General features: G+C 60.0%; 39 protein-coding genes and 1 pseudogene (2 of these 40 running past the window's edge). 19 read left to right on the top strand and 21 right to left on the bottom strand.

Translation table 11 applies throughout. From position 1 onward, the window contains the following. Together GM655_RS18785 and GM655_RS18780 are read right to left on the bottom strand one after the other, a co-directional pair. Positions 1-893, bottom strand: the 5' portion of a protein-coding gene (locus tag GM655_RS18785; protein ID WP_155436204.1) for a histone deacetylase family protein. Its footprint begins 37 nt before the window's first position; only the first 893 of its 930 coding nucleotides appear in the window; the start codon lies at positions 891-893; the stop codon falls past the left edge of the window. A 216-nt stretch (positions 894-1109) separates the two neighbouring features. Continuing rightward, positions 1110-2690: an isocitrate lyase gene (locus tag GM655_RS18780; RefSeq protein WP_155436203.1), complete on the bottom strand. Its 1581-nt coding sequence runs from the start codon at positions 2688-2690 to the stop codon at positions 1110-1112. A 580-nt stretch (positions 2691-3270) separates the two neighbouring features. Here GM655_RS18780 and GM655_RS18775 point away from each other — a divergent pair. Further along, positions 3271-4164 carry a transporter substrate-binding domain-containing protein gene (locus GM655_RS18775; RefSeq protein ID WP_229632642.1) on the top strand — a complete coding sequence of 298 codons (894 nt, stop codon included), beginning with the start codon at positions 3271-3273 and terminating at the stop codon, positions 4162-4164. A 59-nt stretch (positions 4165-4223) separates the two neighbouring features. After that, entirely contained in the window at positions 4224-5153 is a 930-nt protein-coding gene (locus tag GM655_RS18770; protein WP_155436202.1) for an extracellular catalytic domain type 1 short-chain-length polyhydroxyalkanoate depolymerase, read from the top strand. On the opposite strand, the gene GM655_RS18765 is transcribed toward GM655_RS18770, so the two are convergent. After that, positions 5150-6928, bottom strand: a complete 1779-nt coding sequence (locus GM655_RS18765; protein WP_155436201.1) for a DUF885 domain-containing protein — start codon at positions 6926-6928, stop codon at positions 5150-5152. The two genes, GM655_RS18770 and GM655_RS18765, sit on opposite strands and share 4 nt — an antisense overlap. A 417-nt stretch (positions 6929-7345) precedes the next feature. On the opposite strand from GM655_RS18765, the gene GM655_RS18760 reads away from it, so the two are divergent. From GM655_RS18760 to GM655_RS18750, 3 genes are all read left to right on the top strand, one after another. Then, a complete protein-coding gene (locus GM655_RS18760) occupies positions 7346-11749 on the top strand; it encodes a Calx-beta domain-containing protein (protein ID WP_155436200.1) in 4404 nt (1467 codons plus the stop codon). A 449-nt stretch (positions 11750-12198) separates the two neighbouring features. Continuing rightward, positions 12199-13776, top strand: a complete 1578-nt coding sequence (locus tag GM655_RS18755) for a ShlB/FhaC/HecB family hemolysin secretion/activation protein (protein WP_155436199.1) — start codon at positions 12199-12201, stop codon at positions 13774-13776. A gap of 26 nt (positions 13777-13802) precedes the next feature. Then, the gene (locus GM655_RS18750; RefSeq protein ID WP_155436198.1) at positions 13803-23825 is read left to right on the top strand and encodes a caspase family protein; all 10023 of its coding nucleotides are present in this window, start codon (positions 13803-13805) and stop codon (positions 23823-23825) included. Between the two features lie 51 nt (positions 23826-23876). Here GM655_RS18750 and GM655_RS18745 read toward each other — a convergent pair whose 3' ends face one another. The 5 genes from GM655_RS18745 to GM655_RS18725 all read right to left on the bottom strand — a co-directional run bounded on the left by GM655_RS18745 (position 23877) and on the right by GM655_RS18725 (position 29951). Continuing rightward, on the bottom strand, positions 23877-24353 hold the full coding sequence (locus GM655_RS18745) for a hypothetical protein (protein WP_155436197.1): 477 nt from the start codon (positions 24351-24353) through the stop codon (positions 23877-23879). A 16-nt stretch (positions 24354-24369) separates the two neighbouring features. Continuing rightward, positions 24370-24831 carry a hypothetical protein gene (locus GM655_RS18740; RefSeq protein WP_155436196.1) on the bottom strand — a complete coding sequence of 154 codons (462 nt, stop codon included), beginning with the start codon at positions 24829-24831 and terminating at the stop codon, positions 24370-24372. A gap of 36 nt (positions 24832-24867) precedes the next feature. Continuing rightward, positions 24868-26436 (bottom strand): caspase family protein, encoded by a 1569-nt coding sequence (locus GM655_RS18735; RefSeq protein WP_155436195.1) that lies wholly within the window; start codon positions 26434-26436, stop codon positions 24868-24870. Position 26437: 1 nt separating this feature from the next. Next, the gene (locus GM655_RS23195) at positions 26438-27052 is read right to left on the bottom strand and encodes an OmpA family protein (protein ID WP_196308807.1); all 615 of its coding nucleotides are present in this window, start codon (positions 27050-27052) and stop codon (positions 26438-26440) included. Positions 27053-27224: 172 nt separating this feature from the next. Continuing rightward, positions 27225-29951, bottom strand: coding sequence for a caspase family protein (locus tag GM655_RS18725; RefSeq protein ID WP_155436194.1), 2727 nt, complete (start codon positions 29949-29951; stop codon positions 27225-27227). Positions 29952-30252: 301 nt separating this feature from the next. On the opposite strand from GM655_RS18725, the gene GM655_RS18720 reads away from it, so the two are divergent. The 10 genes from GM655_RS18720 to GM655_RS18675 all read left to right on the top strand — a co-directional run bounded on the left by GM655_RS18720 (position 30253) and on the right by GM655_RS18675 (position 42190). After that, positions 30253-32832: a PKD domain-containing protein gene (locus GM655_RS18720; RefSeq protein WP_196308806.1), complete on the top strand. Its 2580-nt coding sequence runs from the start codon at positions 30253-30255 to the stop codon at positions 32830-32832. A gap of 298 nt (positions 32833-33130) precedes the next feature. Then, positions 33131-35233 (top strand): FG-GAP-like repeat-containing protein, encoded by a 2103-nt coding sequence (locus GM655_RS18715; protein WP_196308805.1) that lies wholly within the window; start codon positions 33131-33133, stop codon positions 35231-35233. 411 nt (positions 35234-35644) lie between these two features. Next, positions 35645-36007, top strand: a complete 363-nt coding sequence (locus GM655_RS22780; RefSeq protein ID WP_196308804.1) for a helix-turn-helix transcriptional regulator — start codon at positions 35645-35647, stop codon at positions 36005-36007. Continuing rightward, positions 35991-36569 carry a helix-turn-helix domain-containing protein gene (locus GM655_RS23035; RefSeq protein ID WP_229632641.1) on the top strand — a complete coding sequence of 193 codons (579 nt, stop codon included), beginning with the start codon at positions 35991-35993 and terminating at the stop codon, positions 36567-36569. Before GM655_RS22780 ends, GM655_RS23035 begins: the two co-directional genes overlap by 17 nt. Before the next feature lie 108 nt (positions 36570-36677). After that, positions 36678-37283, top strand: a complete 606-nt coding sequence (locus GM655_RS18700; RefSeq protein ID WP_155436402.1) for a type IV toxin-antitoxin system AbiEi family antitoxin domain-containing protein — start codon at positions 36678-36680, stop codon at positions 37281-37283. Continuing rightward, positions 37280-38143, top strand: a complete 864-nt coding sequence (locus GM655_RS18695) for a nucleotidyl transferase AbiEii/AbiGii toxin family protein (RefSeq protein WP_155436191.1) — start codon at positions 37280-37282, stop codon at positions 38141-38143. The genes GM655_RS18700 and GM655_RS18695 overlap by 4 nt, the downstream gene beginning before the upstream one ends. Positions 38144-38225: 82 nt before the next feature. Continuing rightward, complete coding sequence (locus tag GM655_RS18690; RefSeq protein ID WP_155436190.1) at positions 38226-38693, top strand: hypothetical protein; 468 nt, start codon at positions 38226-38228, stop codon at positions 38691-38693. 148 nt (positions 38694-38841) lie between these two features. After that, entirely contained in the window at positions 38842-40407 is a 1566-nt protein-coding gene (locus GM655_RS18685) for a recombinase family protein (protein ID WP_153169308.1), read from the top strand. Beyond that, positions 40404-41315 (top strand): ParB/RepB/Spo0J family partition protein, encoded by a 912-nt coding sequence (locus GM655_RS18680; RefSeq protein WP_150427978.1) that lies wholly within the window; start codon positions 40404-40406, stop codon positions 41313-41315. The genes GM655_RS18685 and GM655_RS18680 overlap by 4 nt, the downstream gene beginning before the upstream one ends. Beyond that, positions 41312-42190 carry a plasmid partitioning protein RepB C-terminal domain-containing protein gene (locus GM655_RS18675; protein WP_155436189.1) on the top strand — a complete coding sequence of 293 codons (879 nt, stop codon included), beginning with the start codon at positions 41312-41314 and terminating at the stop codon, positions 42188-42190. The genes GM655_RS18680 and GM655_RS18675 overlap by 4 nt, the downstream gene beginning before the upstream one ends. Positions 42191-42534: 344 nt before the next feature. Here the strand turns inward: GM655_RS18675 and GM655_RS18670 are convergent, their stop codons facing one another. Then, entirely contained in the window at positions 42535-44412 is a 1878-nt protein-coding gene (locus GM655_RS18670) for an ADP-ribosylglycohydrolase family protein (RefSeq protein WP_229632640.1), read from the bottom strand. Positions 44413-44571: 159 nt separating this feature from the next. On the opposite strand from GM655_RS18670, the gene GM655_RS18665 reads away from it, so the two are divergent. The 4 genes from GM655_RS18665 (at position 44572) to GM655_RS18650 (ending at position 49577) form a co-directional block, all read left to right on the top strand. Beyond that, positions 44572-45477 carry a helix-turn-helix transcriptional regulator gene (locus GM655_RS18665; RefSeq protein ID WP_155436188.1) on the top strand — a complete coding sequence of 302 codons (906 nt, stop codon included), beginning with the start codon at positions 44572-44574 and terminating at the stop codon, positions 45475-45477. A 1-nt stretch (position 45478) separates the two neighbouring features. Then, the gene (locus GM655_RS18660; protein WP_371866889.1) at positions 45479-47557 is read left to right on the top strand and encodes a RecQ family ATP-dependent DNA helicase; all 2079 of its coding nucleotides are present in this window, start codon (positions 45479-45481) and stop codon (positions 47555-47557) included. Beyond that, a complete protein-coding gene (locus tag GM655_RS18655; protein ID WP_155436186.1) occupies positions 47554-48954 on the top strand; it encodes a DNA-processing protein DprA in 1401 nt (466 codons plus the stop codon). Before GM655_RS18660 ends, GM655_RS18655 begins: the two co-directional genes overlap by 4 nt. A 65-nt stretch (positions 48955-49019) precedes the next feature. Next, the gene (locus GM655_RS18650) at positions 49020-49577 is read left to right on the top strand and encodes a type I restriction-modification system subunit M N-terminal domain-containing protein (protein WP_229632639.1); all 558 of its coding nucleotides are present in this window, start codon (positions 49020-49022) and stop codon (positions 49575-49577) included. On the opposite strand, the pseudogene GM655_RS23340 reads toward GM655_RS18650, so the two are convergent. The 12 genes and pseudogenes from GM655_RS23340 to GM655_RS18595 form a co-directional block, all read right to left on the bottom strand. Then, a pseudogene (locus GM655_RS23340) lies at positions 49544-49672 on the bottom strand (lysozyme); the annotation flags it as partial. The gene GM655_RS18650 and the pseudogene GM655_RS23340 sit on opposite strands and share 34 nt — an antisense overlap. Then, complete coding sequence (locus GM655_RS18645; protein WP_155436185.1) at positions 49669-50145, bottom strand: hypothetical protein; 477 nt, start codon at positions 50143-50145, stop codon at positions 49669-49671. The gene GM655_RS18645 and the pseudogene GM655_RS23340, both read right to left, overlap by 4 nt. Beyond that, positions 50142-50447 (bottom strand): DUF6127 family protein, encoded by a 306-nt coding sequence (locus GM655_RS18640; RefSeq protein WP_155436184.1) that lies wholly within the window; start codon positions 50445-50447, stop codon positions 50142-50144. Before GM655_RS18640 ends, GM655_RS18645 begins: the two co-directional genes overlap by 4 nt. A gap of 65 nt (positions 50448-50512) precedes the next feature. Further along, positions 50513-50863 carry a DUF2793 domain-containing protein gene (locus tag GM655_RS18635; RefSeq protein WP_155436183.1) on the bottom strand — a complete coding sequence of 117 codons (351 nt, stop codon included), beginning with the start codon at positions 50861-50863 and terminating at the stop codon, positions 50513-50515. Between the two features lie 3 nt (positions 50864-50866). Further along, positions 50867-51463, bottom strand: a complete 597-nt coding sequence (locus tag GM655_RS18630) for a glycosyltransferase family protein (RefSeq protein ID WP_155436182.1) — start codon at positions 51461-51463, stop codon at positions 50867-50869. Between the two features lie 11 nt (positions 51464-51474). Continuing rightward, complete coding sequence (locus tag GM655_RS18625) at positions 51475-53748, bottom strand: phage tail protein (protein WP_155436181.1); 2274 nt, start codon at positions 53746-53748, stop codon at positions 51475-51477. Then, positions 53748-53963, bottom strand: coding sequence for a hypothetical protein (locus tag GM655_RS18620; RefSeq protein WP_155436180.1), 216 nt, complete (start codon positions 53961-53963; stop codon positions 53748-53750). The genes GM655_RS18625 and GM655_RS18620 overlap by 1 nt, the downstream gene beginning before the upstream one ends. Next, complete coding sequence (locus tag GM655_RS18615) at positions 53960-54187, bottom strand: hypothetical protein (RefSeq protein WP_009521704.1); 228 nt, start codon at positions 54185-54187, stop codon at positions 53960-53962. The genes GM655_RS18620 and GM655_RS18615 overlap by 4 nt, the downstream gene beginning before the upstream one ends. Positions 54188-54205: 18 nt before the next feature. Continuing rightward, a complete protein-coding gene (locus GM655_RS18610; protein ID WP_155436179.1) occupies positions 54206-54994 on the bottom strand; it encodes a DUF2163 domain-containing protein in 789 nt (262 codons plus the stop codon). Positions 54995-54999: 5 nt separating this feature from the next. Beyond that, on the bottom strand, positions 55000-56583 hold the full coding sequence (locus GM655_RS18605) for a hypothetical protein (RefSeq protein ID WP_155436178.1): 1584 nt from the start codon (positions 56581-56583) through the stop codon (positions 55000-55002). Then, positions 56580-57638 (bottom strand): hypothetical protein, encoded by a 1059-nt coding sequence (locus tag GM655_RS18600; protein WP_155436177.1) that lies wholly within the window; start codon positions 57636-57638, stop codon positions 56580-56582. Before GM655_RS18600 ends, GM655_RS18605 begins: the two co-directional genes overlap by 4 nt. 19 nt (positions 57639-57657) lie before the next feature. Continuing rightward, positions 57658-57671, bottom strand: the 3' portion of a protein-coding gene (locus tag GM655_RS18595; RefSeq protein WP_155436176.1) for a phage tail protein. Its footprint extends 2692 nt past the window's final position; 14 of the gene's 2706 nt are visible here — the last part of the coding sequence; its start codon lies beyond the right edge, outside the window; it ends in the stop codon at positions 57658-57660.

Here is a 57671-nt window from a genome sequence, read left to right as displayed (position 1 = left end):
GCGGCGCTGCGCGCCAGCGAGGACATCACGTAGCCGCCTTCCAGACAGGACACGATGCGGCCCTGACAGTGGCGCTGTGCTACGGCGACGATCTGTTTGGTGATCCACGCGTAGTCCGCTTCCACTAGCCCGAGGTTGCCCATGTCGTCATCGCGGTGGCCATCGAAGCCGGCCGAAATGAAAATTAGCTGGGGGCGGAATTGATCCAGCGCGGGTATCCACTTCTCCAGCACGGCCTGACGCAGCGCGTCGCTGCCTGAGCGGGCCGGCAGCGCCACATTCACCATATTCGGCCCGCGCGGCACGTTGCCGCAGAACGGATACAGCTTGTCCTCGAAGATCGAGCACATCAGCACGCGCTCGTCATCGTGCAGGATGTCTTCGCTGCCATTGCCGTGGTGGACGTCGAAATCCACCAACGCCACCCGTTCCAGCCCGTGCACATTGAGCGCGTGGCGTATGCCGACGGCAACGTTGTTAAAAAAGCAGAAGCCGCCCGCGGCGCTGTACTCGGCATGGTGGCCCGGTGGGCGCACGTTGCAGAAAGCCGTGCCGGCACCCTTGGTCAGCACCATATCGGTGGCCATCACGGCGGCACCGGCAGCGCGCAGGGCGGCCTGATAGCTATACGGATTCATGCTGGTGTCAGGGTCAACCTGCACCGTGCCTTCCTTGGGCGACTGGGCCGCCAGTTCGTGGATGTACAGGCTGGCATGGGCTTGCGCCAGCTGCTTTTCGGTCGCCAGCGGCGCATCCATCGGTTGCATGAAATCGAGCAGGCCCTTGATCAGCAGCATGTCGTTGACCGCGCCTATGCGCTCGGGGCATTCGGGGTGTTGATCGCCCATCGAGTGTTTCAGGCAATCGGGGTGGGAAATATAAACTGGCAGCATCGTCAAACGTGGGTAAGCGTTACAGGCACGTGCTACTTGACGCACGTGGTCGGTGGGTGAAACCTAACGAAGTCAATTCAGTGTAATGAGCAGGATCAAGTATTTCGTTGATCTATATCAAAGATACATGAGCGATATAACATCGCTGTGTACAGACGAAAAAAAACCGGGCTCTGCAAGAAACAGAGCCCGGTTTTCTAGTCCAGCATGATGACCTTAGAACTGGTTCATCGTGTTGTCTTTACCTGCTGCTTTCAGGGCTGCTTCGCCGCTGAAGTAGTCTTTGTGATCGTCGCCGATGTCGGAACCGGACATGTTCTGGTGTTTCACGCAAGCGATACCCTGACGGATTTCTTTGCGTTGTACGCCAGCGACATAACCGAGCATACCTTGGTCGCCGAAGTATTCTTTGGCCAGATTGTCGGTCGACAGCGCAGCCGTGTGGTAGGTCGGCAGCGTGATCAGGTGGTGGAAGATGCCGGCTTCGCGGGCTGCATCAGCCTGGAAGGTGCGGATTTTCTCGTCAGCTTCTTTGGCCAGTTCGCTGTTGTCGTATTCCACGCTCATCAGCTGGCTGCGCTCGTAGGACGATACGTCTTTGCCTTCGGCTTTCATGCGGTCGTAGGCTTGCTGACGGAAGTTCAGGGTCCAGTTGAACGATGGGCTGTTGTTGTACACCAGCTTGGCGTTAGGGATGACTTTACGGATTTCGCTGACCATGCCGCCGATCTGGGCGATATGTGGTTTTTCCGTTTCGATCCACAGCAGGTCGGCGCCGTTCTGCAGCGAGGTGATGCAGTCCAGTACGCAGCGGGCTTCGCCGGTGCCGGAACGGAACTGGAACAGATTCGATGGCAGACGCTTAGGACGCAGCAGTTTGCCTTCGCGTTTGATGATCACGTCGCCGTTGCCCAGTGCATCAGCCGACACTTCTTCACAATCGAGGAAGGAGTTGTACTGGTCGCCCAGGTCGCCTGGCTGCTTGGTCACAGCGATCTGCTTGGTCAGGCCGGCGCCCAGCGAGTCGGTACGGGCCACGATGATGCCGTCGTCCACGCCCAGTTCCAGGAAGGCGTAACGGATGGCGCGGATCTTGGCCAGGAAGTCTTCGTGTGGCACGGTGACTTTACCGTCCTGGTGACCGCATTGCTTCTCGTCCGACACTTGGTTTTCGATCTGGATGCAGCAAGCACCCGCTTCGATGAACTGTTTGGCCAGCAGGTAGGTCGCTTCAGCGTTACCGAAACCGGCGTCGATGTCGGCGATGATAGGTACAACGTGGGTTACGTGGTTGTCGATCTTTTCCTGAATCGCAGCTTTGGCAGCGCCTTCGGCAGCATCCAGTTGACGGAACAGGCCGCCCAGTTCACGTGCGTCAGCCTGACGCAGGAAGGTGTACAGCTCTTTGATCAGGGCCGATACGGCGGTTTTTTCGTGCATCGACTGGTCTGGCAGCGGGCCGAATTCCGAGCGCAGTGCGGCAACCATCCAGCCCGACAGGTAGAGGTAGCGGCGTTCGGTGCTGTTGAAGTGCTTCTTGATCGAAATCATCTTCTGCTGACCGATGAAACCGTGCCAGCAACCCAGCGACTGGGTGTACTTGGCTGGATCGGCATCGTAGGCGGCCATGTCGGCGCGCATGATCTTGGCCGTGTATTTAGCGATGTCCAGACCGGTTTTGAAGCGGTTCTGGGCGCGCATACGGGCAGCCGATTCAGGGTTGATGGCGTTCCATGCACTACCTTCTTTTTGCTTCAGTGCAGCAACGGCTTGGATGTCGTCTTGGTATTGGGACATGATGATTTCCTTGGCAGTTAAACAGAATAATAAAGATTCAAAAACGGGTGCCGGGAGTGTGGGTAGTGCGGTTCACTGGGGCCGGCTGGTCAGTCAGTAATGCGTTAAAAACTCTCTATAAAAAGCGAAGTTCGATGGAATAATCATAGCCCTTTTTTCGCTGAGTAGCATGTCTTATATAAGACATATAACTTAATTTTATCTGTTAATTTTCAATGGCTTAGCTTATAATTTTTGCGCTGTGGAATGACTTTTTATCGGATGGGATAAATTCTGTGGTTTTTTGGCGACCCGGATTCTGCAATGTGAGAATGCCTTTTCGCATTGTGGGAAATGCTGCCTGAATTGGCTGTGGTGGTGTGGTCTCAGCGCAGAAATTGCTGCGCCCGGGCATGCCGGAGTGCGGTGTGCAGGCTGAAGCGGCAAGCCTGCGCAGGCTGAATAGGGCGCAATGACTACGCCATTATGGTGCGGTGCGGTGACGGCCTGCTGCGGTTCGGCAGGGAATGTCTTTATAATAATTCGCTACTGCAGGGCGAGTTGGGCGTCCTGAATGCGGTCATTCCGGAGGGCTGAGATCTTGCTGTTACCACGAGGCTTGCCAAGTTTGGGCCTGTGCATACTGGCGCTGGCGCTGGCGCTGGCAGCGCTGCCGGCCAGTGCAGTGGCGGCCGATGTGTATATCATCGACATGAACTCCAGCAAATCTCACTTCAATAACAGCCATGTGATGCGCCTGCTCAATGCGGCGCTGGAGGCATCAAGCAACCGCTATGGTGCTTACGAGCTCAAAATCTCGCCCTTGCACATGGAGCGCGAACGCTTGCTGCAGGAAATGCTCAAGGGCGGCAATGTGAATCTGAGCGGGCAGGTGACGTCGACCGAGTGGGAAAACAAGCTGATACCTATCCGCATCCCGCTCGATAAAGGCATGTCCTGCTACCGCATTTCCCTCATCGACGGACGCAAGCAGAACCTGTTCAGCGCGGTGCGCACGCTGGACGATCTCAAACAATACAGCGTGGGAGCGGGGCGGCAGTGGAGTTCCACCAGCATCTACCGCCATGCCGGCCTGCCGCTGGTGGAAACCAATAGCACGCTGGGGCTGCATCATATGCTGGCGGCAGGACGCTTCCAGTATTTTCCCCGCGCCGTCGATGAAGCCATCTACGAGCAGGCCGCCTATGTGCAGGAATTTCCCGCGCTGACGGTGGAGCGCAGCTTTGCCCTGTATATACCCGCGCCGCGTTATTTCTTTATCGGCGGGCAGCAGCAGCGGCTGGCACAGCGGCTCGAATATGGCCTGCAGCGGCTGATTGCCGATGGCCGCTATGACCAGTTATTCCACCAGTTCTATGACGGGCTGATCGAGCAGTCCGGCCTGCGCAAGCGGCGCATTTTCAGGCTCGCCAATCCCGCGCTGTCGCCGCTGACACCGCTCGACAACAAGGCTTACTGGTATGTGCCGGACTGAGCCAGCGTGGATTGCGACAGGTGCCGCTTATCGTTCTGTTTTTGCATGGAGGAGTGTTGATGTCTAGGTTAGGTGCGCTGATTGCGCTCGCTTTTGCCGTGCTGGCTGGCCTGCCGATGCCGTACGGCGCAGCGGCCGAGGAAGAAACGTCGCGAACCCTGAGCGGCGGCGGACTGGAAGATATGCGTGTACAAGCTCGCAAGGTACTCGTGCATTTGCCGCCTGGTTACGACGGCAGCAAGGCTTTGCCGCTGGTGCTGGCGCTGCACGGCGGTGGCGGCCACGCAGCGCTGATGGCGGAAGATAGTCGCTATGGCTGGCAGCGCCAGGCCGATCAGGGCGGTTTTATCGTGGCGTTTCCGAATGGCGCCAGCCGGCTGCCCGGCGGGCGGCTGGCAACGTGGAATGCGGGCGGATGCTGTGGTTACGCGCGCGATCAGAACATTGACGATGTGGCTTTCCTGCGCGCCGTGGTGGCGGAACTCAAGGAGCGTTACCGCATCGATAGCGCACGGGTCTTTGCCACTGGCATGAGCAATGGCGGCATGATGGCGCACCGGCTGGCCTGCGATGCGGCCGATCTGTTCCGCGCCGTTGCCTCGGTCGCTGGCACGGATGCCAGCGCGCATTGCCAGCCGGTCCGTCCCATCGCCGTGCTGCACATTCATGCCCGTGATGATGACCACGTGCTGTACGCTGGCGGCGCCGGGCCGCAGGCTTTCCGTGACCGGCGCAGCGTGATGGAATTTGTCTCTGTACCGGACACGGTGGCGCGCTGGGTGCAGCGCGACCAGTGCCGCGGCCCAGCCCAGCCAGTGCTGCAGGGAGCCGGTGCCAGCTGCGTGGCTTATCGCGACTGCGCCGCGGGCGCCAGTGTCCAGTTATGCAGCACGGACACGGGCGGCCATAGCTGGCCCGGCCCCGCTGCACCGATCGATGCGACCCGTGAAATCTGGCGCTTCTTTAGCGCCAGTGCCAGTCAGCGCTAGTTGAGCTGGGCGGCGATCCAGCGATTCACGGCGCCATCGAGCACGTCCAGTGGCACCGAGCCGTGCGACAGCACTTCGTTGTGGAAGGCGCGCAGATCGAACTTCTTGCCCAGCTTGGTTTCGGCGCGCGTGCGTAGCTCGCGCAGTTTCAGCTCGCCGATCTTGTAGCTGAGTGCCTGCCCCGGGATGGCGATGTAGCGCTCCACTTCCTGCACAGCCGTCACTTCATCCTGCGGCACATTGTCCTTGAAGTAGGCAATCGCCTGCTCGCGTGTCCAGCCTTTGGCGTGGATGCCGGTATCGACCACCAGCCGCACGCCGCGCCAGATTTCGGCCGTCAGGCGGCCCACCCATTGCCACGGATCGTCATACATGCCGATCTCCTGCCCGAGCATCTCGCTGTACAGACCCCAGCCTTCGGAGAAGGCCGTGCTTGCGCCGAAGCGGCGGAAGTCCGGCATTCCGGTAGTTTCCTGTGCAAGACTGCGCTCGAAGTGGTGGCCCGGGATGGCTTCGTGCAGGAAGAAGGCGTTGGTAGTGAAACGGGTGCGTGTTTCCGGCTTGTAGGCGTTGAAGTAGAACACGCCGGGACGCTTGCCATCGACCGAACCACGCTGATACGAAGCCGGTGCCGCACTGACTTCGCGGTAGCCTTCGACGGGGCGGATTTCGAACGGCGCTTTGGGCAGGTGGGCGAACAGCATGTTCTGTTTGGCTTCGACTTTCGGGCGGATGGCTTCATACGCTGCCTGTATCTCTTCGCGCGTCTTGAAGCGCAGTTCCGGCGCCGTGTTCAGATGCTGGAAGAATTCCTTGAGCGTGCCTTTGAAGCCGACCTTGTCCTTGGCCAGTTCGAACTGGGCGCGGATGCGTGCCACTTCGCTCAGGCCGATATCGTGGATCTGGGCCGGTGTCAGTTCGGTGGTGGTGGAGCGGCGTGCGAGGAAGGCATACCATTCCTGCCCGCCGGGCAGGGCACCGATGCCGGCCGTGTTGCGCCCTGCCGGCAGATAGGTGTCGCGCATGAAGGCCAGCAGCTTGCGGTTGGCCGGTGCCAGCTGTTCGCGTACCAGCTTGCCGTAGGCGGCCGTCAGGCGTTCCTTGTCGGCGGCACTGAACGAGGACGGGAATTTCTTCACCGGCCCCATATAGGTGCTGGTTTCCAGATTATCGCTGCCGACATTTTCCAGTTGCGGCAGTACGCGCTGGATCAGCGCCCTGGGCATGACGATGCCTTGCGCTATGCCTTTGCGCATGTCGTCCATCAGGTGGTCCACGGCCGGTGCGTAAGCGGCGGCGCGCTGTAGCCAGTTGTCGTAGTCCTGCACGGTCTGGAAGGGCTGGGCCGAGCTGCCCGAACCCAGCTGCGCCATGCTCAGGTGCAGCCCGGCGAACTGGTCAACCGGCATCAGGTCGGTCGGGAAGCGCAGGCCATCCAGTACCTGCTGCAGACGGTAGCGCAACAAGTCGTAGCTGATGCGGTCTTCGGCCGGCAGTGTGGCTGGATCGTAGGTAGCCGTCAGGGCCAGATATTTTTCGGCCAGTGCACGGCTCTGGGCATTCGCTTCGGCTGCAGTCTGCGGGCCGAACAGGTGGTTGTAGCGCTGGTCGCCGTTGTAGGTGGCGGCGATCGGGTTTTCGCGCAAATAGTCTTCCCAGTACTGGGCGTAGAGCTGGTTCATCTTTTCCGGCGTGGCCGGGGTTTTGACCTGAGCAATGGCGGGGATGGCAGCACATAGCAGGGTGCACAGCAGCAATGGAAGCGTGGGGCGCATGGTGTCCTCGTGAAAGTTTAGCCTTGCAAGAATAGCATGCGCGCCTGGGACATACCTGCCGTCTGCAGTAACCGGCGGGACTAGGCGGTGCTCAAGAAGATGACGCGGCTTCCTTGCTGCAGATCAAAAATAACTGTTATGGAGAAATGGCGACTGTCGCGCTTATGTCTATGGACGGGCAGCTTGGTCGTGCCGTGGAACCGAGACTCATCGCGCTGCTGCGGGTCTGGCGCCAGTTATGTCTGCGAGGTCGATGCTGCATCTATTGCCAATAAAATTTAATACTTGTAGTATTTTAAAGTTATATTTTTTAGATGCTAAATTAGTAATATATTTGCGATTTGTAATTATCAATTATTAAATTAAGCATTTCTTTTTTCACAGTTCGCCGTGTCGATGGCGCTATAAAGGAACTTTATGAGTACTTACATCAGTATTAATGATCCCGTCGTCAGTGAAGGTAGCACTTTTGTTGACTTCGTAATTTCCTTGAGTGCTGCTAGCGCCAATCCGATTAGCGTGTATTACAGCACGTCCAATGCGACCACTAATTACAGCGACTTTGAATCCACTTATGGCACTTTGCAGTTTGCCCCTGGCGTAACGACGCAAACGGTGCGCATTGCTCTGACGGCAGATAGCCTGGTGGAGTCGATGGAAATGTTTCAGCTGACCTTGAGCAGCGCCAAGAATGCGGTGTTGACCCGTCCGGTCGGCACGGCCGTGCTGATGGATAACGATGTGCTGGCCGACGCGGCCCATCCGGCGATGCTGTCGGTGCGTGATCTGAGTGTCGATGAAGCTGCCGGTACGGCAACCTTCACCGTTTTGCTCGATAAGGCCACCAGCGCCGGTTTCGCAGTGACTTACAGCACGGCCGATGGCACGGCGATTGCCGGCAGTGATTACAGCGCGACCAGCGGCACGCTGAACTTCATCGCTGGCGAAACGGCAAAAACGATCACGGTGCCGCTGATTAATGATGCCCAACTCGAAGGCGACGAATTCTTCAACCTGGTGTTGACCGGCGTGAGCGGTGCCGCCAGCAATGTCGTGCAGCTCGGTGATAACGTGGCCCAGGCGACGATCATCCATAACGACCAGACTCCGGTCGCCACGCCCGTTCTCAACGTTGCGCCGGTCGCCGGCGGTGAAGGCGATGGTTATGTGGATTTCGTGGTCACGCTGAATGGCGCAGGTGCCAATGAAGTGAGCGTGTACTTCAGTACGTCGGGCGAATCGGCCGGGTATAGCGATTACGATTCCCTGAGCGGTAACCTGGTGTTTGCGCCGGGTGTGACCAGCCAGGTGGTGCGCGTCCCAGTGGCGGACGATAAGCTGGTAGAAGGCACGGAAATTGTCCGTCTCAATTTGTCTAGCGCAGTCAATGCCAGCATCGGTGCAGGCAGTGCTACCGCGCTGATCGTGGACAACGATAACCTGGCCGATGCCAGCCATCCGGCCAGCCTGCAGGTACGTAGTGTTACCGTTGATGAATCGAGTGGCATGGCCAATTTCGTGCTGACGCTGGATAAGGCCACCAGCGGCAGTTTTAGCGTTGCCTACAACACGACCAATGGCAGTGCAGTCGATGGCAGTGATTACACGGGCGTGAAAGGCTTGGTAACGTTTGGCCCTGGCGAAACCGTCAAGACGATTTCCGTGCCCATCATTAACGACAGCGTGGCTGAGGCAGCAGAGTCGTTCCAGCTCAATCTGGGCAGCATCAGCGGTAGCGCCGCCAGCAGCGTACAAGTGGTCGGTGGATCTGCCCAGGCGATTATCGGTGGCAATGACCAGACGGCTCTGGCCAAGCCGTTTATCAGCGTGGCTGACGCGGCCGTGGGTGAGGGCGACGGCTATATCGATTTCGTGGTGTCGCTGAATGCACCAGCTACGACAGCCGTGAGCGTGTACTACAGCACCAGCAACGACACCAGCAACTACAGTGATTACTATTCGCTCAGCGGTACGCTGACGTTTGCACCCGGCGTCACCACCCAGGTAGTGCGCGTGGCGCTGAGCGATGATCTGGTGGCCGAGCAGGTCAAGGCGATGACCTTGAATCTGTCGAGTGTGGTCAATGCGACCATCGCCAAATCCGAAGCCAGCGGCCTGCTGTTTGATAACGATACGCTGGCTGACACCAGCCATCCGGCCAATCTGTCGGTGCACGACGTGACGGTGGATGAAGCGGCCGGCAGCGTGAGCTTTGTGGTGTCGCTCGATAAAGCCACCAGCGCGCCGTTTAATGTCGCCTACAGCACGTCCAATGGCACGGCGCGCGAAGGCAGTGATTTCATCGGTGCACATGGCACGGTAAGCTTCGCTGCCGGCGAAACTGCTCATACGGTGACGGTGCTGCTGAATGACGATGTGACGCCCGAGACGGTGGAACAGTTCTATATGAATCTGGGCATCGTCAGCGGTAAGGGGGCCGACCAGGTTGCACTGAGCCAGGCGAGCGCCACGGCGGTAATCGGGGCCAGCGATCAGACTGCTGTTGCCACGCCGGTAGTCAGTGTCGCCTCGACGGCAGCAAGCGAAGCGGATGGCTATGCGGACTTCGTGGTATCGCTGAGCGCTCCGTCGAGCGGCACGGTGAGTGTGTATTACAGCACCAACAACGACACTACCGGCTATAGCGACTATGCCTCGACCAGCGGCACGCTGGTGTTCGCTCCGGGCGTGACCACTCAGACGGTGCGGGTGGCACTGGTGAACGATTTGCTGGTGGACGGGCTGGAAATTCTGAAGCTGAATCTGAGCAGCCCGGTCAATGCCACCATCGGCAATGGCCAGGGCAGTCTGCTGCTGGTCGATAACGATACCCTGGCCGATACGCTGAATCCGGCCGGTCTGTCCGTGCGCGATGTGATCGTCGATGAGAGTGCCGGTACGGTCAGTTTTGCCGTGCTGCTGGATAAGGCCACCAACGACAGTTTCAGCGTCAGCTATACCACCGTCAACGGCAGCGCTGTCGCCGGCAGCGATTACGCTGCAGTGGCAGGCACCTTGTCGTTTGCTGCGGGCGAAACGCTGAAAATTGTCACGGTACCACTGATCAACGATAGCGCGATCGAACAGGATGAAGTGTTCAGTTTGCAGTTGGGTGGTGTGACGGGCAAGGCTGCCAGCTCGGTGCAAGTGCTGAACGCCAGCGGCAACGCCACCATCATCCATAACGATCAGGCGGTGCTGGCGACACCTAGCATCAGCGTCAGCAATCCTACCGCAGGTGAAGCCGACGGTTATGTCGACTTCGTGGTGTCGCTGAATGGTCCTAGTTCGGCGCCGGTTAGCGTGTACTACAGCACCAATAACGCAACCACCAGCTACAGCGACTACGCGTCGGCCAGTGGCACGCTGGTATTTGCGCCGGGCGTGACCTCGCAGGTGGTACGGGTGGCGCTGGTCAATGACAACCTGACAGAATCCGCAGAAACCCTGAAGCTCACGCTGAATTCGGCGGTCAATGCGACGCTGGCCGGCGGCAATGGCAGCAGCGGCATCGCCACCATCATCGACAACGATACGCTGGCCGATACGGTCAACCGTGCCACGCTGTCGGTGCAGGACATCAGCGTCAACGAGACGGCCGGCACGGCGACCTTTGCGCTGGTCCTGAGCAAGGCCACCAGCAGCGCCTTTAATGTGGCCTGGAGCACGGCCGACGGCACGGCGCTGGCAGGTAGCGACTATGCTGCAGCCAGTGGCGTAGTCGGTTTCGGCGCCGGCGAAACGTTCAAGCTGGTGACGGTTAGCCTGATCAACGACCCGTGGCTGGAAAATGCAGAAAGTTTCCAACTGCGGCTGTCCAATCCGACCGGTGCGGGCGCTGCCAGCGTAACCCTGGGCAGCAGCACCGTGACGGCCACCATCAACAGCGAGGATCTGACGCCGCCGACCGCTACCATGACCGTCAACGCGACGGCTAGCACTGTCACCGAAGGCAATAGCGTGACCTTTAATCTGGCGAGTACGGGCCTGGCGGCCGGTAGCCAGATCGGCTATACGCTGAGCGGGGTGGATGCGGCGCGTCTGGGCCAGCCTCTGAACGGCGTGTTCACCGTGGATGGCAGCGGCGGCGCCAGCGTGAAGCTGAATCTGCTCGAGAACGGTAAAGTGGATGCGGCCGCTGTCTTGAAACTGAGCCTGCTGGGTACGCCAACGAGCGTGAGCAGCCAGGTGACCGTGACGGATATGCTGGTGCAGACGGGTACGGCAGGTGCAGACCAGCTCAAAGGCACTAGCGGTAACGACAAGATCGATGGTGGCGCCGGTCTCGATACGCTCAGCTATACGGCCGCGTCGACCGACTTTGATATCCGCAAGACTGCCAATGGCTATGTGGTCACGGATGCGGTGGGCAACAATGGCAGCGATCTGCTGAACAATGTGGAGCGCCTGAATTTCAGCGACAAGACGATAGCGCTCGATATCAGTGGTACTGCCGGTATCGCCTATCGCGTGTATCAGGCGGCGTTTGATCGTGCACCGGATCTGGGCGGTCTGGGCTTCTGGATTGCCCAGATGGACAAGGGCCTGAGTGCAACGGCGGTGGCTGGCGGCTTTATCGACAGCGCCGAGTTCACCCAGTTGTATGGTCTGGCGCCAAGCAACGACGCTTTCGTGGGCAAGCTGTACAGCAACGTCTTGCACCGTACTCCGGACCAAGGCGGCTATGACTTCTGGGTCAAGGCGCTCGGTGCCGGCGTTAGCCGTGCGGAAGTGCTGGCAGCGTTCAGTGAAAGTGGTGAAAACCAGGCTCAGGTAATTGGCACCATCCAGAACGGTTTCGAGTTCAAGCCATTTATCTAAGTTGTTCCGCCTGTCCGCAGCGTGATTGCTGCGGGCAGCGGGCGCCAGGCTCGCGCATTTGTAGCGATGCTGCAAAAATGCAACGTCTGGCGCGGCTTGGCCACTGCTGTATCGCAGTGTGCAAATAGTTGATTGACCTCCATCCTCATCCTCACTACACTCGGTTGTTGTTCATCTGTCATTTATTCATGACAATATGGCCGACACTGTGTCGTGCCTTATTTCAGATTCGCTCGGCAGTTCATCGCCCAGTCAGTTCCACGGTGCACTCCCAATCCACGAGTGTGCTGGCATCAGCAGTCTTAGTTTCTTCAGCAGCGTAACCGCCATATCTGTCGCCATTTGTATGACGTTGCTTGCGTCATCACGGTGCTGCGCCATGGTGTGGCATTGGACCGCTACGGCCAGATCTGGCCGGGCAAGCTTGAGCGTCATTCACGGGGGAATCCATGGCAAAGTGTGGGGCGATCAATAGCGCCGTGCTGACCAGTCTATGTGCGGCATTGGCGGCACCGGTGCAGGCGGGGGAATTTACCATACAGCGCTTTGTCTTCGAGGGCGCGCAAACGCTGGATCCGGCCCAGCTACAGACTCTGGTGTTGCCATATACGGGCAGCCAGCGCCAGGTCGAGGATGTGCAGCGGGCGGCAGCGGCCGTGAAAGCAGCTTATGTGGCGGCCGGCTATCCCATACTTCAAGTGTATGCACCGGAACAGACGCTGGAACAGGGCGTGGTCGTGCTGCGGATTAGCGAGGGCGTACTGGACAAGGTGGACGTCATCGGCGCCCAGGCTTATTCGGCGCAGAATATCCGCGCCAGTCTGCCGCCCTTGCGCGAAGGTCAGGCGCCGAATACGGCAGCGCTGGTGGCCGCCGTTTTGCTGGCCAATGACAACCCCGCCAAGCAGGTGGCGGTGAATTTCTCGGCCGGTAGCAAGCCCGGGCTGGTAGATGCGCAGATCGCTGTCGAGGAAGACAAGATCAGCAAATTTGGCGTCTTGCTGGACAATGCGGGCAACGCCGCCACCGGGCGCGAAAGGATAGGGCTCAGCTACCAGCATGCGAATCTGTTCGAACGCGACCATGTGTTGAGCCTGCAAGCGATGACCAGCGTGCAGCAGCCGGACAAAGCCGCCAGCATTACCGGGGCTTACCGCGTACCGTTTTATGCCAGCGGACTCACGCTCGATCTGGTCTCGGCCTATTCCGATAACAAAAGCGATGTGGCGTCGGCAGCGGGCCCGCTGTTCTTTAGCGGCAAAGGCCTGTATCTGGGGATGCGGCTCAACCAGACGCTGCGCAGTCTGGGCGAATATCGCCACAAGCTGATTTATGGGCTGGACTACAAAGATTTCAAAAATAGCTGCAGCATTGCTGGAACCGTGCTCGACAACTGCGGCACCATCACGGGCCGTCCGCTGAGCATCAGCTATCTGGGCCAGGTGGCGCGCCCTGCTTACCAGCTCGGTGCCGGCGTCAGCTATTTCCGCAATCTGCCCGGTGGTGTCCATGGCCAGGCTGAGCGCTATGGCAACCATGCACGCAACTGGCAGGCCGTGCGCGCCAGTGCATTCCTGAATCTGCCACTCGCTGACTGGCAATGGCGCACCACCGTCAATGGCCAATATAGTTCCAGCACACTGATCCCCAGCGAACAATTTGGCGCGGGTGGCGCTGCTTCGGTACGTGGCTATGACGAGCGCACGGCCGCCGGCGATCGCGGCCTGGGCGTGAATCTGGAATTGATGACGCCCGAATTGCTGCCGTCTGCGGACGGCGCGCGGCGGCGCCACAGTTTGCGGACGCTGTTGTTCTACGATGCCGCCTGGCTGCGCAATAGCGACAACAGCCCGCTTGCGGCCAGTCATCTGGCCAGTGTCGGACTGGGCTTGCGCTATAGCCTGGATAAGGCGTTCAGCCTGCGTTGTGATGCCGGTGCGGCACAGGTTGCCACTCCGCCCGGCGTGAGTGCACCGCGCCGCCCTAATCAAGGGTTTGTACACGCCAGTTTGCAGTATTCCTTCTAGTTTCGTTGCCTGCAGGAGAATCGCTTATGTTGCGTCTAGCCATACTTTCGCGTGTGCCTATGCCACTTGCCAGTGTGCATGCCAGTGTCTTGCAAGTTACGTTGCTGGGGATGCTGGCATTGCCAGGCGCCAGCTTTGCTGCACCGCTGGACCCTATCGTCCGGAATGGCACGGCCAGCTTTGCCGTCAATGGCAATGTGTACACGGTGACGAATACGCCGGGCACTATCATCGATTGGCGGCAGTTGAATGTGGCCAATGGCGAGTTGCTGCGTTTCTTGCAGCAGAATGCCCAGTCTGTGGTGCTGAACCGCGTAACCGGCAACGACCCCAGCCAGATTCTGGGAACGCTGCAATCGAATGGCCGGGTGTTGCTGATCAATCCCAATGGCGTGCTGTTTGGTCAGCATGCAGTGGTCGATGTGGCGGGTTTGATCGCTTCGTCGCTGCAACTGTCGGATGCGGATTTCCTGGCCGGTAAATACAACTTCACGGGCTCAGGTGGTCTGGTCAGCAATCTGGGCAGCATCACCACGCCGCTGGGTGGCAGCGTCTATCTGATAGGTAGCGAAGTGAGCAACAGTGGTTTGATCCGTGCACCGGGCGGGCAGATTCTGCTGGCCGCTGGCCAGCAAGTCAGCCTGGTCGACAGCGGCAGCCCGGCGCTGTCGGTGACCTTGAGCGCCAAGGGCAATAAGGCGATCAATCTGGGCCAGCTCGATGCCGCCGGTGGACAGATCGATATGTATGGTGCGCTGCTCGATCAGCAGGGGGTATTACGGGCCGATAGCAGTGCGGTCGATGCACAGGGGCGTATCGTGCTGCGCGCGTCGGATAGCGTGCGTGTGAGCGGCACGCTGAGCGCGGCCAATACGGCTGGTCAGGGCGGTAGCGTGCAAGTGCTGGGCGATCAGGTCAGCCTCGAGCGTGGCGCCCGCATCGATGCCAGCGGTAGCGGTGGCGGCGGCAGCGTACTGGTGGGCGGCGATTATCAGGGCGCGAATAGTGCGCTGCCCAATGCGCGTACCACCAACATGGACGCAGGCGCCAGCATTGATGCCAGTGCCACGCTGAATGGCAATGGCGGCAAGGTGGTGCTGTGGTCGGATCAGCACACCAGTTTTGCCGGCTCGATTGCGGCGCGCGGTGGTGCGCAGGGCGGCGACGGTGGCCAGGTCGAAACTTCAGGCCATACATTGACGCTGGGCGGCACGGCCAATACGCTGGCCCCCAAGGGCAAGACGGGCAACTGGCTGCTGGATCCGGCCGTGTTCTGCATTTATGCCAGCAATGCCAGCGAGTGCAGTGGCGCAGCCGCTGCGGGCGCTACCAGTTTCGATACGCTGAGCAGCATTCTCGAATCGTCCAATGGCACACTGGCGGCGACTGATTTCGTCACCTTCCTGCCGGGTGGCGGCAGTGGCACCATCAATGCAGCAGTACCCAATGGCACGACGATCAAGGTGCAAGCGCCGTATATTGCAACTGGCTCGGGTTCCAGTATTAATACCCAGCAGGTGGCGATACGGCTCGATGCATCGACTGCCTATGGCCGTACCACCCAGGTCGACAGTAAAGGCGCGAATCTGAGCGGCACCATAGATATCGGCGGTAGTCTGTTCTCGTCGGCGAGCCAGACTTTATTGAGCAATGGCGGCAATATCAATTTGTATGGCCCGGATGATGCAGTGTTCAGGGGCATGTATATGCTGGCCACCGATGGCTCGCAGTCACTCACCACGACGGGGGCCTTGTCGGTACGTGCCGTTCAGCTATCCTCGAGTGGTGACCAGCAGATCAATGCCGCCAAAGTGATGGTGTATGGACAGGATAGTTTAGTGGGCGGCAGCACGCCCGTTAATAAATCCGGCAGCATCTTAAGTTATGGCAATCAGCTGATCAATGCAACTGAGATAGGCCTGGTATCCGGTGCCTATGGTCAGACGTTTATCTCTTCCGGTTTCGGCAAGAATGGAGCGCAGGGCGGTACGCAGTCGATTACTGCCGATACGATCAGTCTGACAGCGGGCAGCAGCGGGCAGAATAATTCGGCTCGGATAGAAGCCTATGGCAGCAACGCCGTGCAAAACATTACCGCACGTACCAGTCTGAATGTGGCGGCGGGTGTGGGCGGATCGAGCAACTATGCCATCATTTCGACTTCGTCGCCGCTGTTGAATCCAGATCAATTGCCGCCCAATAAATCGACGCAGACCATCAATGCGGGCACGATGACGCTGACGGGCGGAATCAATCTTGATGCCAATGAGGCCGCAAGCAATCGCGTGTCCGTCACTAGCCTGGGCAGCCAGAATATCACTGCCACTTCGATGCAGCTCAATGGCGGCTCCAGCGCATATCAGGGCACTGGTAATCAGGGCTCATATGTCGAAGTCAATGCCGGCGCAGGCGGGCAGACTGTCAAGCTCAGTGGTGCTTTGCTGATGACGGGCGGCTCAGGAGATGGTGCCAGCCCGGTGAGCATGAACAGTGCCGGCGACCAGAATATTTCTGCCGATATCATCCGCTTACAGGGTGGCAGCAAGGGCAATGGGAATGCCGTCAGTATCAATGCCAGCAAAGGAGATGGTCAAATCCAGACTATTTCCGCGGGAACGGAGTTAAGTCTGACTGGCGGCGTGGCCGGGTCGAACAACTCTGCCAGCGTGAATGCTAAGGGGGTAGGCACCAAACAGCTGGTGCTGGCTCCCAGCTTGAATATCACGGGCGGCAGTGGTGGTACGCAGAACTATGCGCAATTGTGGAATCGTGACGATAGCAAGACCACTGTTGGCAGCCAGACGGTTACGGCTGGCGTGCTTAAACTGCAAGGGGGAACGGGCACTGATAATTTGGCGGCAATTAACGGCGATGCGGTGCAGAACATCAGCGCTGATACGCTCAGCATGCTTGGTGGTCCGGTTTCGTACGGAGCGGGGGCGCTGATCGATACCCAGCAGAATCAGACAGTAACCGTCAAGCAGGCGTTGACCATGCGTGGCGGCGCTGGGAAAGGTGGTTGGGCTACCCAGCTGGGGAATATTGCATCAATTGTCACCGATGCCGGTAATCAGACGGTGACCGCAGGCACTATCGATATTCAGGGGGCGAGTGCGAATGCCAATACCCTGAGTGGGATTAGCCTTGGAACGACAAGTAGTTCCAAAGGCGTAGGGAAAACCCAGTCAATTATCGCAGACAGTATTGTGGTAACTGGCGGTAGCGTCGGTTCATCGAACTATGGCGTGATTCAAGTTTATGGCAGCAAAGTTACTCAGGATATTCAAGCGACAAATATTAGCGTAATGGGTGGAGCATCAGGTAACAACAATGTAGGCCGCATTCGCGTACTTGCGACTGACAACACGCTGCCCGAGCAGACGATTCGTACTACCACGCTGACCTTACAGTCTCAAGATGACAATTCTGGCGGACTCTATAATTTTGCACGTGTGACGAGTTTGGGAAATCAAAGTATCACGGCCACGGACATTTTATTAGATGGACGAACGGGAGCAAGTGGCGGGGTCGGAATAAATGCAGTGCATAACCAAACCATAGTTGTAGCTGATAAGTTGCAGTTATTTGCAGGCAGCGGGGAAAATGCAGGAGCATTTATACAGGCAAATCCGATTAGCGAAACTGATATTGAAGGGACGCAAACAATTAGTGTGCATCGTCTGACTGCTACTGCCGGTAGTGGTGGTGTTTATAGCCACGCTGGCATCGAAAGCCTCGTCAAGAACCAGAACATCATACTCACCGGTGTACGCCCCGAATTGGTGCTAACTGGTGGTAGCGGCGGCGCCAATAATAGTGAGGCGCAAATCGTGCAAGCTGCTGATGGTGGCACCCAGAAAATTACCGTGAATGGAGGCGGTTCCATCAAGCTGTTCGGTGGTGCTGGGGATGGTTACGCAACCATCGAGCCTGATGCGACCTATTGCCCAGGCTGTAATGTGAGCGCAAACCGGGCGCAGATTGCCAATCTTGGCGGGGGCAATCAGACCATCGATTTTCTGGCTGGCGGCAGTTTGTCGCTGACTGGCGGTAGCAAAGGCGCCGGTAATAGCGCGCTGATAGTTGCGGACATGAGCAAGGGGGCGCAGCAGACCATTACCAGTTCCACAGGTGCAGCGAATTATGCGCAGATCAGCTTGACGGGCGGCAGCGGCGGATTCTATAACGCGGCTGATGGGGCGTTGGAAACCAATGGCGCCATGATAGGCGCGGTACCTGCGCTGGGCATTGCACCCGCCTCGGCACTGAAGACGATTAACGCTGCCTCGATAACCTTGAATGGTGGTGGCAGCGCGGATAACCGTGGCGGCGCGTGGCTGGCCGCTGGACAAGGTAGCGCGCTGATTAATGTCATGGGCGACCTGACACTTCAAGGCGGAGCCAGCAATGTGGGTCTGCAGGGGGCGGTCAATCCTGCCAATGCGTATTACACCGATGTGTCAGCGCAGGCTGCCATCAACCCGAACGGCAAACTGAACTTGAATGTAGGTGGTACGCTGAATTTGTTGGGCGGTAGCGGCACCACTTCGGCCGCCGTGATTTCCGGCGTCGCGGACCAGACCATCGTCGCGCGCAATCTGAATCTGACGGCTGGCAGTGGCGCTGGTGCTCAAATTATTCTGAATGCCGATAATGCTACCCAGTCGATTACGGCCGACCAGCTGGCGCTGCTGGGCAGTAGTTCGGGCTTGCGCAGCATGGCCTCGATTTCTGCGAATGGTCACAATAGTGTGCAGCAGATCAACGCTAATCAGAGCCTGAGCATCACCGGGGGGAGCGGAGGCCGCAGCAACGGGGCGTTCATCGAAGCCAACGGCGACGACGTAGATAACACGGCCACCACGCAGAATGTGCGAGCCGGTGCGGTGACGCTGACCGGTGGTGCTACTGCCGGGGCCAGCGCATCCGATGGGAATTTTGCACTGCTGACCTCGGCGGGCAAGCAAGACATTACGGCCAGCAGTATTGCGGTACAGGGCGGATCCGCTGTGCAGCTCGTAACAGATGGGGACATCTCGTCGGCACAGATACAAGCCGGAACTAGCCAGAACATCATCAGCAGCGGCGCAATCACGGTCGCGGCAGGTGGTGGCGCCGGACATAGTGTGGCAAGGATAGCTAGCGATGCCAGTCAGAGTATTTCGGCTGGCAGCATGGCGATTGTAGGTGGTGCGGTTGGCAGCAGTAATCAGGCTTCTGTTTCCAGCAACGTTGCACAGACGGTGACGGTAAAGAATGCCCTGCTGATTCAAGGCGGCGCTGGCGAGAACAATGGTGCCGGTCTAGTGCTGGGTGGCGCTACGGATGCTACCCAGACGGTGAACGCAGGTACTCTGACCGTACAGGGGGGATCTGCTGGTAATCATAATTTCGCGCAACTGGAAGTGTCAGGCATCAGAGTCAACCAGCTGATCAAGGCGGATACCGTGGTGCTGCAGGGTGGTTCTGGCAATGATAACTGGGCGCATGTGTGGAGCGACTACAATGGCACCACGGCCACCAATCAGCGCATCGAAGCCAAGAGCGTGCAACTGTACGGGGGTGGCGTGACGACGGATAGTCAGGCGACGTTCTCCAACAACGACGCGCGGCTTTCCAGCAATGGCAGCCAGCAGCTGATCGCCGATAGTCTGCTGTTGAAAGCAGCGGGCGGGCCAGTTGGCATGGCGGCAGCGGGCGACCAAACATTTACAATTACGGGATCGCTGAGTCTGATTGGCGGAAGCTATGCGGGGACCGCTAATCTGTCGTCGAATGCGAATATCAATAGCACTGGTAACCAGACGATTAACGCCGGCAGTATCGATATGCAGGCCGGTAGTACCGGTTCGCGCAATGGTGCGTTTATCCAAGATGGCTCTACCGACCCATCCGGCAAGCTGCAAAAGATCACTGCCTCGACAATTACTCTCAAGGGCGGCAATGGTGGCAGCAATAACAATGTGCTCCTGTATGCGTATGGTGATCATATTCAGCAGCAAATCAATACCAATGAACTGCTAGTCTCTGGTGGGGCTAGCGGCCAGTCGAATCGTGCCCGTGTGCAGGCAATTGGAAATGTGGGTAGCGATGCCGATCAGGTCATCAATGCTGGCCGGATCACGCTGACGGGGGGCGGGGCGACTGCTGAACATCGTAATGATGGCGTGATCGTCTATAGCAGCGGCAATCAGACCATTAACTCAGACAGCATCAGCTTGCTGGGCGGTGCCGGCATCGCTTCGACAGTCACAATCACGGCTGATGTTAACCAGACGATCACGGCACGCGATGCGCTAACACTAAAGGCAGGTTCTGCCGATCAGGCCAGCGTCGATATCAGTTTGGACAGTGAGAAAGCTGTTGGTTCGCAAGTAATCAGCAGTAATAAGATTGCCCTCACTGCTGCTAGCCAAGGTAGTGCCAGTGGTGTCGCGATCTATGCGAATGCGCTTGCGCAAAAAATCAACCTGACCGGCAATAATTCGCAACTGACCCTGAGTGGCGGTAACGGTGCTGGCAACAAGAGCAGTGGTGCCACCATTCTGCAGATGGGGACGGGCAATCAGTCATTGGTCATCAATGGCGGCGGTAGTGTGCAACTGCTCGGTGGTAATGGGGATGGGCTGCAGGATGTTAATCCAGCCGTAGCCTACTGCACCGGCTGCCGCACCAGCGGTAACATGGCCGGCATCTATGCCTTTGGCGGCGGTAGCCAGACGCTGGACTTTGTGGCCGGCGGTACGCTGTCGCTGACGGGCGGCAGCAAAGGTTCCGACAATAGTGCCGTGATCCTGGCCGACCTGAGCAAAGGTGGGCAGCAGAATATCGGCAGCTCCGCCGGTGCGGCCTATTATCCCGTCATCACGCTGACCGGCGGTTCGGGCGGCTACTACAATGTTGCCGATGGTGCGTCGACGGCGAATAATGCGGCCATCGCTTCCACTTCGCAGCTGACGCCATCGAGCAGCGTCTCCAAAATCATCAATGCCAAGACGATCACTCTCAACGGCGGCGGTAGTAGCGATACCCATGGTGGCGCGTTGCTGGCCACAGGGCAGGGTGGCGCAAACGTTACCGTTACGGGCGACTTGAATCTAACCGGTGGCAGCAGCAGTGTGGCCTTGCTGAACGCCACCAATCCGGCGCAAAGCTATGGACGTGATCAGGGCGCCATCGCGGCGATTAACCCCGACGGCCAGCTCACGCTGACGGTCGGCGGTAATTTGAACATGCAAGGCGGTACAGGGAGCAGCTCCGCGGCGCTGATCGATGCGCATGGCTCCAGCCTGAAGCTCAACGTCAGTGGCGCAACGCGTATGCTGGCCGGCGCTTCGGCGGCCGCCATCGTGTCGCACACCAGCAATAGCGCGGCGATGCCGTCTGCTGGCGCGGTGCTGGTCGACCTCGGTAATGATGGGCAGTTCAATACCTCGACCTTCAGCGCGAGCGGCAAGACTTTTGAATTGACGGGTACGTTGACGGCGACCGGTGCTAATCCAGCGGCGCCGCTGTTGCCCGTCTTTAGTGGCGGTAACGAGGCGGTGGACTGGAATGTAATCGGCGCCAAGAATCTGCTGGCTGAAGTGTATGCCAGCGATAGTTATGTCAATCATGGCGCCCTGGTCACGCCGAATGCCAACTGGCTGGTTGCGTTAGGCAGTGCAGCGGCGGCCAAGCAGGACCCTGCAAGCCAGCTTAGCTACAGCCGTCTGGCTACCTATGGCTACCAGCTGACGCCGGCGGGCTTAGGCGGCAGTAGCGCCGCACAAGGCTATCTGCTGCCTGCCGACGCGCCGGTGGTGAACCTGGACAGCTCTGACAATGCGGCCAGCATCACCTGCACCAGCAACCCAACGCTGTGCGCGGTGCCCGCACTGGTGGTGTCGATGCCGAGCGCTACCGTGGCAGCGCCGGTGACTTATGACGTGCGTCTGGCCGTGGCGGATAGTGTTGCGCCAGCACCGCGCACGACAGCAGACCCCGTAGCGGACAGCAAGCCAGCAGACAGCAGTCCAGCGGTCGCGCCAGCCAAGGAAGAGCGCGTCGCTAGCCGGGAGAATGAGAAAACTCGCGCAGTCGAGCAGGGCAAGACGACCGAGCAGCTAAAGCGCGAAGCCGCCGAGGCGCGTAAAGTTGCCAGCGCCGAGCAGGCGAGTGCACGTAAGGCTAGCGCGGTGCTGGCCGCCGTGCCGGCCAAGACGGCGGTGGCGGGAGTGAGCAGTAAAGTCGCGAGCGAGGTGAGTCAGGCAGAAGCCATGAGCAAGCTGGCCCAGGCGGAGAGCCAGCGCGCCACCGGCGAGCGCGAGCAAGCCAATGCGGCTCTGAGCAGCGCCGCGACGCCAGTGTTGAAATTGACGGCGCAGGCGCAAAAAGCCATGGCGGAATCGCGCCTGGCCGGAGCGGAAGCGCGCCAGGCAGCGGCCCAGGCAAAGAAATCCGAAGCCAACGCCAGTTTGCAGTTGGCCCAGGCCAAGGACGTAGACCTGCAAGCACAGCAGATCGACGCGCGTGCCCGTGGTGCTGCAGCGGAAGCCAAACTGGCGCTAGCCGCGCGTGGTGAAGCCTTGTTGCAAGCCCGTCTGGCCAAATCGCCGCAGCAGCGTGCAGCAGCCGAGCAGCAGGCCGAACAGCAGCGCATCGATGCGAGTCAGCTCAGCGCGGAAAGCCGGATCCTGCAGGCCAGGGCAGACGAGCTGCGGCTGGCGGCTGGCCAGATGCGGACCGAAGCCAGTGCGCGCAGCAGCCAGGCCCAGACGGGATCGCTGGCGGCGCAGGCGCTGCGCGAAGAGTCGCAACTGCATACCGCAACAGCGCGCAACTATCAGCAGCAGGCGCAGCTACAGGCCCGCGCCGACGGGCGCAAACCTGAGTCGGCCAAGCAGCTACAGGAACAGCAGGCGGGGATGCAGCGTCAGCTGGCACAGCAAGCACGCAAGGTGGAAGTGCGGAAAGCCGCTGCACAAGCCAAGGCTGAGGAAGCCAAGGTTCAGCAGGCCAAGGCGGAAACGGCCGCGCAGACAGTGGCCGAGCGTGAAGCGCAGCGACGCCAGCGGGTGCTGGCAGCATTTGCGGCCACCGCCACGGCGCGCATGAACAATGATCAGCTGGCTGAACGTGCCGTGCTGCGCCATGCCTACAAGACGGAAATCTTCCAGGACGCCTTGGCTATACTGGCGCGCAACAGCCATGCGGCCGATCTGCCGATCTGCGGTGCTGGCGTGAGCAATGTGTGTCTGCCGACTGCGTTGCAGCTACAGGCGCAGTTGCAGGCGCAGGCGGGGCGTACGCCGCTGCGCTTGCCTAGTACGGCTTTCCTGCCGCAGATCGAGCGCAAGGTGGCACTGGTGATCGGGATTAACAACTATCGCGACAGCCGTATCACGCCACTCGACTCGGCGCTGCCGGACGCGGAAGCAATCGCGGCGCTGATGGCAGAAAAACTCGGCTACGAGACCCGGGTCTTGCGCGATCCTAGCAAAGCGGAAATCATCAACAGCATGGCGGCACTGGCGCGCGAGCTGGGACCCAAGGATAGCGTGACGGTGTACTACGCCGGCCATGGCTATATGACGGGACGCAACCGGGCCAACCAGCAAGGCTATTGGATTCCGTCCGATGCCGCCAGCAATAATCCGGCTAACTGGATTTCCACCAAGGACGTCACCCAGTTGCTGGCGGCCATACCCGCCAGTCAGGTGATGCTGGTGTCCGATAGCTGCTACTCGGGCACTTTTGCCAGCGAACAGCAGGTGCTGGGCAGCGATGATGCGGGCCAGATCCTCAGCCGTCGTTCGGTGGTGGTGATGTCCTCCGGTGGCGAAGAGCCGGTAGCCGATGATGGCGTCGAAGGCCACTCGATCTTTGCCTGGAGCTTGATGCAGGCGCTGCGTCAGGTGAACCGCTACGACACGGGCAGCCGCGTGTTTGGCGCGACCAAGCAGCAGGTGATGGCGGCGTATCCGCAAGTGCCGCAGTATGGGGCAGCGCTGTCGGCCGGCTACGTCAAAGGCGGGGATTATCTGTTCGAGGCGCGCAGCTATAAATAAGCTGGGGAAGACAGCACGCCGCTGCGGCGGCGTGCTGGAAGTGGGATGGTTTTACTGGGCTTTTTTCTGGAACACGATTTTATCGATCACCGATTCGCCGCTGTTTTTGTCGATGTGATAGACCACGGCAGCGTTGTACTTGGCAGCGACACTGACCTGGCGTTCGATGGTCGACTGTTTCAGGAAGGAATACACCACGGGCAGCAGGGCCAGAACAAACTTGGGCTTGAGCGCATTGTCTACCGGCTTCAGCGTGACTTCGCCCTCTTCCGCCACGGCAGTGATCCATTTGTCGACGCGCGGCGGGATGTTATTCAGCGACATTTTGCCACTGATGACGACTTCCACTTCATTGGTACCCTTGTTGAGTTCGCGCGACAGCATATTGTCGAACAGGGTCGAATCGAGGAAGGTCACGCTCGGAGGAGTAGCGGGCGCGGCCGCAGCAGCAGTGGCGGGCGCATCGGCGGCACGGGCCGTCGACAGTGCGAGCAGCAGCGTGCATAAAGTAAGACGGGTCAGTTTCATAATAGGCCTGTAGCGGTTATTTGACGATCAAGGTCAAGAGTTTTTCTGTGCTGCGGTTATGGCTGTCGACGATGCTGACCAGCAGGCGGTGCTTGCCGGACGGGACTTCCGCACTGTCGATACGCAGTTCGTTGTTTTCAAAGCGCGCCCGCTTGAGCAGGCGATCCGTGATGTTGATACCAAATGCACCGTAGTACACACGTAGCGAGGACGGGATCACATTGGCGCCGCCTTCCGTACTGAACTGCAAGCGCACGGGGAAGGGCGTGACCACGATGTTGCCGGGGTCGACCGGTTCCAGCAGGTTGATTTGCGGTGCGCCGGGCTGCGGCACGCTTTTGGCAACCAGGATGGATTGATTGAGCCGGCCCTGTTCGGCCTGGCTCTCGGCGAGGGTAATCAGCGGCTCATCTGATGCAGCCCAGACGGGCAGCGAGAGTACGCTCAGGAACAGCAAAGTCGTGCGCAGATTCTTCATAGCAGTTTTCCGGCTAGGTCAGAGAAGTGAGTAGACTTACCACTCGGTTAATTCGATCATGGCGGCACCGAAGGCATCCGAACACTCGCGGCTATTGGCCGCCGTACGGGCAGCACCAGTGCGCTGGCAGGCCGCCTGGTTCTGCTGGCGTGCGGTACCCATTAGCCACTGCAGATTGGCGCGTCCGTTAGCATCGCTGAGGCTGCGCACGAAGGGGCCCGCTTTCATTGCGCCGAGCATGGACAGATCGCGTTCGGCCTCGCTGACCACCACCAGCATGCGGTCCACTCCAGCCGGGCCCTGGGCGCGGCTGCGCCAGTTAGGCCGTGGCAGCTTGATGGTTTCGCCCGCACGGATGCGGTTGTCCTGGTCGCGGTCATTCGGGAACAGCATATAGAAGCTGCTCTTGTCGGAGCCGAGCAAGACCAGATAGATATAGCCGTCGTGCGACGAGGTTACCGACACGTCCAGCATGTCCTGGCCGATTTTCAGTAAGGTCGAGGCCGGCGTCAATTCGACTTTGCGGCGCGGATCGCGCTGCGCCATCACATCCTTGAATGCGGCGGCCGGATCGGACAGTGCAGTACTGGCGGCATCCGCCGCTACCTGCGTGGCGGTGAACCAGCCGGGCACGAAATTGGTATTGCCACCCAAGGTCAAATGCTGGGCAGCATACTGCTGGCTGCTGGTAAAGCGCGCATCGATGCGACTTTGAGCGCAGGTAGCGATTTCGCTGACCGAAATCGCACCCGACTGGTCGAGGTCGCTGCCAGCACCGAGCATGCAGTCGCGCCAGGCTTGCGTGGCCAGGCCACCCGCACTGTCGTCATCGAACGAAACTTCGTCCGGACGCGAGGATGAAATCTGTACGATGTTCTGCGTCAGGCTGCCGGTGCGCATGGCTTCGCCGGTCAGGCTGCGGCTGCGCAGATTGGCCGGGCGCGAGCATGCATCGGCCACGCCGGCCGGACTGAATTTAGGGGTCAGACGCGCGCCGTCGGATTGGGTCAGGCTACGTGTCAGGGCCAGCGGCTTGCCGACAATGCCACCCGAATGGCAGGCATCATAGAACACAAACAGTTTGTCGGCCTTGTCGGAGATAGGCTTGAGCAATTGCGCCACATGCTCGTTGGTGAGCGGCACACTATCGGCCGGTAGCAAGGCTTCCACGCAGCCGTTCTTGCTCGCGCGCGCGTCCAGCCAGCGGCTACCGTGGCCAGAGAAGTAAAAGAACACGCGGTCGCCGGGTTTGGTGCGCGCATCGAGTGCGGCGATTGCCTGCTCAATCCGGCTGGCGGTAGCTTCGTGATCGCGCAGCACGGTGATGTTCTCCGGTGCGATCTGCATGGCTTCCGCCATGCGGCTGGCCGACTCGACATCGTGGCGTATGCCTTTGAGCTGCGGTATGGCGGGGTCCATGTAATCACCCACGGCAATAATCAGCGCATGGCGCGTGTTGCGTGGCTGGGCCGGGTTGGCGGCTTCGGCAGCGCGCGCGGCCGGTTTGGTCGAACCGCTATCGGCCGCGCTGGCCGCTAGCGGCACACTGGTCGCTGCCCAAGCCAGCGCCAGACTGGTAAGCAGTCCGCGTTTCAGGGGCGCCATGCTAGAGCCCCAGCATCACAACGCGTACGCGGCGATTTTCCGGCGCGGTTGGAATGGCGGGGTTTAGCAATTCGCTCGAGCCCTTGCCATCGGTAACGATGCGGCTAGGATCGACATGGTTCTGTACCAGGATGCGCTTGACTTGCATGGCGCGCTGGGCCGACAGGCGCTTGTTATAGGCGGCCTGGCCGCTACCATCAGTGTGGCCTTCGACCAGAAAACGGGCTTGGCGCAATTCGGGCGCCTGCAAGGCTTCGGCCAGATTGTTGAGCAGCTTCACGCTGGCGGCCTGCACGTGGTCGGAATTGACGTCGAACTGGATCGCCAGATCGATCGATGGCCGTGCAGCCGGTGCCGGATTGGCCACGCTGGCGGGCGCCGGGCTAGGTGCTGCGCTGGGCGCCGCGCTCGCCGCAGGCACGTCTTCGACACTGAGGTTACGGGTTTTGGCCGCTGGCTTGGCGGGCGTGGGGGCGGCTGCGGCGGGCGCCGTCGGTGCAGGTTTCAGGGCATCGATGATTTGCTGGGCCGAAGGAGCGCGCTCCTGGGCACTGACGGTGGCGGCGCAGCACAGAATGCCCGCCGATAGGAATGCAGAAAATTTAGGGTGTGCCATGACGGTGCGCCAAAGTGAGGATAGTAGTGTTTTAATTATAAGTTAGATCGTTGCGGGAAATTGCATTTAGAGAAGTTCCCGCCGGCGCTTGTGGCGGCGCTGTCACACCGTGCTAGCTTGATGAAACGGATGCCGCGCCGGCGGCATCCGTTGACAGGCACGTGGATGCGCCTTACTGCAGGCGTGCCAGTTTGGCGTCGGCCAGCACCAGTTGCTCGGCATCGAAGAAGCGCAGATTGCCGCTGATGATGGCCTGGCGCTGCCCCACCAGCTTTTTGGCTTCTTCGCGCGGTAGCGGCACTTCCATGCTGACCTCGCCTGCGCGCACGCTGTAAGTCTGACTGTCGGCGTTGTAGCCGGCCAGATTGACCAGCGCGCTATACGGCGAAGTCCAGCCGCTCATACGCTTCTGATATTCGGCGGTAGATTCGAACTGGTCCTTGGTCAGCAGATTCATGTCCTTGATCTTAGGCAAGGACCATAGCTTGGCGACATTGTCGGTGCCGACGCTGAGTACCTTGCGACCATCGTCCGAGAACAGCGCTGTCGCGATGGCATCGAGGTGCCCTTTGAGCTGGCTGACCTGGTCGCCATGATCGGTGTGCCACAACGTCAGCAAACCTTCGGCATTGCTGGTCAACATCAGGTCGCCTTTGGGCGCGACGAAAGCGGAAACCTGGCCTTGCATGCGGGCCAACGGCGACAGTGTCGCCGCGTCCAGCAGACGCACGCCTTCGCTGGCGCGGATGATAACGCGGCGGCCATCCGGAGTGAAATCCAGCAATTCGGCGCTGGTCAGCGTACTGACGCGCTTAAGCGTCGCGGTCTCGACCACATACAGGTGATGGTCGGAAGCGTTCAGGAACAGGCGCGAGCGGTCCGGGCTGAAGCGGTAGTCGCGTAGCGTGACGCCGTCGGGCAGCAAGGTGGCCACCTGATTGCCGCTGCTGCTATCCCACACACCCAGTTGCATAGGTCCTACTGCCGGTGGTTTGGCACTGCGATTGACATAGGCCATGACTCTGCGGCCGTCCGGCAAGACCTCCATGCTTTGCGGCAGCGGGTTGCCTTCGCCAAAACTCAGGCGCTTGACGCTATCGCCATCGCCGCTACGCCAAAGCATGACTTTGTCGTCGTTGGCGGCGCTGATGAGGAAATTGCCATCGCGCGAAAAGCGCACCATGCCGACCGGATTCCAGTGATCATTGAGACGTGCGACCCGGTTGCCCCGTTCGCTTTCCCACAGCTTCATATTGCTGTCATGGCTACCCCAGGTGACGATGCGGTCACCATTGGGTGAAAACTCGAAGTGCGGCGTGCCATCGACATCGTCGAGACGGGCCAGCATTTGCAGGCTGGCCGTGTCATATAACTGGAAGCCGCGCGCAGCCGTGTAGATCAGCAGGCGGTGGCCGCTCGGTGAAATGCCCGCCGCCACGATAGGGTAGGGTAGGGTGCTGAGTGGCTTGCTACTGCCATCGTCATTCAGGTCGGTCAGATGCAGGCGGCCCTCGGCCAGCCCAAGCAGGTAGCGGCGGTTGGCGGACAACTGGGTCGTCCCGTAGCTGGCTTCGGCCATGACAGGCTGGTTGCTGTCCACCTGCCACAGATACATGGCGCGGTCGCGTGTGCCCAGCGCAAAGTGTTCGCCTTTGGCAGAGAAGCCGCCGACCGTGGCGCTGGCGGAAATCGGGAAGTTGCCGGCCAACTGGTAATTCTCAATTAATTTACGCGGCAGCAGCACTTGATTGAGCTGCCGTGCTGGCCCCGCAGCGACGCGTATGCCGCCGCCACCGCTGACAGGCATGTTGGCCTGTTCCTGGGTGGGGTTAAAGTAGAAGTTACCGGTGATGGAAGACATTTCCCATGGCGTCTGCTTGCCGCCTGATTGTTCCTGTACGCCTTCGCGTACGCGCTTGAAGATGTCCTCTACCTTCATGCCCTGTTCGCCCATCGCAGCCAGTAACTGCTCCGTGTACAGGCCATTGGCACCAACGCCGTCCGAAGCGGTCGAGCCGGGCGAGGTGGCGTAGGCGACCAGCGTGCCGCGCGGTGCCGATTCCATGCCGGCCAGACCCCGGGAGCCAGAGCGGAAGCTGCGCGCAAACGGATTGTCGCGGCAGGCATCGAGAATGACCAGATTGATGCGGTTACGTGCCGTATCCATCTTCTCCAGCACTTCGTTGGCATTGTAGGCACGCGTCGATAATTCATCTTCGCTGGCAATATTGGCGTCCACCGGCACCAGATAGTTGATGCCGCGCGACTGCACGCCATGGCCCGCATAATAGAACAGGCCGATACCGCCATTGCGCAATTGATTGCCGAATTCGCGCACCGACGTCATCATTTCTTCCAGACTAGCGTTTTCCTTCTTGATGACGGTGAACCCCAGTTGCTGCAGCTTGATCGCCATCGCACGTGCATCATTCGTGGGGTTGGTCAGCGGCGAGCTCTTGTAAGTCGAGTTGCCGATGACCAGAGCCAAGCGTTGTTCGTTCCCCATAGGAACCGTTTCGGGTGCAGCATTGGCGCTCTGAGCGGCATTTTCGGCCGTAGCCACGGCCCCAGCCGCGGTTTCGGGCGCTGCGGCGCCAGTGCCGGGGATGGCGCCGCCACGGTCGGCTGGCGCCTGGCTGGGCAGGCTAATGATAGGTGCGGCCAGCGCTGCACGGATGCGCTCGCTACGGGCCGCTTCTTCCGCAGCGGCGGCCGCTTTGGCAGCCTTGACTTCAGCGCTCTCGGGGTTGTTGCGGGCGTTTTCGGCCGCGATCGCGTTCAGGGCTTCCTGCTTGAACCGCTCGATGCTGCTTTTCGAGCCGGATTGGGCAAAAGCGCCACCAGCGAGGTTCGCGCATAGCGCGATTGCACAGGCTTGCGCCAATTTGGTGCGTGTCATGTTTATTCGGGAATGTCAGGTGGCGTAAGGGTTTGCCCGCATAATGTAATGCTTTTCCGAAAACATGACAATCATGTGGCTTGCCAGCCGCAGTTTTGCTGGTCTGGCAGTCAGGCTGGGCGGCAGCGGGATTTGTACAGTTCTGAGTAAAGTGTGGTTAAATAAACAAATTAGCCAAATTGTTTTTCTTATTTGGTAATGCTGATTAACCCACTATACGGGCAGGCCCATTGCGTGCGTGTTTGCCCTCTTTAAAATGATGATAAAAAAACACATTAGATTCAATCGGTGGCCATGGCTTATGCCAGCGCTGATGCTTGTTGCCTTGCTGAGCGGCTGCGGCGGCGGTTCGGGCGCTTCCGCGCTGCCGGCCAACACGGCGCCGCATGTGGCAATGCTGCTGGGTGGCCAGGTTCGTGCCGGTGCCGCGGGGGCTGATGCTAGCGCGACGGTGGGCAGCGATGTATTGCTGAGTGGCGCGGGCAGTACGGATGCCGAAGGGGACGCGCTGAGCTATAACTGGACTATCGTCTCCAAGCCGAGCACCAGTGCTTTGGTGCTCGGCGCCAGCAGCGGTGCCCAAGTAACGGTCAAGCCCGATGTAGGCGGAACCTATGTTTTCAATCTGAAGGTGACTGATAGCAAAGGCGCATCGTCGGAACAGCACGCAACGCTGCTGGTTGATAATTCCGCCCCGGTCAGCGCCATCGTTGTCAGCGTCAGCTACACGGCACAGCCGGTCATCAAGCCTACCCAGAGCGTCAGTGTGGGCGCCGCGATTGTGCTCGACGCCAGTGCCAGCACGGATCCGGATGGCGATCCGGTCACGAATAGCTGGCAAATCCTGGAACAGCCGGCATTGAGCAAAGCTGCGCTGGTGATAGGCGGAAAAACTGCACGCCTGGTAGTGGATGCGGTCGGCCTGTACAAGGTGCGTGCGCGCGGTACGGACCCCAAGGGCGCGTATTCCGACACGGTCTATGTGTTTGATGCAAGCAATCAGGCGCCAGCGCTGGTGTTGGTGGGCAATGTAACGCCGCAGGCTCTGGACGCGGGCAAGTCCAGCCTGCAGGCCTCGGTCGGCTATGTAGTTTCGCTCAATGGCAGTGCCAGCAGCGATCCGGCCGGCAAGGCACTCAGCTATGCCTGGACCCTGAGCAGCAAGCCGGCCGCTAGTGCGCTGCAGCTAAATGGCACGAATGCGCCGATACTGCAATTCGCGCCTGACGTGCTGGGTGAATACGTGGTGAAGCTGACAGTCAGCAATAGCACCGGCGAGACCAGTTTCTATAGCACCACGGTGTCGGTGAATAATAACCGTCCGCTGGCCAGCATCAGCAGTAATGCGACGCCAGTGGCGCTGCCGAGCGGGCCATCCGTGCGCTATCCGGCCAATACCGTGATCACGCTGCGCGGCGGCGCTAGCAGCGATGCGGACGGTGACCCGATCACCTATGCGTGGAGTCTGGTGGAAAAGCCGGCCGGCAGTGGCACCACGCTATCGTCTGCCAGCAGCGTGAATGTGCAGCTGACCCCGGATAAAGATGGTCTGTACGGCGTACTGCTGCGTACCACTGATCCGTCCGGCGCTTATTCGGAACAGCGCTTGAACGTGGAAGTGGGGACCTATGCGCCGGTTGCGGTGGTGGACCGCAGCGCCATCACCACGCTGGCAGGGACGACGGTAACAGCGTCGGCGGCACTCAGCTACGATGAAGATGGCGATAAACTCAGCTATGCATGGGCGCTCGATGCCTATCCGGTCGGTTCTCGCGCTGCCATCGCCAGCCCGTCAGGCCCGAACCTGAGTTTTACCCCGGATATGGCCGGTACCTATGTAGCTTCGGTCACTGTCAGCGATGGCAAGCGTTCATCGATCGCTTACGTGACCGTACGTGTGCTGGCGGCCATCAGTGGCACGCTGGAACTGCCATTCGTGCCGTTGGAAGCGCGCTATAGCCGTGGCTTGGATAGGCTGGTGGTCGTGGCTAGCAATCCGAATACGCTGAAGATCGTTGATCCGTTTACCGGCGCGATCAAATCTGTGGTGCTGCCTGCCGCGGTCAAATCGCTGCAGCTCAGTAACGACGGCAAGCTGGCTGCTGTGCTGCACGAAGGTGTGCTGAGCCTGGTTGATGTGTCGAGCGCGACGCTGCTGCGTTCGAGCGCTACCGGCGGATCTCACACGGATGCCTTCATCACGAATAGCGGTGTCGCCTATCTGATCGGCCAGACGGGCGGCCAGTGGGTCCGCCCCGGCGTCATCGTGCTGAATGCGCGGACCGGCGAGAAAATGTCCGAGCTCGACTATGCGAATGGCTTCTTCTACGGCACTCAGCGCGGCATTTTCGCGGAGAGCAAAAATAAAGCCTTCCTGATCGCTGCAGGCTTGTCGCCATCCGATATTTCCTACTTCACCGTGGATGGCAAGAGCAATGCCGTACTCAGTTCGGGTGATTCACCCTACCACGGCGACTACGCGATGTACTCGCCGCTATACCTGAGCGAGAACCAGGATCTGGTGTTCACTGCGGCCGGCAATTACTTCCAGAGCGAGACGCTCAGGTACGCGGGCCGCCTCGACATGACCGGACAGCTAACGTCGCTGAGTCATTCGGTGGCAATGGATGAGACGCTGGCGCTGGCGAGCACGGGCGGCTCATATCCCGACTACGCGGTGAGCTATCCGACGGTTTATAAGCGCTATACGGGAGCGTTGCTGCTGCCTGCGCCGGATCTAACGCTGCCGCTGATAGGCGGCGTGCAGAGTTACGGCGTCGGCATATTCCACAGTGCCGACGGCCACCACGTCGCTCTGGTCCAGACCGGCAGTGCGCAACAAAATGCGCAGGGAGTTAAGTACTATCTGACTTACCGCTAGGCGCTGCTGCTACCGCCGCCAGCGTACTGGCGGCGGTAGCGCACTGCTAGCTTACTTAATGGCATGCTTTGGGATGCTTAATGCGACTGCCGCATCCCACGCGATTCACGGAATGTGGTGCGGAACTGAAAAAAGTGGCCCGGGGCGGAGTCGAACCACCAATTATTAATGCTTCCGGCGACAAGACCCGAAGGGCTGCACCTGCTTTCAACGTCCTTTTAACCGCCAGCGAGTTGATTGCAACAAGTTGTACGAATTTCGTAATATGATGGCAACGCTCTCCCGCCAGGAATTCGCTATGAAATTCAATGTATCGTCCACCGCAGTCCGTTCAACCATTCCGTACGCGCTGCCGCTCCCTATCAATCAACCAGCTAACAGCGGCTTGTATGCAGCAATGGGATCTAGCGACATTCGGTCCTACACGGTGGCCGACCTGAACAACGACGGCTTCCTCGACATTTTTCTGCATCCATCGTATTTCAACTACGGCCCAGCGTTATCCGGAGTCGCCCTGCTCAATGACCACAAGGGCGGCTTCGTCAACGCCACGGCAGCCATCATGCCGGGCGTTATCTTCCAGCAGTCTAACAATGTGTTTCTTGCAGACTTCAACCATGACGGCCGGACCGACATGTTCGTGGTCGACCAAGGACTGGAGATCGGTAACCCGAATACGGGTTTCCCGGGCGGCCAAAATCATCTGTACCTGCAGGATGGCAACGGCGTGTTTCAGGACGTGACGGCTACGCTGCCAGGTAATGCGGCGGCGTTCAACCACGTGTCGTCGATGGCCGATATCAACGGCGATGGGAATCTCGACATCATCGTTACCCGCCTTGGGGGCCCCAACTTTGAGGGCTGTGGCACTTTTTTCTACCTCGGAGATGGCAAGGGGCAGTTCAGTTTCACTACCGCAGGCCTTCCGGAAGAGATCAAGTACCTGCCAGCAACCCAACGTAACTCGGCAAGCAAGAGCATTGATTTTCAGGATGCAGGCTCGAATGGAGTGGCCGATCTCGATGGGGATGGACGGCTTGATCTGGTAACTGGCAGCTATATCGGGCCAGACCAGCTAACTAACAGTTATACGATCCGAGTTTTCAAGCAAGGAAGTGATGGCCAGTTTGTGCAGCAGAAATGGGTAGGCGGTCTGCCAACCATTTTCTCGGGCCTGACGATGGGCGTGTGTGGCATCAATATCGGCGACCTTGACGGCGACGGCCGCAACGACATCGTGATCCACTGGGAAGGCAGCGGAATCGAGGCGGTCGAGGTGCTACACAACGACGGGAACCTGCAATTTAGCGATGTGACCATGAGTTGGCTGGGCAGTTACATTGTGCGCAACGGTAGCCGCCAGCAAGATGGTCACTACGAGAAGAGTTACGCACTGACCGAACTACAGGACGTGGACCACAACGGCACCCTCGACTTGGTGTTGCACACCTACGGTAGTGACGCCGAGCAGCTATCGACTAATTCGGCGGCCGGTGCATTTGCCTATCTCAACGCGGGCAACGGTCACATGGCGCCGATGACGATTGCGACGGATGGCAAAGCACTGACCAACGCGGATTACACCAACGCTACCCAGACAAGCGAATACACGCTTGGCGTTCCGCTGATCTTCGACGCCAACAATGACGGCAAGACGGACATCGTGTTTGTCGACAACTTCAAGGGTTTGGATAGCAGTACTAGCCCATATCGTCCGACCCAGTACAACGTCACTACCTTACTTGGCTCCGACGCTAGTCCAGCCTTTCGCGCTGCTGACAGCGGCGAGACCTTATACGGTACCAGCGGTGCGGATCTACTCTACGGCGCAGCGGGCAACGATGTCCTCGGGGGCGGGGGTGGGATCGATACCGTAGTCTATCTCGGCAATCGAACCGATTTCAATGTCATCAGGAACGCCGACGGGAGCATCAAAGTTGGTTCGACTGCCGGAGGTATCGATACGCTGATCGATGTAGAGCGTATCAAGTTTGGCGACCAGACGATTGCGCTCGACGTCGAAGGCAATGCTGGGCAGGCCTACCGAATCTACCAGGCAGCTTTTGAGCGTAAGCCGGACTTGGCCGGCCTCGGATACTGGATCTCTGTCATGGATAAAGGCGTAAGTCTATCGACCGTTGCCAGCGGTTTTGTCGGTTCCGCAGAATTTAGATCGATCTACGGTCCCCAGCCTACCAATCTGGAAATCGTCTTAAAATTTTACCAAAACGTCCTTCACCGCGAAGGCGAGACTGCCGGAATCAATTTCTGGACCGGACTGCTCGACAACCACACGATTACCGTCGCGGATGCGCTCGTCGGATTCAGCGAAAGCGCGGAGAACAAAGCCGCCCTGATCGGCACCATTAATAACGGATTTGCCTACACGCTTTATCCTTGATGGCAAGCCCTCCCAACCTGCATCACGGTCATCACTGAGCCGGGATGGACGTCGCACCGAGCGGCGATGTTGTTTTGTGCCGCAAATGGGCCGGAGCCAAGGACTGCGTCCCCAATGCAAAACGCCCACTTGCATGAGTGGGCGTTGCGTGAGGGATGTTCTTGGTGGTGTAGTTTAACAGAAAACCAAACCCACATATCAGCAGTCTCTCAGCCCCGGTCGGAAGCCTTGAGACCCTCGCGCGATTCCGGGGAAGGATTTCGCGCAACCGCACATGCCCATGATTGTAAGTTCAGAGAGGCCGATTGGCACTCGCAGGTGCCACAACTGCTGGGGAATCTCGGGGCCGCAACTTGGCTTTCCTCTCGTTTGTCGCCGTAATGCCCGGCACGAACGACGAAAGGAGATGCCATGCAAACCGAACCCGCCTTCACCGAAACGGAGCTTGCACATCGGTGGAACGTCAGCATCAAGACTCTACAACGCTGGCGCAGTGAAGAACGCGGCCCGCCGTACATCAAGCTCTCAAAGGCCGTCCGCTATCCAGTCGATGAGATCGTCACCTATGAGCAGGCAATCCGCCAGGGCATGTCCAACGAAGCGCCGTTGCCATCCTTGTGCGACTCGCAGCCCGTTGTCGAATCTCCCGCGCCCGCCGCCCCCGAACCAAAGCGGTACTACTTGAGCGAGGCCTTCGCACTCATCGCGCAGTACGGCAGTCTTGAAGCGGCCGAGGCCGCGCTGACGGAGGTGCGTGATGAAACCCAAGGTTGATGCCAACAAGCAGGGCGTTGCGCCCAGCCCGGATGAGCCAGTCATCACGTATCCGGTCCTCGATGAAAACCAGTTGTCCTCGAGGTGGAATCTCTCACCCAAGACGCTGCAAAAGTGGCGCTCGGAAGGAATCGGCCCGCCCGCCTGGCACCTCAACAGATCTGTCCGTTACCTTCTGATGGAGGTTGAAGCCTTCGAGCGCAAGGCTCGTGTCACTTGGAAATCCCCTGCCGGACGCCAGTTGTCCGAATCCTCCCCGACGGCACGAGAAGACGCCATCAAGCAGATGATGCAGAAGCGGGCCACACGCCGCGATCAGGTTTTTTACTCCGCCAAGGACGTGGTCGACATCACTGGATTGCCCGGTTACTGGATTCACCAGAATCTGGAACGCCTGCGGCTCGGCATTCCTTTCTACCGGATCGCAAACGGTGATGTCATCCGCTTCAGCATAGAGGAAATATTCCTCTGGGAGATGCATCACTTGCGCCCCTGTCGATACCCGGTCGACAGGGGCATTGAGGTCAAAGAACAAGGGGGCACTCACCTGCCATCTGAGTGAAGGGGAGTGAGGTTGGCCGCCGCACCTACAGGTCGAGGATTTCCGTTGCATGTTCCTAGTTTTCGTCGAATTGTTGCTTTAGACGAAAATATGGAACATACTCCACCCATGCTCTCCAGTACCCACACTCAGCGCGTCCTCGACCTGGCGAGCCAGAAGGGGCTACTGCGCGCCAGCGATCTGGACGCCATCAGTGCGCCTCGGGTCGTTCTGACGCGCCTGACCGCTGCGGGTCTACTAGAGAAGGTGGGGCGTGGCCTGTACCGTCTGCCGGATGCACAGGTTTCGGAATTCGAGAGCCTTGGCACCATCGCCACCAAGGTACCTCAAGCGGTGTTCTGCCTGCTTACGGCGCTGCAGTTTCATGAGCTGACCACACAGCTGCCGCGTCAGATCTGGATCGCGATGCCTCGGGGCAGCCACCCGCCCCGGGTCGACTACCCGCCCGTCAAGATGGTGCAGTTCACGGGTGATGCCTACTCGGCAGGGATTGAGGAAGTCGAACGCGACGGTGTCAGGCTCCGGGTGTACGGCGTGGCCAAGACCGTGGCGGACTGCTTCAAGCACCGCAACAAGATCGGGCTGGATGTGGCGCTTGAGGCGCTGAAGGACGCCCGGGCGCGCAGCAAAGCCTCAGTCGACGACATCTGGCGTTTCGCCAAGATATGCCGCGTGGCCAATGTGATGCGACCCTATCTGGAGAGTGTCGGATGAGTGCGGCTACCCCAAATGTCGCGGCATCCGTCCGTGCGCGTCTGCTCAATGTCGCCAAGGCGCAAGGCGTCGATTTCAATCAGGTGCTGGTGCGCTTCGCCTTGGAGCGCATCCTCTACCGGCTGACCCAGTCGCCGCACGCGGACCGCTTTCTGCTCAAAGGTGCGCTGCTGTTCACGCTCTGGTACGACATGCCACACCGGGCCACACGCGATGCCGACCTCTTGGGCTTCGGTGCCAGCGATCTGGAGTCAGTGGCCCAAGTATTCCGGGACATCGCAGCAGTATCGGTCGACGACGGCATCGTGTTCGACCCAGCCTCCGTCACGGTCGAGGAGATCCGCAAGGAAGCTGGCTACGGCGGCGTTCGCGTGATGATTGCAGGCGATCTGGCCAGAGCACGCTGCAAGACCCAAATCGATGTCGGCTTCGGCGACGCCGTCACCCCAGCGCCTGTTGATTCGGTCTACCCTGTACTGCTGGAGGAAATGCCCGCGCCACGACTGCGGGCCTACCCAACGTACACCGTCATCGCGGAAAAGCTCCACGCCATCGCATTGCTGGGTATGACCAACAGCCGCCTGAAGGACTACTTCGATCTGTCGGTGCTGTTGGAACGAGAAACTCTGGACACTGATCTGCTGGCCCAAGCGATCAAGGCCACATTCGAAAGACGCGGCATGGCGGTTCCTGACGCGCTGCCAGTCGGCCTGACGGACGAGTTTGCGCACGACGCTTCGCGCCAGGCGCTGTGGCTGGCATTTCTCAAGAAGAACGAACTTCCGCAAGAACCCTTGCCCGCCATCGTTGGCCGCTTGAGCGTGGCATTGGCACCCGCGTTGAACACCGTCGCTCGTTGAATATCCCTTCATAGGGCAGCCGCTTCGCGCCCTTCGCCACGGTCAGTGGCGGTCTCCATGCGGACTTTGCATGGAGACCACGATGACTACTCGACTTTGCGCGCACTGCGGCCAACCCTTCGAACCCCGCCCACAGGTTCCCGACCAAGCCTTCTGCTCTGCCCCTGAATGCCAGCGGGCTCGTAAGCGCGACTGGCAGCGGGCAAAACTCCAATCCGATCCTGACTACCGCATCAATCAGCAGGCGGCCCAGCGCGCGTGGTCACAGCGCAATCACGACTATTGGCGCAATCACCGAGACGCACAACAGGTCAACGGCGATCAAGGGGCGCAACCTACCACCGCCCATCGGCAGCAAGTCATCGATCCGGTAAAGATGGACGTGTCAGCGCTGCCTTCCGGTATCTACCGGATCACAAGACGTCCGGAGTTTCCCAATGGAACACCGGGCTCTTGGGTAGTTGAAATCACGCTGCTGTGTGAAACCTGCGAATGCAAGATGGATGCGTCAAGAGATGACTTGATCGACACCCAGGGAAACCAGCCTTAACTTCAAGCCCAAATGGGCTCTCGATCATCCTGGATGGCAACAATTTCAACCATGTGCATTCCGGCCGCGCATTGCAGGCCACGTGTATGCCAATGAGGTGAAAGGCAGGCCCGAGAGCGAGTTCACACAACATAAAGTGATCGGGTCTATGCAGGCAGAAGAGTTCTCCATTCCGGGGGCGGATCAGCCACCGACATTTCGAGCCGCCGAGTACGTGCGGATGTCGACCGAGCACCAGCAGTATTCGACGGAAAACCAAGCCGACAAGATCCGCGAGTACGCGGCTCGGCGCAACATCGAAATCGTTCGCACCTATGCCGACGAGGGCAAGAGCGGCTTGCGCATCGATGGGCGGCGAGCGCTGCAGCAACTGATCAAGGACGTCGAGGCAGGCATCGCGGACTTCCAGATCATTCTCGTCTACGACGTCAGCCGCTGGGGCCGGTTTCAGGATGCCGATGAGAGCGCCTATTACGAATACATTTGCCGCCGCGCCGGAATCCAGGTCGCGTACTGCGCAGAGCAGTTCGAAAACGACGGCTCGCCTGTGTCGACCATCGTCAAGGGCGTCAAGCGTGCGATGGCTGGCGAATACAGCCGGGAGTTGTCGGCCAAGGTGTTTGCCGGGCAGTGCCGCCTGATCGAGTTGGGTTTCCGCCAGGGTGGCCCGGCTGGCTATGGGCTGCGACGTGTGCTGATCGATCAGTCCGGCACGCTCAAAGGTGAATTGGCTCGCGGCGAGCACAAGAGCCTGCAAACCGACCGTGTCATTCTTCAGCCGGGACCGGATGATGAGGTCGCCGTGGTCAATCAGATCTACCGCTGGTTTGTCACCGACAACCTGACGGAGCTGGACATCGCCGAACGGCTGAACGCACAAGGAACGCGTACTGACCTTGGGCGGGATTGGACACGCGCAACGGTCCGCGAGGTGCTGTCCAACGAGAAATACATCGGCAACAACATCTACAACCGTCGATCTTTCAAGCTCAAGAAGCACCGAGTGGTTAACAGCCCCGACATGTGGATCAAGAAGGAAGGTGCGTTCGAGGGCATCGTGCCACCAGAGCTCTTCTACACGGCGCAGGGCATCTTGCGCGCAAGGGCACATCGCTACAGCGACGAGGAGTTGATCGAGAAGCTGCGCAATCTGTACCAGCGCCACGGGTACCTCTCCGGCCTGATCATCGATGAGGCAGATGGCATGCCGTCTGCGGCGGCCTATGCACATCGATTCGGCAGTTTGGTTCGCGCCTACCAGGCGGTGGGCTTCACTCCGGATCGCGACTACCAGTATCTGGAGGTGAATCAGTTTCTGCGCAGACTGCATCCAGAGATCGTCAGCCAGACCGAACGCACGATTGCCGAGGTCGGCGGCAACGTCGAACGTGACCCGGCCACCGACCTTCTCACCGTGAATCGCGAGTTCACCGTTTCACTGGTGCTGGCGCGGTGCCAATTGCTCGACAACGGGCGACGGCGCTGGAAGGTGCGCTTCGACACCAGCCTCGCGCCCGACATCACGGTGGCCGTGCGGCTGGACGACAGCAACCAGGCTGCCTTGGACTACTACCTGCTGCCGCGACTGGACTTCGGTCAGGCACGCATCCATTTGGCCGACCACAACGGCATCGAGTTTGAGTGCTATCGCTTCGACAGCCTGGACTACCTCTACGGCATGGCGCGGCGTATCCGCATACGGAGGGCCGCATGAGTCAAGACAAAGAACATCGGCATTCGGAGTTGCGGATGATTCCGCTCAACCGGATTGAGGTTCTCAACCCCCGCGAGCGCAACAGCCGGGTCTTCGAGCAGATCGTCGGCAACATCCAGAACATTGGCCTGAAAAAGCCCATCATCGTGACGCCGCGTCCAGGGAGCAATGGCGAGCACTATCTCCTCATCTGCGGCGAGGGGCGGTTCAAAGCCTTCAAGACGCTCGGGCATCAAGAGATCCCGGCAATGGTGATTAACGTCGATGACGAATCGGCCTTCATCATGAGCCTCACCGAGAACATCGCCCGACGAAAGTTCAGCCCGTTGGAATTGCTGTCCGGCATCGAGCAGCTGCGGGATCAGGGCTATGACAAGAAATCCATTGCCCAAAAGACAGGCCTGAGTCCGGAGTACGTGCAGGGCATCCTGCAGTTGCTGCAGAACGGTGAACAGCGACTGCTGATGGCCGTCGGCAGCGGGCGCATCCCTCTCAACGCGGCGATCACCATCGCTGGCGCGGGCAGCGACGAGAAAGCCATTCAAGCCGCATTGCAAGATGCCTACGAAACCGGAAAGCTGCGTGGCAGCCAGTTGATCCAAGCCCGTCGTGTGATCGAACGTCGCCGCACCCAAGGCAAGTCCATCGGCGGCAGGATGACCTCCCGCAAGACCAATGAGGATGTCACCACGTCCAGCCTGGTGAGGAACTACCAGCGGGAAGTCGAGCGACAGAAGCTGCTGGTCAGGAAAGCAGAGACCGCTCAACGCAACTTGCTGTTCATTGTCGGGGCCCTGCGCCAACTGCTGGCCGACGAGAATTTCACCACCCTGCTACGTGCGGAGGGGCTGGACACACTGCCCCAGTATCTGGCGGAGCGGGTCTGGGCCCGAGGGAGCGGCGCATGAGCAAACCGCCCCTGGGCTTCGTGCCGGAACCGTTGATTTTGTCCCTCTCGTCCGTCCTGCCTTCGCGCAAGACGCCAGAAGGTTTGCTTGCCTCACGGAAATTCAAGCAGATCACCGCATCTATCGAGTCGGTCGGGCTGATCGAACCCCTCTCGGTGGGAAAGCCCAACCGCGAGGGGCAGCACATCTTGCTGGACGGGCACACACGACTGGTCGCGCTGAAACAGCTGGGCTTCGACAAGGCTCCCTGCCTGGTGGCCACCGATGACGAAAGCTACACCTACAACAACCGGATCAATCGCCTCTCCAGCATTCAGGAGCACCTCATGATCCGTCGCGCTGTCGAACGGGGCGTCACCCCGGAAAAGCTGGCGAAGGCCTTGGACGTGGACATCAGCCACATCATCAAGAAGCTAAACCTACTGGAGGGGATCTGCCCGGAGGCCGCCGAGTTGCTGCGCGACCAGACGTTTTCGGCAAACCTTGGTGCGGTCCTGCGCAAGCTCAAGCCGACGCGTCAGGTGGAGTGCGTCGAACTGATGGTCAGCGCCAACAACATCACGGTCGCCTATGCCCAAGCCTTGGTTGCGGCGACACCCAGCAACTTGCTCGTCGGTGAGACCAAGCCCAAGAAGATGACCGGCGTCAGCGCCGACCAGATGGCCAAGATGGAGAGGGAGATGGGCAACCTCCAAGAGCAGTTCAAGCTCGCCGAGCAAACCTACGGTCAGGACATCCTCAACTTGGTGCTGGCCAAGGGCTATCTCGCCAAGTTGATGGCGAACGAAGCCATCTTGCGTCACCTGACCAGGAACCACCCCGACGTGCTGAACGAGTTCGACAGCATCGTTCGTATGGTGGCGCTGGACAAATAAGCGGCGCGCAATCGGCGTAGTGAGCGAAATCCTTCCACAGGAAGGTCGTGACGGCGTCCACGCGGGCGGCCCACGGTTCTTTAACAATCTGGAAGTATCAGGGTCATCGCCCCACAACGGAGTTTTTGCTTCCCTCCGTGATCAAGGGCGGTGACCGATAGGCTTGCCGCTGGCCTGCCCCCGCGCATCGGGCTCTGCGACTGGGCGAACAGCGGCACCTTTTTCATTTTGTGGCGACCCAGTCTTCGTGGCGGAGCAATAGACCTAAACAGTGCTCGCTTGCTGAAGCAAATGAACCGTCTTGTCCCAGAAACAAGGCTTCGACGATTTTTGCTTACTATCGATCAAAACCCTGGGTACTTCTGCCAGATCCGCTGGTTCAGCTCTTCGTTGTCGCTGTACTCGCCAATCGCCCAATTTTTGAATGCGTAGAGGTCTTCCGCCAATTCGGTGATGACGTCGCGCAGTTCCAGCGGCTCCAGCCACTCGGCAGGGATCGCCTTCACGCCGTGCATCGCGCCCAGCAGGTTGCCGACGATCGCTCCGGTCGAGTCGGAATCGCCATCGTGGTTCACGGCCAAGATCACGCCGTGTTTGAAATTGCGGGCGACCAGTGCGCAATAGATGGAAATAGCCAGAGCCTCCTCGGCGATCCAGCCCTGACCCTGCCGGGCTATGGCTTCTTCATGTGGCAAACCGGCATCGGCCAACTCCTCAGCCATCTCGATTGCCCGCAGCGTCTCTTCGTGGCCGGGCTCGGCTCGCAGGAGGAGTTTTGCGGTGGCCAATGCCTCGCGTAGCGACGCGCCATCGGTCAGCGCCAGGATCAGCACCGCCAGCACACCACCGGTCAGGGCTCCGGTTGGGTGCCCATGGGTCAGCGCAGCCAATTCGGTACCGAGCCGGAAGGCGTCTTGGGGAGATTCGTACTGACGCAAGCGCCATGCGAACAACCCGACCGGTGCGACGCGCATGACGCCGCCGCAGCCCTTGCTGTCGTTGCGGGCCGGCTCCCCGAGCGAGTTCATTACCCGCAGGGCCGATAGGCAGGTGTTGCCCGGTGCGCGACGACTGTGCAGCTGACGCTGCTGAAACAGCCAGCCAGGCTCATCGGTGCCGAAGTCGATGTCGCATGTCGGGCGTTCGCCCTGGGTTTGCAGCCAGCGCAAATAGGCGTGCGCCGTGACCCCGGAATAGGTCGTGATGCCTTTGAAGCAGCCGCGCACCCAGCCTCGGATCAACCCCTCGGCGGTGAACAAGGTCATCTGCGTGTCGTCGGTGATCGTTCCCATGCCGCCATAAGCCGGTGCGTACTGGGTGATTCCCTTCGGGCCGAAGCGACGGAGAATCTCGGCGCGCTTCATGAACTCAACCGGTGCGCCCAGCGCATCTCCGACTGCGCCACCGAGTAGGCAGCCCAGAAACCGCCCCTGGACCGTGCGTTTATGCTGGCGCTTGCTGCGCCAGGCCGGAGGTGTCGGTGTCTCGAATTCTTCCGCCGCGCCCGCATCGGCAACAGGCTCCTCGTCCTCATGGCCGGACAATGTGTAGTAGACGCCCAACTCTGCGACTACACGGACGGCGGGTCGGGCGACAAGGTCCAGCTGCTTGCGCCACTCGGGCACATCGGAGCCGTCCCAACTGATGCCCAGACCTTTCTCCCAGTAGGACAGGTAGGCCTCGCCCCACTCGGCGGCGTAGTGGTTGCCGTTGCCGGCAGAGCAGTCGAGCGCGTACTCCCAGTTGTTCTCGCGCATGCAGACACCGTGCTCAGGGTGAGGCACTTGCCCCAGCCCGATCAGGTATTCCGCGCTCTTGGCGTCCAACGGGCGAAACACGGCCACCCGCAAGCGTCCATCGTCCCGGGCGGTGATAGCAGCGATCAGAGCATCGCCACGTTGGATGGTGACGAGTTTGCCGCCGAGGTCCACGTGCCCGACCTCGAGCCACCAGTGGTCACCGGCCGCTGAAATGACGTCGCGGGCATCGGCGGGCGCCAACAACTCGGCAAGTCGATCCATTCCGGGTTCGGCCTGCTGCCATTCGGCCTCCCCATCCCGGCTGCGCTGTTGTAGGCCATGCAGCATCACCGCCAGCGGCAGGTCCCCATTGTCGAGCGCGGCTGACTTTAGATCGGCTGCTGGGATGGGATACGAGATGTCCGGCAACCCGTAATGTGCCAGCGTCTCTGGCTTGAGATGAAGCTCTGCGAAATTTTGCATGGCGCCCGTACCAATCCTCTTATCGCCGCGCCGCTTGTGGTTATCGCAATACGACGCATACTCAAATCAAAATAGAGTCATGGACAGATTCTAGGGCAGACCATATACTTTCCGCAATAACCCACACAAGCATTCGCTAACCCGAACGAGCCAGCCAGGATGTCAAACGAACAGCTTGCAGATCTAACCCAGCCACAACGCGACCGGCTTGCGTTCGTGGAGTTGCGCGTGCGCTTCATCGGGGAGATACGCCGCCAGGACTTGGTCACGCGGTTTGGCACCCAGTCCGCCGCCGCATCCAGGGATCTGGCGCTGTACAAGGAGTTGGCCCCGGGCAACATCGACTATGACTCCAAGGGCAAGTCCTATGTCCTGGGACTGGACTTCCGGCCCGTATTCGACTTTCCCCCGGAGCGGGTACTGTCGTGGCTGACCCAGGGCTTTGGCGATGGCGAACCGATGCGGCTCAAGGCGTGGGTGGCCAGCGAGAGCCCGTCACGGCTCACGTATCCGGATCTGGATGTGCTGGCGAGCGTGACCCGGGCGATTCACCAGGAGTGTCCGCTCGGCATCGAGTACCACTCCATCTCCAGTGGCCGCACGGAGCGGGAGATCGTGCCGTTTGCTCTGATCGACAACGGCCTGCGTTGGCACGTCCGCGCCTTCGACCGGAAGTCACAGGAGTTCCGGGATTTCGTCATCACCCGTATCAAGCGCGCTGCGGTACTCAAAGGGCAGCCAGTGGCACCCCACGAGATGAGCGATCAAGACATTCAATGGACCCGGATCGTCGAGCTGGAGTTGGTGCCGCACCCGGATCAACCCCGGCCGGAGATCACCGAGATGGATTACGGCATGCACGACGGCGTGCTACGGATGAAGCTGCGCGCAGCCACTGCTGGGTACATCCTGCGCAAGTGGAGCGTTGACTGCTCGCCGGATCACAGTCTGCGCGGGCACGAATTCAGACTCTGGTTAAGAGATCACCTGGCGCTGTACGGCGTCAAAAATGCTGTACTGGCCCCGGGCTATCGCTCGCCCGACCAAAGCAAGGGAGAACAATAACGTGGCCTACGATCCAAGACGCGCGCTGGAACTTCTTCGAATCGGTTCCGGACGTGCAGACGCAACCTTCCGTGATGGCCAAGAGGATGCCATTCGCCACATTGTCGAAGGCAAAGGCCGCTTGTTGGTCGTGCAGAAGACCGGATGGGGCAAGAGCTTTGTCTACTTCATCGCGACCAAATTGCTGCGGGAGACTGGAGCGGGCCCCGCGCTGCTGATCTCACCATTGCTGGCGCTGATGCGGAACCAGATCGCTGCGGCCGAGCGAATGGGAGTTCGCGCCGCCACGATCAACTCGGATAACCAGGATGAGTGGAAAGCGGTTGAAGCCAAGCTCCGCCGGAATGAAGTTGACATTCTGTTGATAGCGCCAGAGAAACTGGGGAACGACTGGTTTAACACTGAGGTGCTGGCGGGAATCGCAGGGCAGATCTCGCTGATGGTTATCGATGAGGCCCATTGCATCTCAGATTGGGGTCACGACTTCCGTCCTCACTACCGATTGCTTGAGCGTATCGCCAGAACACTGCCGGCCAATCTGCGCCTGCTGGCAACAACGGCAACTGCAAACAACCGGGTTATGGAAGATCTTGTGGCTGTGCTGGGCCCGAATATGAAGGTACTGCGCGGTGACTTGAATCGAGATTCCTTGACGCTGCAAACTATGCGCTTGCCAAGTCAAGCTGTCCGAATGGCATGGATCGCGCAGCAGCTCAACTCACTCCCAGGTCACGGCATCATTTACACCCTGACTATTCGCGATGCCAATCAACTGGCAGATTGGCTCAAGGCCAAGGGCTTTGCTGTAGAAGCATACACAGGCAAGACAGGTGATCGGCGTGAGGAGTTGGAGCAGGCGCTGCAAGAAAATCAGGTTAAGGCCCTTGTGGCGACCACCGCACTGGGTATGGGCTACGACAAGCCGGACCTCGCGTTCGTTATCCATTTTCAGATGCCTGGCTCAGTTGTCGCCTATTACCAGCAAGTTGGGCGAGCAGGCAGAGCTCTGAGATCTGCATATGGCGTGCTCCTGAGCGGCGATGAAGAAGAGGGGATTACGGATTGGTTTATCCGTAGTGCCTTCCCAACGCGCCAAGAGGTTGACGATGTCCTGGGAGCACTAAATGAAGCACCGGAAGGACTCTCAATACCTGAACTCATGACCTGCGTAAACATGAGCAAAGGGCGCATCGAAAAGACAATTACAGCACTCTCCCTCGAGTCGCCAGCACCGATTGCCAAGCAAAACACAAAATGGCAGCTCACTGCAGCCGAGCTTGGAGAAGGTTTTTGGGCAAGAGCAGACCGGCTCACCAAATTGAGACGTGCTGAACTCCAGCAAATGCAGGAGTACGTCGCTCGGCCTTTCGGGCAGCACATGGGCTTTCTAATTAATGCGCTTGATGGCGATTCCAGCACTGTGAGCCCACCTTCTTTGCCTGCGCTGTCAGAAGAAGTAGATGACTTGCTTATTCGGGAAGCCGAGGAATTTCTGTGTCGCACAAGCCTGCCTATCGAACCTCGCAAGAAATGGCCTGCGGGAGGGATGCCGCAGTACGGAATTCACACCGCGTCCACTATCCCGTATCAGGCACAACCCGGCAAAGCACTCTGCGTTTGGGGTGATGCCGGCTGGGGCAGTTTGGTTCGACAGGGCAAATACCACGATGGCCGCTTTTCTGACGAACTTATATCTGCGTGCGTGAAGATGATCGCTGAATGGAATCCGCAACCAGCCCCAACCTGGGTGACTTGTGTTCCTTCGCTTCGTCATCCCGACTTGGTGCCGGACTTCGCTCAGCGCTTGGCTGCTGCGCTGGATTTACCGTTTCATATGGTCATCGCAAAAACGGACGCAAGACCCGAACAGAAAACGATGGCAAACAGTACCCAACAGGCGCGCAATATTGATGGCTCGCTCGCACTTAACGGCCAGCCTATCCTGCGCGGTCCGGTTCTCCTGATTGACGACATGGTCGACTCGCGGTGGACGCTGACAGTGTCTGCGTGGCTCCTCCGCAAGAACGGCAGTGGTGCTGTGTGGCCAATGGCCCTCTCACAGACGGGGCACGACGAATGACGCCAGCCCTCTCGCCCAACACACAAGCAATTCTGCTGCTGACAGCGCCACTTATTGCCGGACGTGGAAGTGCATCGCCCGATCTGCTCTCTCCCGGAGAATACAAGCGCCTTGCGCGTCATTTACGCGAGATTCAGCATCAGCCCGCTGATCTGGTTTCACCCGATGCGGCCGAGATCCTACGTGCATGCCAGCCGGTGATTGAGGAAGGCCGCCTGCAGCGGTTGCTGGGGCGCGGATTCTTGCTGAGCCAAGTGATTGAACGCTGGCAAGCACGTGCCATATGGGTGGTCAGCCGTGCCGATGTCGAGTATCCGCGTCGCCTGAAGGCTCGTCTTCGTGAAGATGCCCCAGCCGTGCTCTATGGCTGTGGCGACATGGCGTTGTTAGAAACCGGGGGACTTGCAGTCGTCGGATCGCGCCACGTAGACGATGCGTTGATTGACTACACCATGACCATCGGCCGATTGGCTGCTCGGGCTGGCAGCACACTGGTTTCCGGCGGCGCCAAGGGCATCGATCAGGCAGCCATGCGTGGCGCGCTTGAAGCAGGTGGGAAGGCCTGCGGAGTTCTAGCAGACAGTCTGGAAAAGACTACCATGAACCGCGAGCACCGCAACCTGCTGCTTGATGGCCAGTTGGTTCTGATCTCCCCTTACGACCCGAGCGCTGGCTTCAACGTCGGCAATGCGATGCAGCGGAACAAGCTGATTTACGCATTGGCCGATGCCTCACTCGTGGTGAGTTCTGATGTGAGTAAGGGAGGGACTTGGGCTGGCGCGGTGGAGCAACTCGACAAACTCAAGTTCGTTCCTGTCTTTGTTCGATCAACAGGCGAATCGTCCGCCGGACTAGATGCCCTGAGAAACAAAGGTGCGTTGCCTTGGCCAAATCCGCGAGACGTCGACGCTTTCGAAGAAGTATTCAACGTGCCTACACCGTTGGCAACGACCTCTCCACAGGTCGGCTTTTCGCTGTTTGACGGAACGGCAGTCGGCAGCACCACGCCAATGGCACCCGATGTACGCGACACCGAGGCGGGGCCCAAGGTTGAGAACGAACCATTCATTCCTAGCGATGCTGATTCGGATACGCAACCGCCCGTCGTAGATTCCGAAGAGCCGCCAGCCGCCTCAAACGCGGTAACGCCAACAGGCGACACCACGGAGCAGCCGCAATCCAAAATGACTCCAGCCGAGTTGCTCTTTTCGGCTGTTCGGGCCTCGATCCAGACGCTTTTGTCCACTCCGATGAAGGAGGCCGAAGTGGCTACGGCGCTGGACGTCTCAAACGCGCAGGCAAAGGCATGGCTGCAGCGTCTGGTCGACGAAGGCGTCTTGGAGAAACAGAAGAAGCCTGCAGGCTACATCGTCAAGCAGAAGCGGCTGTTCGAGTAACCAATGAATACCAAGCAAACATACAAGTCGCATTGCGACGGCATTGATATAGAAGGGCCAAGCGTTTGAGCGATCAACACATCACACTCAGCCAGCTCGAAGGTCACCTCTGGGAGTCAGCCAACATCCTGCGCGGCCCGGTGGATGCGGCTGACTTTAAGACCTACATCTTCCCGCTGCTGTTCTTCAAGCGAATCTGCGATGTCTGGGACGAGGAATACCAGGAGATCGTCGATGAGACTGGCGATGAGCAGCTGGCCTGGTTTCCCGAGTCGCACCGCTTCCAGATCCCGGAAGACTGTCACTGGAACGACGTTCGCACCAAGGCCAGCAATGTCGGGACGGCCCTTCAGCGCGCGATGCGCGAGATTGAGAAGGCCAACCCCGACACCCTTTATGGCGTGTTCGGCGATGCCCAGTGGTCGAACAAGGATCGGCTGTCTGATGCCTTGCTCAAGGACCTGATCGAGCACTTCTCCAAGCTGCCGTTTGGCAACAAGAACGTCAACTCGGATCTGCTTGGCGACGCCTACGAATACCTGATCAAGAAGTTCGCCGACGCCACCAACAAGAAGGCCGGCGAGTTCTACCCAATCGTCCAGAACCCTGCTGGGCAGACATAGGGAACGGCAGTGATCTCGATTCCGCGCTTCACCTTGCGCTCGAATCCCTCAAAGCGCTTGGCCAGCTCGATAGCCGCTTTTGGTACCTCAATCACGGCCGCACCCGGTCGAACACCCGCCCGAGGAACCAGAAGTTCAGCACTCCTGCCCACAGCGCCTGATCGGCATCCGTCCATGCGTGCAGGATGGCCGTTCCCCAGCCAGCTCCTGCGGTCACGGCTGCTGCGAATGCCGCCGTCTTGGCTGCGCAGTACAAGGCCATGAACCAGTAGGTGATGACGGGGCGCACGCTGATCGACAAGGCATCGGCCCAGCGAACCCCGGTTTTCTCGCCTTGAGTCCGAACGGCTTCGCGCAGGGTCTCAATGGCGCCGACGTTCCACGCGGCATCGGCACCCGCGCCGATTTCCGACATTCGCTGCGCTCCACGCAGCTTCTCGAACTCCAGCGCCTTGTCCTGCATCGCCAGTTCGTGGCCACGCTCGCCTTTACGGTCGAGCCATTTGAGGATTTCAGGTGCGAGACGGAAGGCCCCTCCGAGGAGACCACCGAGCAAGGTCTCGATCATTGCGGGCCTCCCATCAGTTTCAACTTGATGGCTGCGCCAACGAGCAGTGCTGCCAGGATGCCGGTGGTGATGACCTTGACGGTGGTCTGCCACGCTGTGCGGCGAGCATCGCGCCAGGCTTCCAGCAGGTCGCGCAGTTCGCGGATGTCGCGCGCGGCGTGGCCGTTTTCCAGGCCAAGGTGGGTCAGGACACGCTCGGCTCCGCGCTCAGCGGCGCGGTCCAGCAGTTCGTCGAAGTCCTCGCGGCGCAAGAGGAGCATGTTCTCGACGAGCACAGGCTGTTGTTGTTCGGGTTCGGTCATTGCGGTCTCCAGAAATGCGAAACCCGCCTCGTGGGCGGGTTTCTGGTGGGTACGAAGATGGGAAATCAGATGGCGAGGCCTGCGCTCCAGCCGGTGGACTTGAAGGCCGAGAGCTTGGCCTCATCCTCGATGTAGCAAAGCCAGCCGATCTTGGGCGAGTGGTACTCCCAGGCATCGGCAATGCGCACCGCGATCTGATTGGTTTTTCCCGCCCACACGCCCGTGGCAGCCGCAGGCACGATGTAGCGGTCGCCGTTGGCGGGGCTGGCAGGTGCCGTGGTCAGGTCGCGGTCTTTCACGGACAGACCGACCACAGCGCCGAGGCGCTTGAGATTGGCATCCATGCCGGTGTCCCAGCCGCTTTCGCCGAGCGTCCAGCCGTAGTTAATTCCAAGGTTCGGATCGGTTGATGACATGGTTTATCTCCAGAGATTCGATGCGTGGCGAATGCGCCGGACTGCTTCCGGATCGCCGGTTCGGTGGCTTTGCTGCGGGTGTTGTCGCCAATGCCGCCCGACGATGGGCAGGTACAGCACGCCGCCGCGCTTGGCTATGAGCAGGGTCAACAGCCAGTCGGCGAAGTTGTTGAGGTCGGTAGTTTCCTTGAGCACGGCTTCGACGACGGTTCGACGCATTACGATCAGGCCGTGCACGTGGCTGGCGCTGTTGGCGTGTTGCCAACGGCTGTAGGCCAGACGCCGCACGGCGATGTCCTGGCCGTTTTCGTCGGCCAGCGCTTCGTCGGTGTAGGCCATCACGGCCTGCGGGCAGGCATCCAGCGCATCAGCCAGTTGTGTGAAGGCACTGGCTTCGTACAAGTCGTCGGGATCGACAAAGGACACCAGCGGCAGCGTGCCTTGTGCGTAGCCTGCCGCGCGTGCCTCACCGATACGGCCCGGGATGCCCGGCAAGACGTGCAACTGGATCGGTGCGCCTTCAAGGCTGGCAATACAGGCTTCACGCCATTCGGTAAGTTCGTTCAGGGTGAGCAGGTGAACATCGATGCGTGGTTCCATTGGCGTTTCCATCACACACCTCCCCAATACTGTCCCCAGCGCAGGCCGTAGCCCGCGCGATCCATGACTCGCACCTGCGGCTGCCAGCTGCTCAAACCATCGCGCTCGGCACTGATTTCGACTGTGATGCGGTCGCCCAGCGCACCGGCATCCAGCACGGCCACTGCTGCCGTCCAGATGTAGGCGGTACCAACCAGCCCCGTCTCAGTACGAACCAGCACGTTGTTGCGATTACGGATACGCAGCGTGTAGGTCACGCCCAGTTCCGGCCCGATGTCACCCTCGTCTTGCTGCACGAGATAGGCTGTCTGCTGCGTGCGGTCGCGATGGACCCACGCGACGGTGAGGTCACCGGCCACCACGACAGGCTCGGTCTGGCCATTGAGGCGGATACGACCTGGTGGATACGGCAAAGCCTGCCGACCGGTCAGCACCATCGGCTGCCCATTGGCGGCCAGCACAGGATCGCCCTGATCGGTCGATGTGCGAGGAATCGCGCCCACGAACACCGACTCGCCCGGGGCGCGTTCGGCACCTTCCGATGCCAGCCATTCACCAACACCGATCAACCGAGTCCCCGAGGCATGTCCTTGGGGTGTGGTGTCGAGTACGCCGCGCGTGAGATCGATGGTCGCATTGGAGGCGTCGAAGGCCAGGACGGCAACGGCCTCTGCAATCACCCCACTGGCATCCAGCAGGTAGGCGTAGTCGCCCACGGCCAGTCTCTCCGGCTGGCTGATGGCCGTCACCGGCACACCGATGGCATCGACCTCGCTGGCAGGCAAGGCCACATCGAGGGTCAGCAGTGGTGCGTAGTCTTCGCCCACCACGGCAGTGAGGTCGCCGCTGGACGCGCCGGTAGCCAGTTGCCAATTTAACTGCCCGGTGCCACCGGCAGCAGCCAGCGCACCGAGATAGGTGTCCGTATCGGTCAGGTAGGCCAGATCTGCGCGCGACAAACGCCGGGCCAGCTCCCAATACGGCACCTCGACGGCCAGCACCAAGGCGGGCGGCAAAGGCTCAATGGTCGGCTCCTCGACGTGCGGTGGCGGGGGCGACAGCACGGTGTTGCTCATCCCGAACACATCTTCCATGGCTTCGATGCGCCACTCGGCCGCTCCCAAGGTGCCGGTGTCGATGCCGGTGACGCGCACCACCATCTGATCCACACCCATGCGTGGCCAGTTCAGCAGGAACACATCACCCGGTAGCGGCGCACGTTCCAGGGTGTCGCGTGCCACGGTCAGACTCATCCTGGCCAACGGCGAACCCAAGGCGCGCAGGTCACGCAAGGCCAGCCGCGCGGCCAGTGGCCCGTAGTTAACGCCCGGGTAGTCGCGGCGTTGATTGATCACGCCGCCTTGTAACTGGATGGCGGCCAGGTTCTCGACCGTGACGGCAGCATCACCGCCGGTCTGCCAGTCGGTGTAGACCACCGTTAATTCGTTGGGCAACTCGCCCCACTGGGCGCGCTCGAAGCGTTCCAACCGCACGATTTCGTCAGGCCCCAACTGCGGCAGGCTGTCGATCCAATAGTCGTCGCGCAGCAGCTTGAGCTCAAACGTGCCTTGCTCCGGGTCGGTGTAGAGGATGCCGCCAATGTGGTCGATGACTTGGCTGATGAAGCTCTCGATGGGCTGCTGCCGTGTCCAGATCAGATTGAGGCCGAAGCCCTCACTCGACAAAGCCCATGCCGCGTTCCAGAAACTCCAGCCGATGGTGCTCTGCGGATAGCCCATGCCCCAGTGCGGATCGGTGAGGCACTGCACCAGGATGTGCGCCGGGTTCATGCCGACGCTGATTTCCTGGCCTTCGTCCTCATCCCAGGTGCGGACTTCGGCATTCCACTCCATCCACGGCGCATCGAACCAACCCGCCTTGAAGCGACGCACCCGTACCGCCCATGGCTTGATGTAGGGGTTGTTGGCCGCGAACAGGATGTTGCGTGCCACCAAGGACAGCACGCCCCGAAATGCCGGAATGGAACTGCCGAGGCGGCTCATCAGATAGTCGTTGCGTCCTTGCCCGGCATGGCCAGAAAGCACATCGATGGTGCCGACCACGCCGCCTTCGCGCTCGTCACCGCCAAACAGAGTGGGCTTGTTGATCGAGAGGCTGGTCAGCCCATGCCCGCTAGACAGCGGCACACGGTCGGCATCCCCCCACGCGGTGCGGTCGCCCATCTGGATTTCCTGCACGGCATCGACGGGCCCCTGGCACAAGGCCAGATGTAGCCCCATCCGGTAGCGGTAGCCGACGGTTTGCGATTTGCTGCTGCCACCCATCAGCCTTGCTCCCGCTGGCTGGATCGATTGCGGGCGTGCTCGACCACACGTTGTGCCATTGCATCGCCGGTGGCAAGCAAGGTGTCGGCGTCACAGCCTTCACGCAGGAAGGCGCGGAAATCCAGATCGTGACGCGCAAACCATGTGCGCGTGCCGTTCACGCACAGGCCTACGGCGCGTACGTGATCGATGGTGATGACGGTCTGAGTGGTCATTTCTTGCCACCTTTCTTCTTGATCGGGTCGGCTTCCAGATCGCCGTACCAGACGACGTTGGAGCCACGCAGCAGCACGGTGCCGAACACGACGGGAATCGGTCGGCCTTCTTCTGCGGTGGGGGCATCGACGTCAGACAGGGACGCCGGTTTGGGTTCGGGCGGTTTCGGCGCGAGCGCGACCGAAACCAGCGCCGCCACCACGATGACGACGAGGTACCACATGGCGATTTCTCCAGGGATTCAGAACACGCCCGTCGAGAACGGGTTTTTGCTCGGGATGGCGGGAAAGCCGCCGTAGTTGTCGAGGTTGCCGAAGCGCGACTCGCACGTGGCCGTGCTGTGATCGCAGCCGACCGTCAGCAGAACCTCGGTGCCGACTTCAATGGCCACCGGATAGAGCAACTCCACACCACCACCGTAGTCATTGACAATCATGTGGCGGGCACCTTCCGGGGTTTGCAACCAGCCACCGGCCAAGCCGCCACTGACACTGCCGGGCGTGCCACCATCAAGATCGACGTTGCGACCATTGCTGTTGCTCACCAAGGCGCTGGCAGAAATCGGTGAGGCACCACAGGCAGCCGAATACAGCACGTGGGAACACTTGCGGCTGTAGAGCCGCCGCAACCCGATGCGCTTGAGACTGACTTGCGCCGACTCGCAGCGAACGCGAGCGACATCGTCAGCAACTTCGACGCCCAACACCCGGCCCATCCAGCGCGTGCCGGAGATCCACCAGTAGTCGCCCCAGGTATCGCGCCGTCCGATGCGCAGGGTGATCGAGGTAGTGTCGCCGGTCAGCGAGTTGGCGAGCAGGTGGCGCACCAAATCACAGTTCGGTGGCAGTTTCAGATCCAGCGCCGATTTGGCCGCTTCGGCACCCAGCGCCAGCTCGTTGCGTTCAAGGGCCAAGCTCTTGTACAGATTGCCGTCGAGATCTACGTCGAATTCGTGCGGCGTCAGATAGAACTGCGCGCTGTTGCTGGCGAAGGCGTATAGCTCGACTTCCAGCAATGGGTTCTGGCTCATCGTGCTTACTCTCCCTCGTAGGTTTGACGGTCATTGCCACGCGGTTCGGGCAACTGGCGCGCGGTCAAGGTGATCTCCAGCAGCGTCGGGCTGTGCCAGTACAGATCGACTGCGTCGTGGTCGAGGCGGCAGCGCACGAGGCGAATGACGCGGCTGCCTGCGGGCACCCAGTCGTCGAGACCCGAGCGCAGCACCAGCACACCGCCTTGATCCAGATGGCAGGCCGCCGTCAGGGCGTACTGCCGATAGCCGTCTGGGTGCACGATCAAGCAAGCGGCGGGGCGATGCCAAAAATCCGAGATTCGCGCGGAGATGTCTTTGCCATCCACGCGCAGGAAGCCATCTTCGGGATCGGCTTCGACGTTCACCCACAGGATCGGAGCCAAGCCATCGGGCAACCAGAAGGCCTCCAGACGGCCTTGGGTGCGCCACAACCGCGCCCGCCAGATATCGATTTCATCGAGCGAGCTGGCCAGATAGCGCCGCTGCAAAGTTGTCGTCGCCCACGGATCGTCCCGGCGCACCCACGGATCTGCAGTCGAAAAGTCTTGGCGGGTGATCGTGGTTTGCGCTGCGGCCGTTGGATCGTCACGCCAGTTGCCATCTGGCCAGACCGGGATCTCGTCGAGCCATGGGTCATCAAGAACATCCTGGTCGGGCAGTGGCGCAGGCTGGATCTGTGTGGGAATGTTGCCGCCGACCATGCCGGGTACCCACTGCGTGAGATCCACCGGGTCGATGGCCTTGCCCCACACCAAGGGCATAACGGAGCTGCCCACGGCTGCGGCGCGTGCCAACGGTTCCATCAGCCACAGCAGATCGCTTTCCACATCGCTGAGTTGGGCGATCTGCCAGCCATCGGCGGCGATGATCAAAATCCAGCGGCCATTGTTCTCGGTTTCCTGCCAGCCCTGTACCCCGTCGTAGGTCAGATGCACATTGGCCGAGAGTGGTGCGAACTGTCGCCCGTTAGCCTCCGTCACATTGAGTGCCAGTGCACCACGTTCGCTGGACTCGGTCAGGTGCACCGCGTACTGCGGCAGAGGCCACAGAGCCATTTGACCGAGATGATCGGCCAGCCAGTCTGCCACCAAGGCATCGGTCTGCCGGGCGTTGCCCACCTTGTAGGTGAGCCAGCGCCGAGGAACGCGTCGGCGTGCCTGACGGGATTCGTTGCCACTGGCCAGCCGCGTGACGCTGGTTTGCCACTCCAGCCGTTCCACGAGGGGCTCCATCCAATCATGGCGGAAGGCAAACACTCCGCGCTGCGCATCCGGCCAAGGCTGGTCGCCAAAGGCATCCATACCGGTGGCGACGATGGCGCTTGAGGCCGTATCCCGGCGCAACACTTCGACCAGAAAGATCGGCGCATCGATGGGTGGCCAGGGGCCCGCCAAGGATTCCGCCAGCAGGCTGGCCGTCAGATTGGGCGGCAGCGGAGCGACAGCTGTTTCCGTCGTGAAGCTGGCTCCGCTCGCACCGAAGGTGGCGCGCGAGAGCACTTCACCCTGGAAGGCGGGCAGTTCGCTCCCCGGCGTCGGCTTGCTAGAAACCTCCGCAATGTCTTGAACGACGACACGCTCCGTCATGCCGACTCCAGGCCGAACTCAGCGGCATTGAAGGCGGCCTCCGTCCACTGCACGTTGCCGTTCGGATTGCGCTCGAACAGCGTGCTCTGCCACGCCAGTTGCTCCTGCAGGACGATGTCGGTGCTGACGGCGCTCTGCGCACCACTGACCACGAGTCCTTTGACCTTGCCCAGCCCCGCGTCGGTCTTGCGCGCCAGCATGGTCAGTTGCACACCGTAGATGGCGGGCGTGGCCATTACCGGCAGCGGCTCGACATCGAAGGATTGGCGCAGCCCAGCACTGAGCGCACTGATCGCCGTTGCTTCATCTTCATCGCTCACTGCTTCCCACGCGGTGGTACCGACTGGGCTGGCAGTCCACTGGTTCAGGCTGCCATCGGCCTGCGCCTGCAAACCATCGACGCGCACGTCGCCAAGGAAGGTGTTGTTGATGGTGCCGGTGGTGTCGGCGATGTAGAAGTCGTCGACGTCGATGGTCAGCGGGCAGCTCTGGCCGGGCACCGCACCCACGAATGCCGTGAGCAGTTGGCCACCCCCTTGGATGGTGTTCTGCGCCGTCATCTGGATGGCCAGGATGCCGTTGATGCGCACTGACAGGACACCGTTGCTGGTGCCTTGCGTGACCTGCAGTTCGATGTAGTGCCAACCGCGTGCGGGAGCACTTGCCACCGACACAGAGATCAGCTGGTCGTAGCCGTACTGCCAGCGGTAGAGCTTGAGCCGACCGTCCTCGCCGATTTTCACGAGATGCGCGACCTGCGAGTTGGCATCGCGCACGCCCAGCAGCAGCGGCTCGGTGTAGGTGTTCTGGTACGGCACCACGCGAACGGCTGCCCCGACGATCAGGCTGGTCTTGGTGGCGTCGAGGTTCTTGACATAGCCGCCACCCGAACCTTCCGGCAAACGCAGGGCATAGGAGGACGGACGACGGCCATTGATCCGGGTGGCCTGCGGTGACAGATACGCCGCCTTGCCACGTGCGAGCCACGGATCGCCAAAGCTGTCCACGGCCTGTGGGTCGTAGTGATCGAAACCGTCGATGAACAGAAGTGCCATTGGACTTTCCTCTGAAAATTCAGCCTTGCAGCG

It is taken from the genome of Pseudoduganella danionis, assembly GCF_009720775.1.
Taxonomy (GTDB): Bacteria; Pseudomonadota; Gammaproteobacteria; order Burkholderiales; family Burkholderiaceae_D; genus Rugamonas; species Rugamonas danionis.
Note: the sequence above shows the minus strand (reverse complement) of the source record. Positions and strands in the feature narration are given on the sequence as shown.

What these genes read in the sequence shown, in the direction of transcription:
- GM655_RS18610 (WP_155436179.1), bottom strand. Translation starts at nt 54,994, where the DNA reads ATGAGCCAGAACCCATTGCTGGAAGTCGAGCTATACGCCTTCGCCAGC.
- GM655_RS18735 (WP_155436195.1), bottom strand. Translation starts at nt 26,436, where the DNA reads ATGGCGCCCCTGAAACGCGGACTGCTTACCAGTCTGGCGCTGGCTTGG.
- GM655_RS23195 (WP_196308807.1), bottom strand. Translation starts at nt 27,052, where the DNA reads ATGGCACACCCTAAATTTTCTGCATTCCTATCGGCGGGCATTCTGTGC.
- GM655_RS18700 (WP_155436402.1), top strand. Translation starts at nt 36,678, where the DNA reads ATGCTCTCCAGTACCCACACTCAGCGCGTCCTCGACCTGGCGAGCCAG.
- GM655_RS18675 (WP_155436189.1), top strand. Translation starts at nt 41,312, where the DNA reads ATGAGCAAACCGCCCCTGGGCTTCGTGCCGGAACCGTTGATTTTGTCC.
- GM655_RS18625 (WP_155436181.1), bottom strand. Translation starts at nt 53,748, where the DNA reads ATGGGTGGCAGCAGCAAATCGCAAACCGTCGGCTACCGCTACCGGATG.
- GM655_RS18760 (WP_155436200.1), top strand. Translation starts at nt 7,346, where the DNA reads ATGAGTACTTACATCAGTATTAATGATCCCGTCGTCAGTGAAGGTAGC.
- GM655_RS18635 (WP_155436183.1), bottom strand. Translation starts at nt 50,863, where the DNA reads ATGTCATCAACCGATCCGAACCTTGGAATTAACTACGGCTGGACGCTC.
- GM655_RS18665 (WP_155436188.1), top strand. Translation starts at nt 44,572, where the DNA reads ATGTCAAACGAACAGCTTGCAGATCTAACCCAGCCACAACGCGACCGG.
- GM655_RS18755 (WP_155436199.1), top strand. Translation starts at nt 12,199, where the DNA reads ATGGCAAAGTGTGGGGCGATCAATAGCGCCGTGCTGACCAGTCTATGT.
- GM655_RS18670 (WP_229632640.1), bottom strand. Translation starts at nt 44,412, where the DNA reads ATGCAAAATTTCGCAGAGCTTCATCTCAAGCCAGAGACGCTGGCACAT.
- GM655_RS18630 (WP_155436182.1), bottom strand. Translation starts at nt 51,463, where the DNA reads ATGGAACCACGCATCGATGTTCACCTGCTCACCCTGAACGAACTTACC.
- GM655_RS18780 (WP_155436203.1), bottom strand. Translation starts at nt 2,690, where the DNA reads ATGTCCCAATACCAAGACGACATCCAAGCCGTTGCTGCACTGAAGCAA.
- GM655_RS18770 (WP_155436202.1), top strand. Translation starts at nt 4,224, where the DNA reads ATGTCTAGGTTAGGTGCGCTGATTGCGCTCGCTTTTGCCGTGCTGGCT.
- GM655_RS22780 (WP_196308804.1), top strand. Translation starts at nt 35,645, where the DNA reads ATGCAAACCGAACCCGCCTTCACCGAAACGGAGCTTGCACATCGGTGG.
- GM655_RS18685 (WP_153169308.1), top strand. Translation starts at nt 38,842, where the DNA reads ATGCAGGCAGAAGAGTTCTCCATTCCGGGGGCGGATCAGCCACCGACA.
- GM655_RS18615 (WP_009521704.1), bottom strand. Translation starts at nt 54,187, where the DNA reads ATGTGGTACCTCGTCGTCATCGTGGTGGCGGCGCTGGTTTCGGTCGCG.
- GM655_RS23035 (WP_229632641.1), top strand. Translation starts at nt 35,991, where the DNA reads ATGAAACCCAAGGTTGATGCCAACAAGCAGGGCGTTGCGCCCAGCCCG.
- GM655_RS18645 (WP_155436185.1), bottom strand. Translation starts at nt 50,145, where the DNA reads ATGATCGAGACCTTGCTCGGTGGTCTCCTCGGAGGGGCCTTCCGTCTC.
- GM655_RS18725 (WP_155436194.1), bottom strand. Translation starts at nt 29,951, where the DNA reads ATGACACGCACCAAATTGGCGCAAGCCTGTGCAATCGCGCTATGCGCG.
- GM655_RS18750 (WP_155436198.1), top strand. Translation starts at nt 13,803, where the DNA reads ATGTTGCGTCTAGCCATACTTTCGCGTGTGCCTATGCCACTTGCCAGT.
- GM655_RS18690 (WP_155436190.1), top strand. Translation starts at nt 38,226, where the DNA reads ATGACTACTCGACTTTGCGCGCACTGCGGCCAACCCTTCGAACCCCGC.
- GM655_RS18720 (WP_196308806.1), top strand. Translation starts at nt 30,253, where the DNA reads ATGCCAGCGCTGATGCTTGTTGCCTTGCTGAGCGGCTGCGGCGGCGGT.
- GM655_RS18765 (WP_155436201.1), bottom strand. Translation starts at nt 6,928, where the DNA reads ATGCGCCCCACGCTTCCATTGCTGCTGTGCACCCTGCTATGTGCTGCC.
- GM655_RS18640 (WP_155436184.1), bottom strand. Translation starts at nt 50,447, where the DNA reads ATGACCGAACCCGAACAACAACAGCCTGTGCTCGTCGAGAACATGCTC.
- GM655_RS18695 (WP_155436191.1), top strand. Translation starts at nt 37,280, where the DNA reads ATGAGTGCGGCTACCCCAAATGTCGCGGCATCCGTCCGTGCGCGTCTG.
- GM655_RS18620 (WP_155436180.1), bottom strand. Translation starts at nt 53,963, where the DNA reads ATGACCACTCAGACCGTCATCACCATCGATCACGTACGCGCCGTAGGC.
- GM655_RS18600 (WP_155436177.1), bottom strand. Translation starts at nt 57,638, where the DNA reads ATGGCACTTCTGTTCATCGACGGTTTCGATCACTACGACCCACAGGCC.
- GM655_RS18605 (WP_155436178.1), bottom strand. Translation starts at nt 56,583, where the DNA reads ATGACGGAGCGTGTCGTCGTTCAAGACATTGCGGAGGTTTCTAGCAAG.
- GM655_RS18715 (WP_196308805.1), top strand. Translation starts at nt 33,131, where the DNA reads ATGAAATTCAATGTATCGTCCACCGCAGTCCGTTCAACCATTCCGTAC.
- GM655_RS18745 (WP_155436197.1), bottom strand. Translation starts at nt 24,353, where the DNA reads ATGAAACTGACCCGTCTTACTTTATGCACGCTGCTGCTCGCACTGTCG.
- GM655_RS18740 (WP_155436196.1), bottom strand. Translation starts at nt 24,831, where the DNA reads ATGAAGAATCTGCGCACGACTTTGCTGTTCCTGAGCGTACTCTCGCTG.
- GM655_RS18655 (WP_155436186.1), top strand. Translation starts at nt 47,554, where the DNA reads ATGACGCCAGCCCTCTCGCCCAACACACAAGCAATTCTGCTGCTGACA.
- GM655_RS18680 (WP_150427978.1), top strand. Translation starts at nt 40,404, where the DNA reads ATGAGTCAAGACAAAGAACATCGGCATTCGGAGTTGCGGATGATTCCG.